The 57,671-nt window shown below is 73.4% G+C and carries 49 protein-coding genes (1 of these 49 running past the window's edge); 14 read left to right on the forward strand and 35 right to left on the reverse strand.

Annotated elements, in window-relative coordinates:
* Positions 1 to 133 precede the first annotated feature (133 nt).
* From ACIBBA_RS26745 to ACIBBA_RS26760, 4 genes are all read right to left on the reverse strand, one after another.
* Positions 134 to 1,027 carry a carbohydrate ABC transporter permease gene (locus ACIBBA_RS26745; protein WP_396700687.1) on the reverse strand — a complete coding sequence of 298 codons (894 nt, stop codon included), beginning with the start codon at positions 1,025 to 1,027 and terminating at the stop codon, positions 134 to 136.
* Position 1,028: 1 nt separating this feature from the next.
* On the reverse strand, positions 1,029 to 2,150 hold the full coding sequence (locus ACIBBA_RS26750; protein WP_396700688.1) for a carbohydrate ABC transporter permease: 1,122 nt from the start codon (positions 2,148 to 2,150) through the stop codon (positions 1,029 to 1,031).
* Positions 2,151 to 2,222: 72 nt separating this feature from the next.
* Positions 2,223 to 3,473 (reverse strand): extracellular solute-binding protein, encoded by a 1,251-nt coding sequence (locus ACIBBA_RS26755; RefSeq protein WP_396700689.1) that lies wholly within the window; start codon positions 3,471 to 3,473, stop codon positions 2,223 to 2,225.
* A gap of 26 nt (positions 3,474 to 3,499) precedes the next feature.
* Positions 3,500 to 4,492 carry a LacI family DNA-binding transcriptional regulator gene (locus ACIBBA_RS26760; RefSeq protein ID WP_396700690.1) on the reverse strand — a complete coding sequence of 331 codons (993 nt, stop codon included), beginning with the start codon at positions 4,490 to 4,492 and terminating at the stop codon, positions 3,500 to 3,502.
* Positions 4,493 to 4,637: 145 nt separating this feature from the next.
* On the opposite strand from ACIBBA_RS26760, the gene ACIBBA_RS26765 reads away from it, so the two are divergent.
* On the forward strand, positions 4,638 to 6,761 hold the full coding sequence (locus ACIBBA_RS26765; RefSeq protein WP_396700691.1) for a glycogen debranching N-terminal domain-containing protein: 2,124 nt from the start codon (positions 4,638 to 4,640) through the stop codon (positions 6,759 to 6,761).
* Between the two features lie 81 nt (positions 6,762 to 6,842).
* On the opposite strand, the gene ACIBBA_RS26770 is transcribed toward ACIBBA_RS26765, so the two are convergent.
* The 7 genes from ACIBBA_RS26770 to truB all read right to left on the reverse strand — a co-directional run bounded on the left by ACIBBA_RS26770 (position 6,843) and on the right by truB (position 14,755).
* On the reverse strand, positions 6,843 to 7,325 hold the full coding sequence (locus ACIBBA_RS26770) for a GNAT family N-acetyltransferase (RefSeq protein WP_396700692.1): 483 nt from the start codon (positions 7,323 to 7,325) through the stop codon (positions 6,843 to 6,845).
* A gap of 54 nt (positions 7,326 to 7,379) precedes the next feature.
* Entirely contained in the window at positions 7,380 to 8,153 is a 774-nt protein-coding gene (gene dapB, locus ACIBBA_RS26775; RefSeq protein WP_396700693.1) for a 4-hydroxy-tetrahydrodipicolinate reductase, read from the reverse strand.
* A 156-nt stretch (positions 8,154 to 8,309) separates the two neighbouring features.
* A complete protein-coding gene (locus ACIBBA_RS26780) occupies positions 8,310 to 9,710 on the reverse strand; it encodes a M16 family metallopeptidase (protein ID WP_396700694.1) in 1,401 nt (466 codons plus the stop codon).
* 49 nt (positions 9,711 to 9,759) lie between these two features.
* Positions 9,760 to 12,141: a polyribonucleotide nucleotidyltransferase gene (locus ACIBBA_RS26785; RefSeq protein WP_396700695.1), complete on the reverse strand. Its 2,382-nt coding sequence runs from the start codon at positions 12,139 to 12,141 to the stop codon at positions 9,760 to 9,762.
* Positions 12,142 to 12,365: 224 nt separating this feature from the next.
* Complete coding sequence (gene rpsO, locus ACIBBA_RS26790; RefSeq protein WP_067302624.1) at positions 12,366 to 12,635, reverse strand: 30S ribosomal protein S15; 270 nt, start codon at positions 12,633 to 12,635, stop codon at positions 12,366 to 12,368.
* A 225-nt stretch (positions 12,636 to 12,860) separates the two neighbouring features.
* A complete protein-coding gene (locus ACIBBA_RS26795; protein WP_396700696.1) occupies positions 12,861 to 13,790 on the reverse strand; it encodes a bifunctional riboflavin kinase/FAD synthetase in 930 nt (309 codons plus the stop codon).
* 80 nt (positions 13,791 to 13,870) lie between these two features.
* Positions 13,871 to 14,755 carry a tRNA pseudouridine(55) synthase TruB gene (gene truB / locus ACIBBA_RS26800; RefSeq protein WP_396700697.1) on the reverse strand — a complete coding sequence of 295 codons (885 nt, stop codon included), beginning with the start codon at positions 14,753 to 14,755 and terminating at the stop codon, positions 13,871 to 13,873.
* A gap of 198 nt (positions 14,756 to 14,953) precedes the next feature.
* Between truB and ACIBBA_RS26805 the strand changes: the two genes are divergently transcribed.
* Positions 14,954 to 15,976 carry a hypothetical protein gene (locus ACIBBA_RS26805; RefSeq protein WP_396700698.1) on the forward strand — a complete coding sequence of 341 codons (1,023 nt, stop codon included), beginning with the start codon at positions 14,954 to 14,956 and terminating at the stop codon, positions 15,974 to 15,976.
* Between the two features lie 9 nt (positions 15,977 to 15,985).
* Here the strand turns inward: ACIBBA_RS26805 and ACIBBA_RS26810 are convergent, their stop codons facing one another.
* The 11 genes from ACIBBA_RS26810 to rimP form a co-directional block, all read right to left on the reverse strand.
* Positions 15,986 to 17,326 (reverse strand): MATE family efflux transporter, encoded by a 1,341-nt coding sequence (locus ACIBBA_RS26810; protein WP_396700699.1) that lies wholly within the window; start codon positions 17,324 to 17,326, stop codon positions 15,986 to 15,988.
* A gap of 179 nt (positions 17,327 to 17,505) precedes the next feature.
* Positions 17,506 to 18,024 (reverse strand): adenylate kinase, encoded by a 519-nt coding sequence (locus ACIBBA_RS26815; protein ID WP_396700700.1) that lies wholly within the window; start codon positions 18,022 to 18,024, stop codon positions 17,506 to 17,508.
* Between the two features lie 488 nt (positions 18,025 to 18,512).
* Positions 18,513 to 18,722, reverse strand: a complete 210-nt coding sequence (locus tag ACIBBA_RS26820) for a DUF6186 family protein (RefSeq protein WP_357053711.1) — start codon at positions 18,720 to 18,722, stop codon at positions 18,513 to 18,515.
* Entirely contained in the window at positions 18,722 to 19,135 is a 414-nt protein-coding gene (locus ACIBBA_RS26825; RefSeq protein ID WP_396700701.1) for a hypothetical protein, read from the reverse strand. Before ACIBBA_RS26825 ends, ACIBBA_RS26820 begins: the two co-directional genes overlap by 1 nt.
* 73 nt (positions 19,136 to 19,208) lie before the next feature.
* Positions 19,209 to 20,237 carry a bifunctional oligoribonuclease/PAP phosphatase NrnA gene (locus ACIBBA_RS26830; RefSeq protein ID WP_396700806.1) on the reverse strand — a complete coding sequence of 343 codons (1,029 nt, stop codon included), beginning with the start codon at positions 20,235 to 20,237 and terminating at the stop codon, positions 19,209 to 19,211.
* Between the two features lie 38 nt (positions 20,238 to 20,275).
* The gene (gene rbfA, locus ACIBBA_RS26835) at positions 20,276 to 20,758 is read right to left on the reverse strand and encodes a 30S ribosome-binding factor RbfA (protein ID WP_396700808.1); all 483 of its coding nucleotides are present in this window, start codon (positions 20,756 to 20,758) and stop codon (positions 20,276 to 20,278) included.
* A 179-nt stretch (positions 20,759 to 20,937) separates the two neighbouring features.
* A complete protein-coding gene (locus ACIBBA_RS26840; RefSeq protein WP_350869781.1) occupies positions 20,938 to 21,231 on the reverse strand; it encodes a DUF503 domain-containing protein in 294 nt (97 codons plus the stop codon).
* 91 nt (positions 21,232 to 21,322) lie between these two features.
* Positions 21,323 to 24,331 (reverse strand): translation initiation factor IF-2, encoded by a 3,009-nt coding sequence (infB, locus tag ACIBBA_RS26845; protein ID WP_396700702.1) that lies wholly within the window; start codon positions 24,329 to 24,331, stop codon positions 21,323 to 21,325.
* A gap of 93 nt (positions 24,332 to 24,424) precedes the next feature.
* Positions 24,425 to 24,757: a YlxR family protein gene (locus tag ACIBBA_RS26850; RefSeq protein ID WP_350869778.1), complete on the reverse strand. Its 333-nt coding sequence runs from the start codon at positions 24,755 to 24,757 to the stop codon at positions 24,425 to 24,427.
* Positions 24,758 to 24,772: 15 nt separating this feature from the next.
* Entirely contained in the window at positions 24,773 to 25,816 is a 1,044-nt protein-coding gene (gene nusA / locus ACIBBA_RS26855; RefSeq protein WP_357052982.1) for a transcription termination factor NusA, read from the reverse strand.
* Positions 25,813 to 26,508 (reverse strand): ribosome maturation factor RimP, encoded by a 696-nt coding sequence (gene rimP / locus ACIBBA_RS26860; RefSeq protein ID WP_396700703.1) that lies wholly within the window; start codon positions 26,506 to 26,508, stop codon positions 25,813 to 25,815. Before rimP ends, nusA begins: the two co-directional genes overlap by 4 nt.
* Positions 26,509 to 26,749: 241 nt before the next feature.
* On the opposite strand from rimP, the gene ACIBBA_RS26865 reads away from it, so the two are divergent.
* From ACIBBA_RS26865 to ACIBBA_RS26895, 7 genes are all read left to right on the forward strand, one after another.
* Entirely contained in the window at positions 26,750 to 27,199 is a 450-nt protein-coding gene (locus ACIBBA_RS26865) for a hypothetical protein (protein WP_396700810.1), read from the forward strand.
* Positions 27,196 to 27,642: a ferritin-like domain-containing protein gene (locus ACIBBA_RS26870; RefSeq protein ID WP_396700705.1), complete on the forward strand. Its 447-nt coding sequence runs from the start codon at positions 27,196 to 27,198 to the stop codon at positions 27,640 to 27,642. Before ACIBBA_RS26865 ends, ACIBBA_RS26870 begins: the two co-directional genes overlap by 4 nt.
* 79 nt (positions 27,643 to 27,721) lie before the next feature.
* Positions 27,722 to 28,312, forward strand: coding sequence for a PadR family transcriptional regulator (locus ACIBBA_RS26875; RefSeq protein WP_350869770.1), 591 nt, complete (start codon positions 27,722 to 27,724; stop codon positions 28,310 to 28,312).
* Positions 28,309 to 29,043 (forward strand): ABC transporter ATP-binding protein, encoded by a 735-nt coding sequence (locus ACIBBA_RS26880; RefSeq protein WP_396700706.1) that lies wholly within the window; start codon positions 28,309 to 28,311, stop codon positions 29,041 to 29,043. Before ACIBBA_RS26875 ends, ACIBBA_RS26880 begins: the two co-directional genes overlap by 4 nt.
* Positions 29,040 to 31,844 (forward strand): FtsX-like permease family protein, encoded by a 2,805-nt coding sequence (locus tag ACIBBA_RS26885; RefSeq protein WP_396700707.1) that lies wholly within the window; start codon positions 29,040 to 29,042, stop codon positions 31,842 to 31,844. Before ACIBBA_RS26880 ends, ACIBBA_RS26885 begins: the two co-directional genes overlap by 4 nt.
* 56 nt (positions 31,845 to 31,900) lie before the next feature.
* Positions 31,901 to 32,401, forward strand: a complete 501-nt coding sequence (locus tag ACIBBA_RS26890) for a nitroreductase family deazaflavin-dependent oxidoreductase (RefSeq protein WP_396700709.1) — start codon at positions 31,901 to 31,903, stop codon at positions 32,399 to 32,401.
* A 116-nt stretch (positions 32,402 to 32,517) separates the two neighbouring features.
* Positions 32,518 to 33,255, forward strand: coding sequence for a nucleotidyltransferase domain-containing protein (locus tag ACIBBA_RS26895; protein ID WP_396700710.1), 738 nt, complete (start codon positions 32,518 to 32,520; stop codon positions 33,253 to 33,255).
* 9 nt (positions 33,256 to 33,264) lie between these two features.
* Here ACIBBA_RS26895 and ACIBBA_RS26900 read toward each other — a convergent pair whose 3' ends face one another.
* Together ACIBBA_RS26900 and map are read right to left on the reverse strand one after the other, a co-directional pair.
* The gene (locus ACIBBA_RS26900) at positions 33,265 to 33,981 is read right to left on the reverse strand and encodes a VIT1/CCC1 transporter family protein (RefSeq protein ID WP_396700711.1); all 717 of its coding nucleotides are present in this window, start codon (positions 33,979 to 33,981) and stop codon (positions 33,265 to 33,267) included.
* Complete coding sequence (gene map, locus ACIBBA_RS26905; RefSeq protein ID WP_396700712.1) at positions 33,978 to 34,835, reverse strand: type I methionyl aminopeptidase; 858 nt, start codon at positions 34,833 to 34,835, stop codon at positions 33,978 to 33,980. Before map ends, ACIBBA_RS26900 begins: the two co-directional genes overlap by 4 nt.
* A gap of 94 nt (positions 34,836 to 34,929) precedes the next feature.
* Here map and ACIBBA_RS26910 point away from each other — a divergent pair, with 94 nt between their 5' ends.
* Complete coding sequence (locus tag ACIBBA_RS26910) at positions 34,930 to 35,244, forward strand: STAS domain-containing protein (protein WP_396700713.1); 315 nt, start codon at positions 34,930 to 34,932, stop codon at positions 35,242 to 35,244.
* 25 nt (positions 35,245 to 35,269) lie between these two features.
* Here the strand turns inward: ACIBBA_RS26910 and ACIBBA_RS26915 are convergent, their stop codons facing one another.
* The 10 genes from ACIBBA_RS26915 to pcaF form a co-directional block, all read right to left on the reverse strand.
* Positions 35,270 to 38,908, reverse strand: a complete 3,639-nt coding sequence (locus tag ACIBBA_RS26915; RefSeq protein WP_396700715.1) for a SpoIIE family protein phosphatase — start codon at positions 38,906 to 38,908, stop codon at positions 35,270 to 35,272.
* 290 nt (positions 38,909 to 39,198) lie between these two features.
* Entirely contained in the window at positions 39,199 to 39,912 is a 714-nt protein-coding gene (locus tag ACIBBA_RS26920; RefSeq protein ID WP_396700716.1) for a gamma-glutamyl-gamma-aminobutyrate hydrolase family protein, read from the reverse strand.
* An 18-nt stretch (positions 39,913 to 39,930) separates the two neighbouring features.
* Positions 39,931 to 40,698: a 3-oxoacyl-ACP reductase gene (locus ACIBBA_RS26925; RefSeq protein ID WP_396700717.1), complete on the reverse strand. Its 768-nt coding sequence runs from the start codon at positions 40,696 to 40,698 to the stop codon at positions 39,931 to 39,933.
* A gap of 3 nt (positions 40,699 to 40,701) precedes the next feature.
* Positions 40,702 to 42,048, reverse strand: a complete 1,347-nt coding sequence (locus ACIBBA_RS26930; RefSeq protein WP_396700812.1) for an aldehyde dehydrogenase family protein — start codon at positions 42,046 to 42,048, stop codon at positions 40,702 to 40,704.
* 159 nt (positions 42,049 to 42,207) lie between these two features.
* The gene (locus tag ACIBBA_RS26935) at positions 42,208 to 43,572 is read right to left on the reverse strand and encodes a glutamine synthetase family protein (RefSeq protein WP_396700718.1); all 1,365 of its coding nucleotides are present in this window, start codon (positions 43,570 to 43,572) and stop codon (positions 42,208 to 42,210) included.
* An 88-nt stretch (positions 43,573 to 43,660) separates the two neighbouring features.
* Positions 43,661 to 45,253, reverse strand: a complete 1,593-nt coding sequence (locus ACIBBA_RS26940; protein WP_396700719.1) for an amino acid permease — start codon at positions 45,251 to 45,253, stop codon at positions 43,661 to 43,663.
* Between the two features lie 310 nt (positions 45,254 to 45,563).
* Complete coding sequence (locus ACIBBA_RS26945; RefSeq protein WP_357052935.1) at positions 45,564 to 46,064, reverse strand: DUF456 domain-containing protein; 501 nt, start codon at positions 46,062 to 46,064, stop codon at positions 45,564 to 45,566.
* Entirely contained in the window at positions 46,061 to 48,232 is a 2,172-nt protein-coding gene (locus tag ACIBBA_RS26950) for a putative bifunctional diguanylate cyclase/phosphodiesterase (RefSeq protein WP_396700720.1), read from the reverse strand. Before ACIBBA_RS26950 ends, ACIBBA_RS26945 begins: the two co-directional genes overlap by 4 nt.
* A 4-nt stretch (positions 48,233 to 48,236) precedes the next feature.
* Positions 48,237 to 49,052, reverse strand: coding sequence for an SAM-dependent methyltransferase (locus ACIBBA_RS26955; protein ID WP_396700721.1), 816 nt, complete (start codon positions 49,050 to 49,052; stop codon positions 48,237 to 48,239).
* Between the two features lie 105 nt (positions 49,053 to 49,157).
* Positions 49,158 to 50,363: a 3-oxoadipyl-CoA thiolase gene (gene pcaF / locus ACIBBA_RS26960; protein WP_357052926.1), complete on the reverse strand. Its 1,206-nt coding sequence runs from the start codon at positions 50,361 to 50,363 to the stop codon at positions 49,158 to 49,160.
* Between the two features lie 106 nt (positions 50,364 to 50,469).
* Here pcaF and ACIBBA_RS26965 point away from each other — a divergent pair, with 106 nt between their 5' ends.
* From ACIBBA_RS26965 to ACIBBA_RS26980, 4 genes are all read left to right on the forward strand, one after another.
* Positions 50,470 to 51,435, forward strand: a complete 966-nt coding sequence (locus ACIBBA_RS26965) for a glutathione S-transferase family protein (protein WP_396700722.1) — start codon at positions 50,470 to 50,472, stop codon at positions 51,433 to 51,435.
* Positions 51,428 to 52,090, forward strand: coding sequence for a DUF998 domain-containing protein (locus ACIBBA_RS26970; RefSeq protein ID WP_396700723.1), 663 nt, complete (start codon positions 51,428 to 51,430; stop codon positions 52,088 to 52,090). Before ACIBBA_RS26965 ends, ACIBBA_RS26970 begins: the two co-directional genes overlap by 8 nt.
* A gap of 201 nt (positions 52,091 to 52,291) precedes the next feature.
* On the forward strand, positions 52,292 to 53,596 hold the full coding sequence (locus ACIBBA_RS26975) for a dicarboxylate/amino acid:cation symporter (RefSeq protein WP_396700814.1): 1,305 nt from the start codon (positions 52,292 to 52,294) through the stop codon (positions 53,594 to 53,596).
* Between the two features lie 64 nt (positions 53,597 to 53,660).
* The gene (locus tag ACIBBA_RS26980; protein ID WP_396700724.1) at positions 53,661 to 54,728 is read left to right on the forward strand and encodes an NADH:flavin oxidoreductase/NADH oxidase; all 1,068 of its coding nucleotides are present in this window, start codon (positions 53,661 to 53,663) and stop codon (positions 54,726 to 54,728) included.
* Positions 54,729 to 55,042: 314 nt separating this feature from the next.
* On the opposite strand, the gene ACIBBA_RS26985 is transcribed toward ACIBBA_RS26980, so the two are convergent.
* On the reverse strand, positions 55,043 to 57,671 hold the 3' portion of the coding sequence (locus ACIBBA_RS26985) for an ATP-binding cassette domain-containing protein (RefSeq protein WP_396700725.1). It continues 866 nt past the right edge of the window; 2,629 of the gene's 3,495 nt are visible here — the last part of the coding sequence; its start codon lies beyond the right edge, outside the window; it ends in the stop codon at positions 55,043 to 55,045.

Raw genomic sequence — 57,671 nt, forward strand, 5'->3', positions numbered from 1 at the left:
ATGGGGTATCCGCCGCCCCCCGCGCCCCCCCCGCGCGTGGACCCCCCCCCCGGCCCAAAAACGCGGGGGGGCCCCCCCCCCGCGGGGGGGGGGGGGGGCCCCGGGGGCGCCCCGGCCCCCCCCACCGCTCAGCTCAGCCCTTGTCGGAGCCGTCGTTGACGTCGCGCACGAAGTAGCGCTGGAAGATCACGAAGATGATCGCGACGGGGATGGTGGCCAGCAGGGCGGCGCCCAGCTTGAGCGGATACTGACTGCCCTTGCCGAGGGAGCCACTGACCAGGTCAGCCAGGCCGCGCGGCAGGGTGAACAGGTTCGGGTCCTGCACCGCCACCAGGCTGTGCGGGAACTCGTTCCAGGAGCCCTGGAAGGAGAGGATGGTCAGGGTGATCAGCGCCGGTTTCGCCATCGGCAGCACCACCGACCAGAAGGTCCGGAAGACTCCTGCCCCGTCGATCCGGGCCGCCTCCTCGACGCTGACCGGGATCGACTCGAAGAACTGCTTCATGATGAACACGCCGGCCGCGTCGGCGAGCAACGGCACGATCAGGCCGGCGTAGCTGTTGTAGATGCCGAGCTGGTTGAGCACCAGGAACTTCGGGATCAGCAGCACCACGCCGGGCACCGCCATCACCGCGATGACCGCGGCGAAGAGCCCAGACCGCCCGCGGAAGCGCAGCCGGGCCAGCGCGTAGCCGGCGAGCGAGTCGAAGAACACCCGGCCCACCGTGACCAGCACGGTGACCAGCAGCGAATTGCCGACCCAGAGCGGGAAGTTGGTGCCGGCGAAGATCCGCTCGAAGCCGGCCAGCGTCAGCGGGTCGGGGAACGGCGAGAGCGGGTTGGCCGCCGAGTCCGGCTCGGTCTTCAGCGAGTTGGCGAGCTGGATGACGAACGGGTAGAGGAAGACCAGCCCGAAGAAGACCAGCGTGGCGTACCCCAGGAAACGGGACACCACAGTGCGGGCCGGGCGGCGGCCGCGCCGCGCGGGCACCGCCGCCACCGGCGGGCGGTCGGTCAGCACGGCCATGTCACGACCCCTCCGGTACGCGCCGACGCCACCGGCCGCGTCGCCGCCGGACCGGGTCCCGGTCGGCCAGCACCCGGCGCTGGATCAGCGTCAGCACGATGATGATCAGGAACAGCACGAACGAGATCGCCGCGCCGGAGCCGTAGTCGAAGTCCCGGAACGCGGTGCGGTACGACAGGTAGGCCGGGGTGAGCGTGGTCTTGGCCGGGTCGCCCTGGCTCATCACGTACACCTGGTCGAAGACCTGCCAGGAGCCGATCAGGCCGAGGGTGAGCACCAGGAAGGTGGTCGGCTTGATCATCGGCAGGGTGACGTGTCGGAACCGCTGCCAGCGGGTCGCCCCGTCCAGGGTGCTGGCCTCGTCCAGCGTCACCGGGACGTTCTGCAACGCGGCGAGGAACATCAGCATGAAGGTGCCGGAGGTGGTCCAGATGACCAGCGTGATGATCGAGACCATCGCCACGCTCGGCCCGGACAGCCAGTCCCACCAGGTCAGCCCGAGCGGGCCGCCCGAAGTCATCGCGGCGGGCGGGGTGTCCACGCCGACCGCACCGAAGAGCAGATGCAGGACGCCCCGCGAGTCGGCGAACCATTCCGGCCCGTCGATGCCGACGAAGCCGAGCAGGTTGTTGATCACGCCCGAGTTGGCGAACAGGAAGAGGAAGACCACGCTGATCGCGACCGAGCTGGTCACCGAGGGGAAGTAGAAGGCGCTGCGGAAGAAGCCCTTCCCCTTGAGCATCCGGTTGTTCACCATCAGCGCGAGGCCGAGGGCGAGCGCGGTCTGCACCGGCACCACAATGCCGACGTAGTAGATGTTGTTCCGGATGCTGGTCATGAAGTCGCGGCGGTCCAGCCCGTCCTCGGTGAACAGCCGGGTGTAGTTCTCGGTGCCGACGAACGGCACGTCGGCGGTGAACGGGCTGCCCTGGCCGTTCCAGTCGGTCAGGCTCACCCAGAGCGCCATCAGGATCGGCAGCAGCAGGAACAGCCCGAGGATCACGATCACCGGGGCCATGAAGAGCCAGCCGGCGGCGTTCTCGTTGCTGCGGGTGCCGCGGCCGCGCCGTCGGGGCGCGTCACCGCGCGCCGTGGCCGGCGCCGCGATTGCCTCGGTCGCCATCTCCCCCCCTCCCTGTCCGGGCGGAGGCGGGTGCGGGGGCCCGGAGTCTCCCCGGGCCCCCGCACCATCGCCTCAGCTGCCGCCGAGCGCCGCCTTGGCGTTCTTGTCGAAGTTCGCCAGGACGGTCTTCGGGTCGCCGTTGGCCAGGCTCTGCAGGCCGGCCTCCAGGTCCCGCAGCACGCTGTCCATCTTCGGGGCGTTCACCGGGCCCTGGGCGTACTCGACGCCGTCGATGAACGGCTTGTCGGCCGGGAACGCGGCGGTGTACTGGTCACGCACCGACTGGCGGGACGGCATCACACCGAACGCGGTGGCGAAGGCCATCTGCTGCTCGCCGCTGGTCATCGCCTCGACGAACTTGATCGCCTGCTCCTTGTGCGCCGACTTGGCGGCGATCCCCCAGCACTGGGTGAAGGAGAGCGTGCCCTGCCCCTTCGGGCCGGCCGGCAGCGGGACGACCTTGTACTTGACGTTCGGGAAGTCGTTCTGCAGCGCGCCCTTGATCCAGTTGCCCTCGATGGTCATCACCGCCTTGCCCTTGCCGAACGCCTCGCCGGACCAGCCGGCGTCGAGCTGCTTGGGATAGCGGGCCAGGCCGGTGGTCAGCATGGTCTTGACGTACTGGAGGGCGGCCAGGTTCTCCGCCGTGTCGGCGGTGGGCTGCTTGCCGTCCTTGCTCATCAGCCAGCCGCCGTTCTGCACCATGAAGGCGCCGATCCGGTCCCGGGTGTCCCCGAGCGCCAGCGCCACCTGGCCCTTGGCCTTGATCTTCTGGGCGGTTGCGGTGAGCTGGTCCCAGGTGGTCGGCACGTCCGCGTCGGTCAGGCCGGCCTTCGTCCAGAGGTCGGTGTTGATCTGCAGGGCGAGGGTGGAGAAGTCCTTCGGCGCGCAGTAGAGCTTGCCGTCGTAGGTGAAGGTGGTGCGCAGGCTCTCGTAGAAGTCACCGGTGTTGCTGATCTTGTCGCCGTACGGCTCGAGGGCGCCGACGCTGGCGTAGTCGGCTAACCGGGTCGCGTCCACGTAGAAGACGTCCGGCGGGGTGCCGCCGGCGAGGGCCTGACCGAGCTGCTGGGTGAGGTCCTGCGCGGCGGTCACCGTGGCGGTGTTGCCGGAGCTGCTGGCCCACTTGGCCGCCGCGTCCTGCACCGCCTTGGTCTCGGCGTCGCCGGAGGAGCCGATCAGGATCTGGATGTTCGCCGGGCCGCTGGACTGGGCGGCGTCACCCGAGTTGTCGTCGAAGCCGCTGCCACAGGCGGCGGAGCCGAGCAGGGCGACGGCGGCGAGGCCGGCCACCGTCGCCCGGGTGAGGGTTCGAGGTGCCATCTGGTTCTCCTGTTGGGGGAAGGGGGTTAAGCGGTGTGCCGCAGGGCCAGCGAGGGCTGGAGCAGCACGGGGGCAGGGGTCTGTTGGTCACCGTCGAGGACGGCGGTGAGCAGGTCCACGCAGCTGGCGGCGGCCTCGGCGAGGGGCTGACTGACGCTGGTCAACCCGATCGCGGCGGCGACCGGGGTGTCGTCGAAACCGATCACCGCGACCGCCGGTTCGACGCCGCGGACGGCCTGCATCGCGCCCAGCGCGAGCGAGTCGCTGGCGCAGACCACGGCGGTCGGCGGCTCGGCGGCGACGAGCAGGTCACGCATCAGCCGCTCGCCCTCGGCGACGCCGTCCTCGGTGGCCCGGTCCAGGTCGGTCGGGTCGATCCCGGCCGCGCGCAGCGTCTCCCGCCAGCCGGCACGCCGGTCGTCGCCGACGCCGGACCCGGCGGGCCAGCCGAGAAAACCGATCCGGCGGTGGCCGCGGGTCAACAGGTGGGCGGTGGCCCGGGCGGTGCCGGCGGCGCCGTCGACGTCGACCCACGGGTGTGCGGTCGGGTCGTCCCACGGCCGGCCGAAGGTCACGAAGGCCACGCCGCGCTCGGCCAGCCAGGCCGTGCGGGGGTCACCGTGGTCGGTGCCGGTCAGCACGAAGGCGTCCAGGTCGTACGCGCTGAGCAGGTCGTCGTAGGTGGCGATCTCCTGCTGGTCGTCGGCGGCGGTGTAGAGCAGGGTGCGGTAGCCCGCGGTCTCGGCAGCCTCGGTGAGGCCGTGCAGGAACCGGTCGAGCACCGAGCCGTTGATCCCGTCCCGGGTGGGCTCGATCCGGACGGCGATCAGTTGTGAGCGGCCGGTGCGCATCTGCCGGGCGGCCTGGTTGGCCCGGTAGCCGAGGACGCTGATCGCCTCCTGGACCCGCTGCCGGGTCTCCTCGCGCACGATGTGCGGCGCGTTGATCACGTTGGAGACGGTCTGGCGGCTCACGTGGGCGTGCCGGGCCACCGTCGCGATGGTCACCTTTTCGGCCACAAAATCCCTCTCGCCATCTTGAACGATCCAATTTGGATACGGCAGGATTAGATCGTTCAAGTTTCTGGAATGTTTCGCACTTTGCACCGCCCGGGACGAGTTGTCAAGACGTCCGTCCCGCCCCCACAGGATCTGGAGCCGCACCGTGACCGAACGCCTTCTGCAACCCCTGCTGCACGAGCTGGTGGGTACCGTCCTCGCCCCCACCAGCGCGCTGGGGGACGCGACCGGGCAGATTCGCCCGGCCGGTGTCCAAGGCGTCTTCCACGCCGACGCCCGGGTGCTCTCCCGGGCCGAGCTACGAGTCGACGGCCGGGAACCCGAAGCGCTCACCCAGGGCGCCGACGGCCCGCACGCCGTGCGCTTCGTCGGCCTGGCCCGGTGGCTCGGCGACCCGACCCCCGACCCGACCGTCCGGATCGAACGGCTGCGCCGGCTCACCCCGCGCGGGCTCACCGAGGAGCTGCGGATCGTCTCCACCGCCTCGGTGCCGGTACGGGCCCGGGTCAGCGTCGAGCTCGGCTGCGACCTGGCCCCGATCGAGGTGGTCAAGTCCGGCGGCACCACCGAGGCGCTGACCGCCAAGACCGGCCGGCCCGGCGAGCTGACCTGGGCGGCCGACGGCATCACGGTCACCGTGACCGGCGACGACGCCGAGACCGAGGCCACCGGCGAGCGGGCCAGCACGCCCCGGCTGGCCTGGCCGGTCGAGCTGCCGCCCGGCGGCACGGCGGTGCTGCGCTGGCGGCTGACCGTCGACGACCCGAGGGCGGTGGTGGTCTGCCCGCCGGGCGAACCCACCTGGTCCCGGCCGGCGCTGCGGGCGGACGACCGGCGGCTGGTCCGGCTCCTCGACCGCAGCCTGGACGACCTGCGCGGCCTGCGGCTGGCCGAGACCGGCGCACCGCACGACGTCTTCCTCGGCGCCGGGGTGCCCTGGTTCCTCACCCTCTTCGGGCGCGACAGCCTCTGGGCCGCCCGGATGATGCTGCCGCTCGGCACCGAGCTGGCCGCCAGCACGCTCCGGGTGCTCGCCCGGCGGCAGGGCAGCCGGGTCGATCCGAGCACGGGCGAGGCGCCCGGCAAGATCCTGCACGAGCTGCGGCGGCACGAGTTCACGCTGGACGACGGGCTGCGGCTGCCGCCGGCTTACTACGGCACGGTCGACGCGACCATGCTCTGGATCAGCCTGCTGCACGACGCCTGGCGCTGGGGCCTGCCGGCCGAGCAGGTCGAGCCGCTGCTGCCACACCTGGAGGCGGCGCTGGGCTGGCTCGCCGACCACGCCGACGCCGACGGCGACGGGCTGGTCGAGTACATCGACACCACCGGGCACGGCCTGGCCAACCAGGGGTGGAAGGACTCCGGCGACGCCGTCCGGTTCCGCGACGGCACCCTGGCCACCGCGCCGATCGTGCTGGCCGAGGTGCAGGGCTACGCGCACGAGGCGGCCGTTCACGCCGCCGCGCTGCTCGACGCGTTCGACCGCCCGGGCGGGGAGCGCTGGCGCGGGTACGCCGACCGGCTGGCCGGCCGGTTCCGGGCCGCGTTCTGGGTGGACGGGCCGCACGGCCCCCAGCCGGCGCTCGCCCTGGACCGGGACAAGCGCCCGGTCAACTCGCTGACCAGCAACATCGGCCACCTGCTCGGCACCGGCCTGCTCTCCGGCGAGGAGGAGGCGCAGGTGGCCCGGCTGCTCGGCAGCGAGGCGCTGGCCGGTGGGTTCGGCCTGCGCACCATGTCCACCGACGACGCCGGGTTCAGCCCGCTGTCGTACCACTGCGGGTCGATCTGGGCGCACGACACCGCGATCGTGCTCGCGGGGCTGGCCCGGGCCGGCTTCCGGGAGGCCGCGCTCGGCCTCGCCGACGGGCTGCTCGGCGCGGCCGAGGCGTTCGACTACCGGCTGCCCGAGCTGTACGGCGGGGACGACCGGTCGCTGGTCGGCCGGCCAGTGCCGTACCCCGCGGCGTGCCGGCCGCAGGCCTGGGCCGCGGCCGGTGGGGTGCTGCTGCTCCAGGCCGCCGCCGGGCTCTACCCGGACGTGCCCGGCGGCACGGTCCGGGTCGCGCCACTGGCCGGGCCGGAGCTGGGCGCGGTCACGGTGGAGCGGCTGCGGGTCGCCGGCGCCCCGGTCACGGTGACGGTCGACCGCGCCGGCCACCCCACCGTCACCGGCCTACCCGCCCCGCTGACCCTGATCGCCGATCCCACCCCGGCCATCCCCGCCCCACGTCCCGCCCCGACCGAAACCCCCACCCACAGCTGACCCCGCCCGTCACCAGCGTTGATCATGAGGTCTGCGGCGATCCCGATCTCCAGAACCGCCGCAGACCCCATGATCGACAGGTCACGGGGTGGGTGGGGCGGTCAGCTCGGCCACCAGTTCGTCGTCTTCCATCATCCCGGTGGGGCGGAAGCCGAGAGCGGTGTAGAGGGCCGCGGCGGCGGTGTTCTCCGGGTGGTACGACAGCCGGACCGGCGGGTTGCCGTCCCGAGCGGCCAGCCAGCCGGCGAGCGTGGCCACGGTGGCCCGGCCGACTCCCCGGCCCTGCTCCGCCGCGTCGATCACCATGCCGCCGATCCAGTGCGAACCGTCGTCGTCCACGCCCCACATGACGTGGCCGACGACGGTCTCGTCCGCGTACACCGCGAGCGACCGCCACACCTCGCTGCGACTGGTCAGCAGCAGGTACCTGGCGGCCAGCGCGGCCACCCAGTCCCGCTGGTCGTCACGGGGCGCGACGTCGGCCACCGCCCGCCAGTTGTCGTCGTCCACCGGGCGAAGGGTGACCCGGCGCCCGTCCCGATCGCGGTAATCAGCATCAATCACCGGGGCAGCCTAGGACCGCGCCGGCATGGTGGCCACGCGATAATCGGCGCCGAGCTAGTCGAGCAGGGCGTCCAGGCCGACGGTGAGGCCGGGGCGGTTGCGCACCGCGCGGACGGCCAGCAGCACCCCGGGCATGAACGAGGCCCGGTCGTACGAATCGTGCCGGATGGTCAGCGTCTCGCCGGTGGTCCCGAAGAGCACTTCCTGGTGCGCGACGAGCCCGGTGGCCCGCACCGCGTGCACGCGTACCCCGTCGATCTCGGCGCCGCGGGCACCCGGAACCTCGTCCTTCGTGGCGTCCGGCACCGGCCCGAGACCGGCCTCGGCCCGGGCCAGGGCGATCTGCCGGGCGGTGTGCGTCGCCGTGCCGCTGGGCGCGTCGAGCTTGCGCGGGTGGTGCTGCTCGATGATCTCGACCGACTCGAAGTGCCGGGCCGCGCGGGCGGCGAACTGCATCATCAGCACCGCGCCGATGCCGAAGTTGGGGGCGATCACCACGCCGACCCCGGGCTTGCGGGCCAGCCAGCCGCGCACCCGCTCCAGTCGCTGCTCGGTGAAGCCGGTCGTGCCGACCACCGCGCTGATGCCCTGGTCGATGCACCAGTCCAGGTTGTCCATGACGACATCCGGGGTGGTGAAGTCGACGACCACCTCGGCGCCGGCGTCCGAGGCGGCGGAGAGGCCGTCGCCCTGGTCGATCATCGCCGCCAGCTCCAGGTCGGACGCCGCGTCGACCGCCTTGCACACCTCGACGCCCATCCGGCCCCGGGCACCGAACACGCCCACCCGCAGCGGCTCGACCGGGTTTCTCTCCTGCTCGTCACTCACGGGCCACAACCTATCCCAACCAACACGCCCCCCACCCCGCGGTCCGCAACCCGGCCCATCCCGTCGATCATGCAGTTGTGGTGGGTGACAAAAGGCGCGAATGCGGCTGAGCCTGGCACCACGACTGCATGATCGACGCCGGCATAGGGCGCGGGGTCAGGGGGTGCTGAAGTCGGTGGGGGCGAAGGGGCCTACCACGGCCAGGGACATCGGCCGGGCGAGCAGTTCGGCGGCGAGGGTGTTGACCTCCTCGACGGTCACCGCGTCGACCCGGGCGAGCAGCTTGTCGACCGGCATCAGGTCGCCGTAGAGCAGCTCGCCCTTGGCCAGCCGGCTCATCCGCGAGCCGGTGTCCTCCAGGCCCAGCACGAACGACCCCTTGGACATCCCCTTGCCCCGGGCCACCTCGGCCTCGGTCAGCCCGCCGGCGGCCACCCGGGCCAGCTCGGCGCGGGTCAGCTGGAGCACCTCGTCCACCTTGCCGGGCGCGCAGCCGGCGTAGACGGCGAACAGGCCGGTGTCGGCGTACTGGCTGGCGTAGGAGTAGACCGAGTAGGCCAGGCCGCGCTGCTCGCGAATCTCCTGGAACAGCCGGCTGGACATGCCCCCGCCGAGCACGTTGTTGAGCACGCCCAGGGCGAACCGGCGCTCGTCGGCCCGGTCGATGCCGGGGCAGCCGAGAATGACGTGCGCCTGCTCGGTCTCCTTCGACTCGACCAGGGTGGACGCCGGCTGGGTGCGTACGGCCGGGGTGGTCGGGCGGTGCGGCGCGGGCACCGCCGCGTCGGTGTCCAGTGGGGTGTCGCGCAGCGCCTGCCGGACCAGCTTGACCACCGCGGCGTGGTCCAGGTTGCCGGCGGCGGCGATGACGATCTGCGGAGCGGTGTAGCGGCCGCGGTAGAAGTCCTGGATCTGCCGCCGGGTCATCGGGGTGACCGTCTCCTCGGTGCCGGAGATCAGCCGGCCCAGCGGATGGTCGCCGTAGACGGCCTGGACGAAGAGGTCGTGCACCTCGTCACCGGGCTCGTCGTCGTGCATGGCGATCTCTTCGAGGATCACGCCCCGCTCGGTCTCGACGTCCGCCTCCTCCAGCACGGAGTCGGCGACCAGGTCGCACATCACGTCGATCGCCAGCGGCAGGTCCTCGTCCAGCACGCGGGCGTAGTAGCAGGTGTACTCCTTGGTGGTGAAGGCGTTGGTCTCGCCGCCCACCGCCTCGATCGCCGAGGAGATCTCCAGCGCGCTGCGCTTGCGGGTGCCCTTGAAGAGCAGGTGCTCCAGGAAGTGCGCGGCACCGGACTGCGGGCCGGTCTCGTCCCGGGAGCCGACCGCCACCCAGATGCCGAACGACACACTGCGCATCGCCGGGATCGCCTCGGTGAGCACGCGCAGCCCACTGGGGAGCACGGTACGCCGTACCGTGCCGCCCAACGGGTCGTCGCTGATCGTCCGGGTCACCGCCCGGGCGGCGCCGCCGGAGCGACCCGCCCCGGCGGCCCCGGACGGAGCCACCCCCCGTCGATCCGGCGGAAACGGCGCACGAACGGCCCGACTCACGTGTTGCTCCCAGATCGACGAGGGGTGGAGGTGCTGCGGTACGGGACAGTCAGCTGTGCCGGGTCCGGCGGCGCGGACGCTCGCCGCCCTCGCCACCCTCGCCGCCCTGACCACCCTGGCCACGGTCACCGCGCTCCGGGCCACGGCTGCCGCCGCGCTCCCGGTCGCCACGGTCCCGCGGGCCCCGGTCGCCGCGGTCGCGGCCAGCCGGACGCTCGCCCTCGGCGGCCTCCGTGGCGGCCGGCGCCTCGGCGCCCTCCGGGCGGACCTTGTCCAGGTAGATCTTGCCGCGGGCGTCGATGTCCGCGATCTCCACCTCGACCCGGTCGCCGACGTTGAGGAAGTCCTCGACCTTCTCGACCCGCTTGCCGTCGCCCACCTTGGAGATGTGCAGCAGACCGTCGCGACCCGGCAGCAGCGAGATGAACGCGCCGAACGCGGCGGTCTTGACCACCGTGCCGAGGAACCGCTCCCCCACCTTCGGCAGGGTCGGGTTGGCGATGCCGTTGATCCGGTCCACCGCGGCCTGGGCCGACGGACCGTTGGTCGCACCGACGTAGATCGTGCCGTCGTCCTCGATGGAGATCTCGGCGCCGGTCTCGTCCTGGATGGCGTTGATGGTCTGGCCCTTCGGGCCGATCACCATGCCGATCTTGTCGACCGGAATCTTGACGGTGGTGACCCGCGGCGCGTACTCCGACATCTCAGCCGGAGCCTCGATCGCCGCCTGCATCACGCCGAGGATGGTCTGCCGGGCCTCGTTCGCCTGCTGCAGCGCGGCGGCCAGCACGTCCGACGGGATGCCGTCGAGCTTGGTGTCGAGCTGGAGCGCGGTGACGAACTCCGGGGTGCCGGCGACCTTGAAGTCCATGTCACCGAACGCGTCCTCGGCACCGAGGATGTCGGTCAGCGTCACGTACTGGGTCTTGCCGTCGACCTCGTCGGAGATGAGGCCCATGGCGATGCCGGCGACCGGCGCCTTCAGCGGCACACCGGCGCTGAGCAGGCCCAGCGTCGAGGCGCAGACCGAACCCATCGAGGTGGAGCCGTTGGAGCCGAGAGCCTCGGAGACCTGCCGGATGGCGTACGGGAACTCCTCGCGCGACGGCAGCACCGGGATCAGCGCCCGCTCGGCGAGCGCGCCGTGGCCGATCTCGCGCCGCTTCGGCGAGCCGACTCGGCCGGTCTCACCGGTCGAGTAGGGCGGGAAGTTGTAGTTGTGCATGTAGCGCTTGCGGTTCTCCGGGGAGAGGGTGTCGACCATCTGCTCCATGCGCAGCATGTTGAGCGTGGTGACGCCGAGGATCTGGGTCTCGCCCCGCTCGAACAGCGCCGAGCCGTGCACCCGCGGCAGCACGCCGACCTCGGCGGTCAGCGGACGGATGTCGCGCGGGCCGCGGCCGTCGATGCGGATCTGCTCGCGCAGCACCCGGTTGCGCACCTCGGACTTGGTCAGCGACCGGAAGGCGGCGCTGAGCTCCTTCTCCCGGCCCTCGAAGCGACCGCCGAGCTCCTCGGCGACCTTGGCCTTGACCCGGTCCAGGGCCTCCTCGCGGTCGGCCTTGCCGGCGATCTGGAGCGCCTCGGCCACCTCGGCGCGGGCCACGTCGGCCACCGCCGCGAAGGCGTCGTCCTGGTAGTCCAGGAAGACCGGGAACTCGGCGACCGGCTTGGCGGCCACCTCGGCCAGCTCGCTCTGCGCGCGGCACAGCTCGCGGATCGCCGGCTTCGCGGCCTCCAGGCCGCTGGCCACGATCTCCTCGGTCGGCGCGGTCGCGCCGCCCGCGATCAGGGTCACCGCGTTCGGCGTCGCCTCGGCCTCGACCATCATGATCGCGACATCGCCGTCGGGCAGGGTGCGGCCGGCCACGACCATGTCGAAGGTGGCCCGGGCCAGCTCCTCCAGGGTCGGGAAGGCGACCCACTGGCCGTCGATGTGCGCGACCCGGGTCGCCCCGATCGGGCCGGAGAACGGCAGGCCGGAGAGCTTGGTGGACATCGAGGCGGCGTTGATCGCCACGACGTCGTACGGGTGCTGCGGGTCGAGCGCGAGGACGGTCTCGACGACCTGGACCTCGTTGCGCAGGCCCTTGACGAACGACGGGCGCAGCGGCCGGTCGATCAGCCGGCAGGTGAGGATGGCGTCCTCGCTGGGCCGGCCCTCGCGGCGGAAGAACGAGCCGGGGATCCGGCCCGCGGCGTACATCCGCTCCTCGACGTCGACGGTCAGCGGGAAGAAGTCGAACTGCTCCTTCGGCTGCTTGCCGGCGGTGGTGGCGGAGAGGACCACCGTCTCGCCCAGCTGGGCGACGACGGAGCCGGCGGCCTGACGGGCGAGCCGGCCGGTGGAGAAAGTGATCTCACGGGTGCCGAAGGACCCGTTGTCGATCACGGCGGTGCGGGATTCGGTGCCGAGGTTGGTCTCGGTCATGTGCTGTCGTGCTCCTTCGCGTCGTGGGCCCACGACACGGGGAGCTGCTCAGACGGCCGGTCTTCGATCGAAGCGCCCGGGTGGCCGGCATGATGCCGGGATTCCCGGGGGCCACTACCGGAGACCGGTACGCTGACCGGCTCCCTGTCGGGTGGTCGCGCGGCCCTGTTCTTCTGTGGTACCGGAAACGGGGGAGCGGCCCGGTGGGCCACTCCCCCGTCACGTCATCGGCGCAGGCCGAGCCGCTCGATGAGCGACCGGTAGCGGTTGATGTCCTTCTTCTGGACGTAGTTGAGCAGCCGACGGCGACGGCCGACCAGCAGCAGCAGCCCACGGCGGCTGTGGTGGTCGTGCTTGTGCACCTTCAGGTGCTCGGTCAGCTCAGCGATCCGCTTGGTGAGGACCGCGACCTGCACCTCCGGCGAACCGGTGTCGCCCTCGGCGGTCGCGTACTCCGAGCGGATCTTGGCCTTGGCTTCCTGGTCGAGCGCCATGTTCTCCCTGTTTCGATGGGTTGATCAGTGGTGTCCGCCGTCCGTCCGGTGGACCGACTCGGACCGGCACCTCGCACCCGCGGCGTCGAGCAGGCACGCGAGGCCCCACGTCGGTCATCCGACGTCCCCGCCAGACTACCAGTTGTTGCCGGGAGCACCCGGTCAAGGGCCACGTGCCGGGTTCGCGCCGCGCCGCCGGGAGCACCCGACGGGGCGCCCGCGGTGTCAGCCGAGCGCGCGGCGGGTCCGCTCGACGTCCTGCCCCATCTGGGCGATCAACGGCTCGATCGAGTCGTAGCGCACCTGACCGCGCAGGTGCGCCACGAAGTCCAGCGCCAGCCGCTCGCCGTAGAGGTCACCGTCGAAGTCCAGGGCGTACGCCTCCACCCGCCGCTCCCGGCCGGAGAAGGTCGGATTGGTGCCGACGGAGACGGCCGCCATCAACGGCTCCCGCTGGCCCCGGCGGATCAGCCGGGCGGCGTAGACCCCGTCGGCGGGGATCGCGGCGTACCGGTGGCAGAGCAGGTTGGCGGTCGGAAAGCCCAGCTCGCGGCCGCGCTGGTCGCCCCGGACCACCACGCCCTCCACCCGGTGCGGCCGGCCCAGCGCGGCCGCTGCGGCGCCCACGTCCCCGGCGTCGACGCAGGAGCGGATGTACGTCGAGGAGAAGACGGTGCCGTCCCCGGCCACCAGCGGGGCGGCCTCGATCCCGAAGCCGAAGGTCCGGCCCAGCCGCTCCAGCAGCGCCACGTCACCGGCCGCCTTGTGCCCGAAGCGGAAGTTGTCGCCGACCACCACCTGCGCGGCGTGCAGATGTTCGACCAGGACGTCGTGCACGAACGCCTCGGCCGGCAGCCGGGAGAACTCGGGGGTGAACGGCACCACACAGAGCACGTCGGCGCCGAGCGCCTCGATCAACTCCGCCTTGCGCGCCTGTTCGGTGAGCACCGCCGGGTGCGAGCCGGGGCGTACCACCTCGGCCGGGTGCGGGTCGAACGTGACCACCACCGACTGCACGCCCAGCTCCCGCGCCCGGGCCACGGTGTGCCCGATGGTCGCCTGGTGCCCCTTGTGCACGCCGTCGAAGACACCGATGGTGACGACCGAGCGCCCCCATCCGCCGGGCGCCGCGTCGTACCCCCGCCACCGCTGCATGCCGCTCCTCCCCTGCTCTTCGTCCGGCTCCGCCGGCCTGCCCCGCGAACCCGCCGGCCACCGCCGGCCCCGCCCCACCGTCAGGCCGGCGCGAGCACGATCTCCGCGCGGGCCCGGCCGTCCCGCTCGCTGACGATAGCGATCAGGCCGCCGGCCGGGTCGAAGACGGCGTACGGACCGGTGATGCCGGCCGGGTCCAGCGGCCCGCCGTGGGAGAGCACGGTCGCCTCGGCGGCGGTGGCGTCCCGGCGCGCGAAGAACCGCTCGGCCGCCGCGGCGAGCGGCAGGGTGACCACCTCCGGCGCGCGCTCCTCCAGCTCGTCGAGCGTGGCGGCCTCGGCGAGCCCGAAGCCGCCCACCGCGGTACGCCGCAGCGCCGTCAGGTGCCCGCCCACCCCGAGGGCGAGGCCCGCGTCCCGGGCGATGGCCCGGATGTACGTGCCGGACGAGCAGGTGACGTCGACGTCCACGTCGACCACGTCGGGCTGGTCGCGCCGGACGGCGAGCAGCTCCAGCCGGGAGACGGTGACCCGGCGGGCCGGCAGCTCGACGCTCTCCCCCTCGCGTACCCGCTTGTACGCCCGCTGTCCGTTGATCTTGATCGCGCTCACCGCGCTCGGCACCTGGTCGATCTCGCCGGTCAGCGGGGCGAGCGCGTTCCGGATCGCCTCGTCGGTGACCCGCCCGGCCGGGGTGGTGGAGATCACGTCCCCCTCGGCGTCGTCGGTCACGGTGGCCTGGCCGAGCCGGATCGTGGCGGTGTAGCTCTTGCCCGCCCCGATCACGTACGTCAACAGCCGGGTGGCCCGGCCCACACCGATCACCAGCACCCCGGTCGCCATCGGGTCGAGCGTGCCGCCGTGGCCCACCCGACGGGTCCGGGCCAACCGGCGGATCCGCGCCACCACGTCGTGCGACGTCATGCCGCCGGGCTTGTCGACCACGATCAGACCGTCTGTGCTCACGACACCCAAGCCTGCCAGACGACCCCACGGGCGCCGCTGCCTGGCCGGGCGCCGCCGGCGTGGTCGGGCGTTCGGCTGGTACGAAGATCGGTCGGAAGGCTCGGATCACCCGGTGACAGCGATCGGGGCCCTTACCGGGCACCGGCGGATGCGATGATCATGCGCCCCTCGCCGCCTCGACCCCTGGACCGACCCCGTATGAGCATCGATCCTTCCGCCCCCAACCCGACCCGCGGCGTCGTGCCCGACGTGGACGACGACCCGCCGGTCCGGATCCCGGACTGGATGCGTGAGCCGCGGACGGAGCGCCCGTTGACCGGATCCGAACGGATCCGGTTGGGCTGGGAGGAGCACGGCGGCAAGCTGCTCGGCGGCGTCGGCGCCCTGATGGCCGCCGGCCTGGTCGTGGTGCTGGCCGTGAGTGGGATCAGCTTCCGCCAGTGGATGAGCGACGGCGAACCGCTGCTGCCCCGCCGTGACCGGACCGTCGACGCGAGACCCACCGACGCCAGCGGCAACACCCTGGGGGTGTACGTCGGCACCCCCGCGGAGTCCTTCGCGGTGGGGGCCGACGCGATCGAACTGCCGGCCGCCCGCGCGGCCGGGCCGTTCAGCACCAAGCAGGTCGCGGACGGGCTGGGCCGGGTACGGCAGGCGCTCATCGAGGCGCGACTCGACCGCTCGATGGTCGCGGCGAACGACGCGAAGCCCTTCCTCGCCCTGCTGGCCCCGGACGACCGGGCCGATATCCGGGGCGACCTGGCCGACGGCGTGGCCCTGAACTACGCGACCCGGGTCGACCGGGACGCCGACCCGGACTGGGTGGAGCAGGACGGCGTCCGGGCGAAGGGCACGATCACCTACCGCTCGACCACCGACGGCGACGGCATCCGCGTCCTCGAGATCACCACGAGCTTCCTCTGGGTCTACTCCTTCGACCTGTGGCAGGCGCAGAAGTATCCGCCCGGGGCGGAGCTGGTCACGGTCCGCGACCGGGTGGTCTGGCACCTGCCGCTGCCGGCCGACGTCCTGCCGGCCTCCCGTGGTCTCTGGGTGCAGGAGGCCGCCAGCACCCTGCAGAACGCCGACTGCGCCGCGCTCAACCGTGGCTACCTGGCGCTCGCGGAGAAGGACCGGTTGGGTATCCGTATCCCCACCCCGGGCCCGACCGGCGACGTCTACCAGCCCGACTGGCGTCCGGGCGACGGCGAGGAGTGCTGAGGCCGCCGGTCAGCGGACCGCGCCGACCACCGCCCAGCCGCCGGAGCGCAGCCGCAGCAGCAGGGCGACCAGCCGGAGCACCACGAAGAGGGTGAGCCCGGCCCAGATGCCGCCCAGCCCCAGATCGAGCCCGTAGGCCAGCCAGATGGCCGGCAGGAAGCCGCCCAGCGCGGCCACCACCGTGAGGTTGCGCAGGTAGCGGACGTCGCCGGCGCCGATCAGCACGCCGTCCAGGGCGAAGACCACCCCGGCCAACGGCTGCATCGCGACGAACCAAGGCCAGGCCACCATCGCCTGCTCACGGACCTGCGGGTCGGAGCTGAACCAGGAGGGCAGCACCCCGGCGCTGGCGGCGATCAGCACCGCGAAACCGAGGCCGCAGACGCCGCCGAGCAGCCCGATCCGGCGGGCCAGCGCCCGGGCGGCGGCGGCGTCTCCGGAGCCGAGCGCGGCGCCGATCAGCGACTGGGCGGCGATCGCGAGCGCGTCGAGCACCAGCGCGGTGAAGAACCACAGTTGCAGGGCGATCTGGTGCGCCCCCACCGCCGCCGCGCCGAAGCGGGCCGCCACGGCGGTCGCGGAGAGGAAGCTCGCCTGGAACGCCGCGCCACGGATGAGCAGGTCGCGGCTGAGCACCAGCTGCTGCCGGATCAGCCGGGGCCGGGGCCGCAGCGAGACGCGCTCGGCGATCAGCGCCGCGGCGAAGAGCCCACCGGCGATGGTCTGCGCCACCACGTTGGCCACGGCCGAGCCCGCCATACCCAGCCCGGCGGGGTAGACCAGCAGCGGGCAGAGCAGCGCGGAGAGCAGGTTGGGGCCGAGCACGAAGAGCAGCGGGCGACGGGTGTCCTGGATGCCGCGCAGCCAGCCGTTGCCGGCCGCGGCGAGCAGCAGGCCCGGGGCGCCGAGCGACGCGATCCGCAGCCACTGCGCGGCGGCGTCGGCCACCTCGCCGGGGGCGCCGACGAGGGTACGGGCCAGCGCCCCGCCGCCGAGCTGCATGCCGATCGCGACCAGCAGCCCCACGCCGAACGCGAGCCAGGACGACTGCACGCCCTCGGCGACGGCGGCCGCCCGATCGCCCGCGCCGAACCGGCGGGCGGAGCGGCCGGTGGTGCCGTACGCGACCACGGTGCCGAGCCAGGCGGTGAGCGTCATGACGGTGCCACCGACGGCGAGCGCGGCCAGCGGAACCCGGCCGAGATGACCGACGACGGCCGTGTCGACCAAAACGTAGAGCGGCTCGGCGGCGAGCACGACGAGGGCCGGCAGGGCGAGCGCGGCGATCCGGCGCGGCGAGACGGACCCGCCGGTGGCGGGCGCGGTGACGGGGGCGGCTGGCTGGGTCATCGCCGCCGATCCTGGCACGACCTCCGTAAGGAGCGCAAGACGGCTGATGACTTACGCGGGATGCCCCGCCGATCTTTCCCGGTGCAACGTGATCGACTCGGGATACCTGACTTCGGGGTGTCCCGGCGGCGGGTGACCACGCCTTCAACGATCCCGAGTCGATCATGAATCCCGCCGGCTCAGGGCTGGCCGTCGGGGAGCGATTCGAGCCAGCGGCGGACGTCGGCGCGGCCGCGCAGGCGGACCATCGGCAGATCCGGGGCCCGGGACGCGACCGCGGCGAGCAGCCGGGGTCGCGAGTCGCGGGGAAAGCGCCAGACGTAGCGGAGGAACTGAAGGTCGATCTGCTCCGGGCAGCCGACGGGCAGGTCGTCGCGCGGGGTGGCGCGGTGCGCCCACCGACGGCGCAGCACCCGGCCGAGGCAGCGCAGCCGGGGCGGATCAGAGAAGACGAGCAGGTCGGCCCGGGGCAGGCGCAGGTCGAGAGTGCCGCCGTAGTTGCCGTCCATCACCCAGGCGGGTCGAGCGGCCAACCCGGCGACCGTCTCGCGCCAGCGGGCCTCGCCAGGCGCCGTCCAGCCGGGCTGCCAGAAGTGCCGGTCAAGGTGGATCAGCGGGAGATCGAGCCGGCAGGCGATCTCGCGGGCGAGAGTGGTCTTGCCGGCGCCGGCGCTACCGACGACCAGGATCCGGTGCACCGGGCGACGGTAGCGCCCGCCGGGGGCCGGCGGGTATCGGCGCGGGTCGGGTCAGGACATCGACGCCGGACGGGCGGTGACGCTGTCGGCGCGGCGCGTCGGCGGCGTCACCGCCGGACGGTACGGCTCACTGACGGGTGTCCATCGACGTCTGCAGCGCGCGGCGGGCCTGCTCGCGGGCGTCGTCAGTGGTCTCGGTCTTGGGCTTGCTCGGCATCGTGGTGCTCCCTTCCAGGGTGCGAGCCACCGACGGACGGCGGCCCTCACGGGCGGTCCTGCTGAGCGCCTCGACGGCGGTCCGGGGTTGCCGGAGCGGCCGGCTGGGCAGCGTGAGCCCGGGTCGGTCGACCCTGGAGAGAGGCGGCACCGGGTGTGGCGCCACCCCCGTGACCTGCGCCGATCAACGCGGCGAGGGCCGTTCCCAAATTAGCGTTCAGTCAGCCGGGCTGCGCCTCGTTCCCGGCATCTGGACAGTCGGGACCGCGACGTCAGCGGGCCAGGAAGTGCCAACCCAGCCACCACCAGAAGCCGAAGAGACCGATCCGGCCCACCGGCACCGGACCCACCTCGTAGCGCATGACGTACGCGCAGACCTCGCCGAGGGTGGGGATCCGGGAGCCCTCCCGGCGGGCCAGCCACTCGATGGTGCCGAAGAGCGCCATCGCGGCGAGGAAGCCACCGATGGCGAGCGCCCGCATCATCGCCGCACCAGCCCCCAGAACGCGGCGAGCCAGGCGAACCAGGCCGCGGAGCGGGCCAGTTGGTCCTCCAGCAGCGGATCGGCGAGCCGGGAGAAGGTGGGGAAATCATCGCCCACCGCGAGCACGAAGGTGGCGCCCTCGAAGACTCCGAAGATCACCACCGGCAGCGCCCACCACGCCGCGCCGGTGCCCAGCCGGGTCGGCGCCGGCCGGCGCGGCACCCGGTTGCTCAGACCGAGCCAGATCAGCACCCCGCCGGTGCCGAGCGTGTAGAGATTGGCCTCGGTGGAGAAGGAGGCGAACCGGCCGCCCACCAGTGAGAGGCAGACCAGCACGGGTACGGAGACGGCGGGACGGTCCCAGGCGCGGGGCGCCTCGACGGTGACGGTGAGGTCGTGGGGCTGCTCCATTCCGTGATTCTCCCCGCCCGCGGCGAGTGCGGGAAGGGTGCCGCTCCCGGAGCTGACCCCGATCTTCCCGGCGTCAGCCCACGGCGGTCGGGATCAGCGCCGCGTCGAGCTGCCCACGGATCGCCGCCACGACCTCCTCGGCCGCGCCCCGCCCGGTGAAGCCGGCGGCGAACCGGTGCCCGCCACCGCCGAGCGCCACCGCCACCCGGCTGACGTCCACCGCCCCCTTGCTGCGCATCGAGATCGCCCACTCGCCGGGTGCGGTCTGCTTCAGCACGCAGCTCACGTCCGCCTCGGCCGTGCAGCGCACCGAGTCGATCAGCGCCTCCAGCACGTAGGGACGCTGGTCGTGCCGGGCCAGGTCGTCCAGAGTGGCCCAGGTCCAGACCAGTCCCCGGCCGGCGGCCGCGGCCGGCTCCAGCCGCGCCCGGCCGAGCACCTCGCCGAAGAGCCGGACCGCCCCGAACGGTCGGGTGTCGAAGACCCGCCGGGAGATATCACCGGGACGGATACCGGTGGCGAGCAGCCGAGCGGCCAGCTGGTGCACCTCGGGCGTGGTCGCGTCGAACCGGAACGAACCGGTGTCGGTGGTCAGCGCGACGTAGAAGCACTCGGCGATGCCGGCGTCCAGCGGGACGCCGAACCGGGCCAGCAGCTGCTCGGCGACCACCGAGGTGGCCGCGGCGCGCGGGTCGACCAGGTGCACCCCGCCGAAGCGGGTGTTCGAGGCGTGGTGGTCGAGCACCAGCGCGGCGCCCGCGGTGTCGAGCCGGTCGACCAGCTCGCCGAGGCGCGACTCGCTCGCCGCGTCGAAGCAGATCACGAGATCGGGATCCGGGTACGCCTCGGTCGCCGGCACCAGCAGGTCGAGGCCCGGGAGGCCACGGAACGGCTCGGGCACCTCCGGCGGCCCCGGGAAGGTGGCCTGCATCCGGCGTACGCCGAGCCGCCGCAGGCCCAGGCCGAAGCCGAGCATGCTGCCCAGCGCGTCGCCGTCCGGGTTGACGTGGCAGATCAGCAGCACCCGGCCGTCCGGCGGCAGCTCACGGATGAGAGCCTCGGCGGCGGCCCAGTCGGCCGCGGTCGGGCCGGTCTCCGGCACCGCCTCGACGACGGCGCCGGCCGGAACACCCGCCCCGGTCACCGCCGATCCCCGCCCGCGGGCGGTTTGTCGTCCTCGTCCTCGGCGTCGTTCTCGTCCGTCTCCTCGTCGAGCCGGTACGGCTGCGCCTCACCGGCGTACTTGGCCTGGGCGGCCAGCCGCTGCACCTCGGCGTCGGCGTTGCGGGCGGCGGCGAGCAGGTCGTCGATGTGCTTGACCTGGTCCTGCACGTCGTCGAGGACGAAGGTCAACGTCGGCGAGTGACGCAGCCCGAGGGCCTTGCCCACCGTGCTGCGCAGCAGACCCTTGGCGCTCTCCAGCGCGGCGGCCGTGCCCGACTGGGCGGCCGCGTCGCCGAGCACGGTGTAGAAGACCGTGGCGTCGCGCAGGTCAGCGGTGATCCGGGCGTCGGTGATGGTGATCATGCCGAGCCGCGGGTCCTTGATCTGGCTCCGCACCACCGACGCGACCAGTTCGCGCACCCGCTCCGCGTGCCGGCGTACCTTGGCCGGATCCGTCATCTCCGCCACCTCCACGGTGTCCCGCTCCCAGCCGGAAACGGGCGGCACCCGCCACCCGGCCCCCGACCGGCCAACATCTCGAACACTACCCGCGGCCCCCGGCACGCCGCGCGTCGCCGGCGGCGGCGCCACCGACCGGTACCGCGTACCCTCGTCGGCCGGCCCCGCCCGGCGGCGCCTCAGTCGTCGGCGCCGTGCAGCCGCCGCCGGACCGACAACAGCTCGACCTCCGGTCGGCCGGCCACCAGGCGCTCGCACGAGTCGAGCACCTCGCCGACGTGCGCCGCCTCGGCGGCCACGACGGCGACCGCTATCTCGGCTCGACCATGCAGGTCGAGCGCTCCCACTTCAGCGGCCGAGACCTCGAAGCGACGCAGCGCCGCCACGATCGGCCGTACGTATGATCTCTTGGCCTTGAGCGACCGGGAGTCGCCCGGCAGCAGCAGGTCGAAGACCGCGGTTCCGGTGAACATCGTCCCGGACGATACCCGGATGCCACCCCGCATGATCAAGGGGTTTACGCCTTCCGGCGTAAACCCCTTGATCAGCGTTGTCACCGCAGGATCAGGCGCGCGGCTTCTCCCGCATCTCGAAGGTCTCGATGATGTCGCCGACCTGGACGTTGTTGAACCCGCCCAGGGTCAGACCACACTCGAAGCCCTCCCGGACCTCCGTCGCGTCGTCCTTGAACCGCTTCAAGGAGCTGACCGTGAGGTTGTCCGCCACGACCGCACCGTCGCGCAGCAGCCGTGCCTTCGCGTTGCGGCGAATGACACCGGAGCGGACGATACAACCGGAGATGTTGCCGATCTTGGACGAGCGGAACACGTCGCGGATCTCCGCGGAGCCCAGCTCGACCTCCTCGTACTCCGGCTTGAGCAGCCCCTTGAGCGCCGCGTCGATCTCCTCGATGGCCTGGTAGATGACCGTGTAGTACCGGATCTCCACGCCCTCGCGGTCGGCGATCTCGCGGACCTTGTTGGCAGCCCGCACGTTGAAGCCGATGATCGTGACCGCCTCGGACGAGGCGCTCGCGAGCATGACGTCGCTCTCGGTGATCGCGCCGACGCCCCGGTGGATGATCCTGAGCTGGACCTCCTCGGGGATGTCGAGGTTGAACAGCGCGTCCTCGAGGGCCTCCACCGAACCGGAGCCGTCGCCCTTGAGCACCAGGTTGAGCGAGGTCTTCTCGCCCTCCTTGAGCTGCTCCATGAGCGTCTCGAGGGTGGCCCGGCCGCGCGAGTTGGCGAAGGACGCCGCCCGCCGCCGTGCCTGCCGCTGCTCGGCGATCTGCCGCACCGTGCGGTCGTCCGCCGCGGCGAGGAAGGTGTCACCGGCGCCCGGCACCGCGGTCAGACCGAGGACCAGCACCGGACGCGCCGGACCCGCCTCGGCGACCTGGTTGCCGTTCTCGTCGAGCATCGCCCGAACCCGGCCGTGCGCCCCACCGGCGACGATCGAGTCGCCCGCCCGCAGGGTGCCCTTCTGCACCAGCACCGTCGCCACCGCACCGCGACCCTTGTCGAGGTGCGCCTCGATCGCCACACCCTGCGCCGGCCCGTCGATCGGAGCGGTCAGCTCCAGCGACGCGTCGGCGGTCAGCAGGACGGCCTCGAGCAGCTCGTCGATGCCGATACCCGGCTTCGCGGCCACGTTGACGAACATGGTGTCGCCGCCGTACTCCTCGGCGACCAGTCCGTACTCGGTCAGCTGCTGGCGGACCTTGTCCGGGTTGGCCTCCGGCTTGTCGACCTTGTTGACCGCCACCACGATCGGCACGTCGGCCGCCTTGGCGTGGTTCAACGCCTCGATGGTCTGCGGCATCACGCCGTCGTCGGCCGCGACCACCAGCACCACGATGTCCGTCACCTGGGCACCGCGGGCACGCATGGCGGTGAACGCCTCGTGACCCGGGGTGTCGATGAAGGTCACCGCCCGGTCCTCGCCCTCGTGCGGGACGTGGACCTGGTAGGCGCCGATGTGCTGGGTGATGCCACCCGCCTCGCCGGCCACCACGTTCGCCTTACGGATCGCGTCGAGCAGCTTGGTCTTACCGTGGTCGACGTGACCCATGACGGTCACCACCGGCGCACGGCTGACCAGGCGGTCCTCCGCGACCTCGGCGTCGAGGTCGATGTTGAACTGCGCGAGCAGCTCGCGGTCCTCGTCCTCTGGGCTGACGATCTGGATGTCGAAGCCCAGGTGCTCACCCAGCAGCAGCAGGGTGTCGTCAGAGCAGGACTGGGTCGCGGTGACCATCTCGCCCAGGTTGAACATCTCCTGGACCAGCGAACCCGGGTTGGCGTTGATCTTGTCGGCGAAGTCCGACAGCGAGGCGCCACGGGAGAGCCGGACGACCTGACCCTGACCCCGGGGAGCACCCGAGCTCATGGTCGGAGCCGACAGGTTGTCGAACTCCTGTCTGCGCTGCTTCTTGGACTTGCGGCCACGCGTCGGCCGGCCACCCGGACGCCCGAAGGCACCCGCGGCGCCGCCGCCACGGCCACGGCCACCGGCACCCGGACGGCCGCCGCCACCGGCCGGAGCACCCGGCCGGAAACCGCCACCGGGAGCGCCACCGCCGCCGCCACCGGGACCGCCACGGTAGCCACCGCCACCGCCGCCGCCACCGGGACCGCCGCGGAAGCCACCGCCACCGCCACCGCCACCGCCACCGGGACCGCCGCGGAAGCCACCGCCACCGCCGCCACCCGGACGACCGGCGCCGCCACCGGGACGACCAGCGCCACCGGGGCCGGGACGGCCCGTGGACGGACGCTGGCTCGGCATGGAGGCCGGGCTGGGCCGAGGCGGCATGGAGGCCGGGCTCGGCCGCGGCGGCATGCCCGACGGGCTGGGCCGCGGACCACCCGCGCCGGCCGCCGGGGGCCGCTGCTGCTGGCCACCCTGGATGCCGAACGGGTTGTTACCGGCGCCGCGCGCCGGCGGACGACCGCCCGGACGGGCACCGGGGCCCGGCGTCGGGGCGCCCGGACGACCGGCGGCCGGGGCACCCGGACGCGGCGGCGCCGCGTTCGGACCCGGACGCGGGCCAGGACGGGGACCGCCCTCGGCCGGAGGCTCCCGGCGGACGTTCTCCCGCTGCTGCTGGCGGGCGGCCTGGGCGGCCTTGACCGCGGCCTCCTGCTCAGCCTTCAGCGCGGCGGCACGCGCCTCGGCGGCCGCCACCTCGATGTCGTGCGCACTCGCCGGCTTCGCGACCGGAGCCGCGGGCTGCGCCGGACCGGGCGTCGGCCCCTTGGGCTTCGGACCGGGTGCCGGCGCGGCCGGCCGCCGCGGCGGCATCGGCTTGGCCGAGACCCGGGGCGCACCTGGGGTCGGAGACGGCGTCGGGGTCGGTGCCGGGCTCGGGGCGGCCGCCGGCGGGGCGGTCGGCGCCGAGGTACCGGCGGACGCGACGAATGCGCCACGCAGCCGCCGGGCGACGGGCGCCTCGACGGTGCTGGACGCGGACTTCACGAACTCGCCCATTTCCTTCAGCTTGGCGAGAACGGTCTTACTCTCGACCCCGAGCTCTTTTGCAAGCTCGTGAACGCGGGCCTTGCCTGCCACTGCACTCCTCACTCCGAGGTCGTGCGGGCAGCACCCGCAGCGACCTCACTCGTGCACTTGAAGCCTGGTCATTTCAGGGACTTCATCGTGTGCTCATGTCGGTCGTCCTACCTTGCTAGCGACCCGCGCCCGGTCGGGCTGACCGGGCGTCGTGGTTGACGCATCGATGTGCTCCGCAAGCTCGCCGTGGTCGGGGACCCCGGCGACGCGCAGCGCACGCCCGAAAGCGCGTCGCCGCACTGCCAGCGCGAAGCAGGCCGGATCCGGGTGCATGTTCGCGCCCCGACCCGGCAGTCTGCGAATCGGATCGGGGCGGAGGCTGTAGCCAGCCTCGTCACCGACCGCGACGACCCGCAGAAGTTCGCTCGCCGGCGCTCGCTGCCGGCAACCCACACAGGTGCGCTCCGGCTGCGCGCGTCGTGTCACTGAGAAAGTCTACCCCTAGCTGCCGGAGATCGCGCCGCCCGGCTCCGGGACGTGATCAGCTCCGCTCCGGGCGGCCGGGTTCGCCTGCTCCGCGTCCGAGCGGATGTCGATCCGCCAACCGGTCAACCGGGCCGCAAGTCGGGCGTTCTGCCCCTCCCGCCCGATGGCCAGCGAGAGCTGGAAGTCCGGCACGGTCACCCGGGCGGTCCGGGTGGCCAGGTCGACCACCTCGACCCGCAGCGCCTTGGCCGGCGACAACGCGTTGCCGACGAACGTGGCCGGGTCGTCCGACCAGTCGATGATGTCGATCTTCTCGCCGTGCAGCTCGCTCATCACCGCGCGGACCCGCTGGCCCATCGGGCCGATGCAGGCGCCCTTGGCGTTGACCCCGGGGGCCGCGGAGCGGACCGCGATCTTCGTACGGTGACCTGCCTCACGCGCGATGGCGCCGATCTCGACGGTGCCGTCGGCGATCTCCGGCACCTCGAGCGCGAAGAGCTTCTTCACCAGCGCCGGGTGCGACCGGGACAGGGTGATCTGCGGCCCGCGCAGGCCCTTCGCCACATGCACCACCACGCACCGGATCCGCTCACCGTGCACGTACCGCTCGCCGGGCACCTGCTCGGACTGCGGCAGGACGCCTTCCAGCTTGCCCAGGTCGACGCTGACGATGCCCTTCTCCGCGCGCGCCTCGTGCGCCTGCACCACGCCGGTCACCAGGTCGCCGTCGCGCCCCACGTACTCGCCGAAGTGCACCTCGTCGGTGGCCTCCCGCAGCCGCTGGAGGATCACCTGCTTGGCGGTCATGGCCGCGATCCGGCCGAAGTCGTGCGGGGTGTCGTCCCACTCCCGCACCACGGCGCCCTCGTCGTCCACCTCCTGCGCGTACACCAGGGCCGCGCCGGACTTGCGGTCGATCTCCACCCGCGCGTGCGGCTCGGCGCCCTCGGTGTGCCGGTAGGCGGTCAGCAACGCGGTCTCGATCGCCGCGAGGATCGTGTCGAACGGGATCTCCCGCTCGCGCTCCAGTGCGCGCAGCGCCGCGAGGTCGATGTTCACCTCTCCTCGTCCTCCACATCATCTTCGTCGTCGATGTCGTCTGAATTCCCGGTCTCGCCGGTGTCGTCGAGCTCGTCCGATTCCTCGATCTCGTCGAGGCGGCTGAACTCGACCTGCACCCGACCGGGGCCAAGCTCGGCATAGGTCAGTTCCGCGCGGCCGGCATCGGTCTCCAGCGCCACGCCCTCGTCGTCGGCCTCGACCACGCGGCCGGTCAGCTGCCGTTCGCCGGCGGGCTGCTCGCCGCGCTGGCCGGGCAGCGCGCCCGCGCCCCGGGTGGTCACCTTGACCAGCCGGCCGACGTTGCGTCGCCAGTGCCGGGGCAGGGTGAGCGGCCGGTCCACGCCCGGCGAGCTGACCTCGAGCTGGTATTCGCCCGCGACGATGTCGCCACTGGACTCCTCCGCGGCGTCCAGCGCCGTGGAGACCGCCCGGGACACGTCCGCGACGGCGTCGAGGTTGATCCCGCCGTCGGCGTCCACGATCACCCGCACCACGTGCCGTCGACCGGCCCGGGAAACGGTGAGGTCCTCGAGGTCGTAGCCGGCGGCCGTGACCACGGGCTCGATCACCTCGCGCAACCGGTTGCGCCGGGCGGCGAGGTCACCCCCGCGGGGCCGGTCACCGCCACCGGGGCGCTCGCCACCGCGGGGCCGCCCGGTCGACCTGGTGGCACGGCCACGCTGCGTCATCTCCGCACCCTTCTCCTGATCGACGGCGACCCGATTGCCTGGTCGTCCCGCCCAATGCCGGCACGCCACCGGTGCGGACGCGCCGGTGGCTGCGCAGAGCGTAACGCGCCTGGCGGCCACCCGGCCGGGCGGCGCACCGACGCCGATGACCCGGGCACGACCGGACATGGTGTTGACTTGTCCGGTGGCAACGGGCATGACTGCACAGCGCAACGGGACATCCGGGCATTCCCGGCGACGACTGCTGCGCGCCGGGGCCGTGCTGGCCCTCGGTGGCGCGGCGATGCCGCTGACCGGCTGTGATCTTTTCGACCGGGACGGCGGGCCGAACCCGGCCGCCGATCCCCTGCGACCACTGCTCGACGAGGCGCTCACGCTCGCCGCGAGCTACCGGGAGGCCGCCGGGACCCACCCGGACCTGGCCGACCGGCTCACCCCGATCGCCGAGGCGCACCAGGCGCACGCCGCCGAGCTGGCCCGGGTCATCGGGGTGCCGCTCCCGTCGGCCGTCGCGGCACCGAGCGGCCCGCCGTCGGCCGACCCGGACACCGCGCTCGCCGCCCTGGTGCAGCGGGAACGGGCCGGCCGGGACGCCGCCGTGACGGCCTGCGCCGCGGCACCCGCGGAGCGGGCCGCCCTGCTCGGCTCGGTCGCGGCCGCCCGGGCCACCCACCTGGAGGCACTGAAGTGACAGCGCGCGCAGCGGTCAGCACCGCCGAGGCGCTCGGCGCGGCGCTGACCGCCGAGTACGCGGCGATCTACGCCTACGGCCCGATCGGGATCCGGCTCTCCGGCGCCGTCCGCACCGTCGCCCGGCAGTCCGAGGCCGCGCACCGGCGTCGCCGCGACGCGCTGGTGGTGCAGCTCAGCACCACGGGCGGGACGGTGCCGCCGGACCAGGCCGGGTACGCCCTGCCGTTCCCGGTCACCGACCGGGCGAGTGCGCTGCGGCTGGCGGTCGAGGTCGAGGAGCGCACGGCGGCGCACTGGCGGGCGGCGCTGGCCGCCACCACCGGCGCCGACCGGGACCAGGCGCTGGACGCCCTGCTCGACTACGCGGTGCGGGCCACCCGGTGGCGGCGAGCCGCCGGGCTCACCCCGCTGACCGTTCCCTTCCCCGGCCGACCCACCTGACCGGTCTCCGCCGGGTGGACGTCGCCGACGACCCCCGCCCAGCTTGCGGGTCGCATACCAGGTATGCATACTCCGGGCCATGTCCATCCGTCACGGGCTGCTCGCCCTGCTCGAACGCGGCAAGATGTACGGCTACCAGCTGCGGGCCGCGTTCGAGGAGTCGACCGGGTCGACCTGGCCGCTGAACATCGGGCAGGTCTACACCACGCTCTCCCGCCTGGAGCGGGACGGGCTGGTGCGCCCGCTGCCGGAGAGCGAGGCCGGCCAGCGCCCGTACGAGATCACCGACGCCGGGCGGGCCGACCTGGCGCTCTGGTTCGCCACCCCGGTCAGCCGTACCGACCGGCCGCGCGACGAGCTGGCGATCAAGCTGGCGCTGGCGCTCACCACCCCCGGCGTCGACGTGCGGTCGGTGGTGCAGACGCAGCGCAGCGCGACCATGCGGGCGCTGCAGGAGTTGACCCGGTTGAAGTACGCCAGCGACCGGCCGGAGGACCTGCCCTGGCGGCTGGTGCTCGACGCGATGGTGTTCCAGGCCGAGGCCGAGGTGCGCTGGTTGGACCACTGCGAGACCAGTCTGGTGCGGTACCGCCCGCCCGACCCCGGCCGGCAGGCGACCGCACCGCCGGCTCAGGCGGTGCACCCGGTCGACGAGGAGGCACGGCGGTGAGCGGACCGGACGTCGCCGTGCTCGAACTGCGTGACGTCCACCGCACCCACGGGGCCGACGCGGCCGCCGTGCACGCCCTGCGCGGGGTGAGCCTGACCGTCCGGGCCGGCGAACTGGTGGCCGTGATGGGCCCGTCCGGCTCCGGCAAGTCCACCCTGCTGACGCTCGCCGGCGGCCTGGACAGCCCCACCGCCGGCGAGGTGCGCGTCGAGGGGCAGCCGCTGGCGCAGCTGGACCGCCGCGGCCTGGCCCAGCTGCGCCGACGCCGGGTCGGCTACATCTTCCAGGACCTCAATCTGCTGGGCAGCCTGAGCGCGGTGGAGAACGTCGCGCTGCCGCTGGAACTCGACGGCACCGGGGTACGCCGGGCCCGCAAGCTGGCCCTGGCCGCGCTCGCCGAGGTGGGCCTGCCCGAGTTGGGCGACCGCTTCCCGGACCAGCTCTCCGGCGGCCAGCAGCAGCGGGTGGCGATCGCCCGCGCCCTGGTCGGCGAGCGGCGGCTCGTGCTGGCCGACGAGCCGACCGGGGCCCTGGACTCGCAGACCGGAGAGGCCGTGCTGCACCTGTTGCGCCGCCGGGTCGACGCCGGCGCGGCCGGGCTGCTCGTCACCCACGAGGCGCGGCACGCCGGCTGGGCGGACCGGGTGATCTTCCTGCGGGACGGGGTGCTGGTCGACACGACGGCGCCGCTCGGCAGCGTCGAGCAACTGCTCAGCGGTAGCGGGCGGTGAGCGTCCGCGCCAGCGTACGGACCCGGCTGCGGGTCGGCGCCCGACCAGCGCCGGGCGACCGGCAGCCGGGCGCACCGGGAAGCGGCGCACCGTTCGGCCGGCGGCGGGCGGCCGAGCTGGTCGGCTCCTGGCGGGCGGCCCTGCGCATCGCCCGGCGGGAGGCGCGCCGGGCCCGGGGCCGGACCGCGCTGGTGCTCTCCATGATCACTTTGCCGGTGCTGGTGCTGGCGTTCCTCGCGGCCAGCTACGACATGGGACAGCTGACCCCTCAGGAGCGGGTCGACCGGCAGCTCGGGATCGCCGACGCGTCACTGCGCTGGATGGGCGACCGGCCGGTCGTCCAGGACCAGTGGGGCGAGGCCTGGCACTCCCGCGACGCCGAGTACCCGACGCTCGGCCGCGCGGCCACCGCCGAGCAGGTGACCGCGCTGCTCGGGCCGGGCAGCCGGGCCACACAGGTACGCCTCTGGACGCCGGTCACGTTCCGGATCGGCGACCGTGACCAGACGGTGCAGGGGCGCACCCTCGACCTCACCGACCCGCTCGCCCGCAGCACCGTGCGCCTGCACGACGGTCGGGTGCCGGCCGCCCCGGGCGAGATCGCGGCGAGCCCGGCCGCCCTGCGCCGCCTCGACGCCCGGGTCGGCGACCAGATCAGCAACGCCGACGGCTCCCGGTCGTACCGGGTGGTCGGGACGGTCGAGTTCCCGGACGAGCTGGGTCCGCTGCTCGCCCTGCACCCCACCGCCGGACAACGCACCGATCCCGAGGCGGAGACCACCTGGCTGGTCGACCTGCCCGGGGAGGTGGACGCCGGCCTGGTCCACCGGCTCAACGAGCGGGGCATGGTGGTGACCGCACGGACTCCGGTGACCGCCGGCCCCGGGTACTGGCCGGAGCGGCGCGGACTGGCCGACCCCGCCGACCTGAGCACCGGCGTGCTGGTCGGCGGGCTCGGCCTGCTCGAGGTGGTGCTGCTGGTCGGGCCGGCCTTCGCGGTCGGCGTACGACGGCGGCGCCGGGACCTTGCCCTGGTCGCCGTGGCCGGCGGCGACGCCGCCCAGCTGCGCCGGGTGGTGCTGGCCGACGGGGTGGTGCTGGGTTGCCTCGGTGCCGGCGCCGGCCTGGCGCTCGGGGTCGGTGCCGCGTTCGCCGCCCGCCCGCTGGTCGAGGAGTACGTCTTCGGCGCCCGCTTCGGCGGCTACCGGTGCTGGCCGGCCGCGCTCGCGGTGATCGCCGGGGTCGCGGTGCTGGCCGGGGTGCTCGCCGCGCTGGCCCCGGCCTGGACGGCCGCCCGGCAGGACGTGGTCGCCGGGCTGGCCGGGCGGCGGACCGCGCCCCGGCACCGGGGGCGGTGGTTGGTGCTCGGGCTGGCCCTCACGGCCGGCGGCGCGGCGCTCGCCGCGTTCGGCGCCGCCGGGAGCACGCCACCGGTCATCCTCACCGGGCTGATCCTCGGCGAGCTGGGACTGGTCTTCTGCATTCCCACGCTGATCGGGCTGCTCGCCCGGCTCGGCCGGGCACTGCCCCTGGCACCCCGGATCGCGCTGCGCGACGCCAGCCGCAACCGGGCGTCGGCCGCGCCGGCCATCTCCGCGGTGATGGCCGCGGTGGCCGGCAGCGTCGCCCTCGGCACCTTCCTGGCCAGTGACACGGCCCGCGACGCCGCCACCTACCAGCCGAGCATGCCGATCGGGCACGTACTGGTCACCGGCACCGGGCCGGAGCAGCCACCGGTGCGGCACGCCCAGGTCGCCGAGGTGGCCCGGGCACAGCTGGGCGCGGAGGGGGTGGCACCGCTCGACGAGGTCCGCTGCGACCCGGGGCGAGGCCCCACCGACCTGTGCGCGGTCACCCCGGTGCTGCCGCCCGAACGGATCTGCCCCTGGCAGCTGGGCGACGGGCTCACCGCCGCGGACCAGCGGCAGGCCCGCGCCGACCCGCGCTGCGATTTCCGGTCCGAAAACTACTTCGGGCCGTACCTGCCGGTGCTGGTGGACGACGGCACGGCGATCCCGATCCTCACCGGCGCGGCGCCGGCCGAGGCGGCGGCGGCCGCCGCCGTGCTGCGCGCCGGAGGCGCGGTGGTGACCGACCCGAGCTACCTGCGCGACGGCCGGGTGGCGGTCGCGGTCGAACGGGGCGACGAGGCGGGCCCGCCTGCGCGCACGCTCAGCCTGCTGCCCGGGTACGCGCTGCGCGACACCGTCGGCCCCGACCGGCTGCTGCTCTCCCGGACCGCAGCCGCGCAGCTGGGACTGACGTGGTCCACCAGCGGCTGGGCGGTCGCCACGCCGGCCCGGCCCGACCAGCGCCAGCTCGACCGGTTCACCGCCGCGCTGCGCCCGTACGGCTCGTACGTCATCGAGGTGGAGAAGGGCCACCAGCCGGGTGCGAACGAGCCGCTGCTGCTCCTGCTCGCGGCGGCGGCCGGGCTGATCACCGTGGGCGCCGCCGGGATCGCCACCGGGCTCGCCGCCGCGGAGGGTCGCGCCGATCTCTCCACTCTGGCCGCGGTCGGCGCCAGCCCGACGGTACGGCGGCTGCTCTCGCTCTGCCAGGCCGGCGTGATCGCCGGACTCGGCTCGCTGCTCGGCATCGTGGCCGGTCTCGGCACCGCCGGCATCATCCTGTTCTCGATGAACCGGCAGTACGCCGGCACCTGGCCGATCAGCGACCCGTATCCGCTAGTGATGCCCTGGTCGGCGCTCGGCATCCTGGTGATGGTGCCGCTGGTGGCGATGCTCGGCGCGGCCCTGTTCACCCGCTCCCGGCTGCCCGTCGAGCGGCGGCTGGACTAGACCACGTCCGACACTCGGGGGTGCCGCCGGGAACGCCGAGCCGGCACACTGTCCCCGTGCCCGCGCTCGGAGCCCTCACCCGCCGCCTCGGCCACCACCGCTGGTTCGGCGCCGCCGCCCGTCTGCTCGTCCCGGCCGACCGGGTGGTCGGGCGACTCACCCGGGGTCGGGTGGTGGCCCTCGGGCTGATCCCGTCCCTCATCATCACCACCACCGGACGCCGCTCCGGCAAACCGCGCAGCAATCCCCTGCTCTACGTGCGGGACGGCGACGCCTATGTGGTGATCGGTTCGAACTGGGGCCAGCCGCACCAGCCTGGCTGGTCGATGAACCTGCTCGCCCGACCGGAGGCCGAGGTGACCGTGCGCGGCCGCCAGATCCCGGTCCGGGCCGACGTGGCCACCGGCGCCGAACGGGACCGGCTCTGGCAGTTGCTGGTGACCGAGTGGCCGGCGTACCGGACGTACGTGAGCCGGGCGGGAGGGCGGGAGATCCGCATCTTCCGGCTGGCCCCGGTCGGGCGCGGCGCGCCGGCCGGGGCGGACGGCCATGGCTAGGGTGGTGCGCGGCGGGGCGACCGGTGCGCACGACCGGGGCCGGCCGGCGGTGTCCTGAGAGCGGGCAGCGGACACCGTGAAGGTGTCCGCGCAGTCGCGAGGCAGGGGTGGTCGGCGTGAGCGCGAGCAGCGGGGACGCCGGGTTCGACCGGCACCTGGCCGATCCCCGGTGGACGGTGGCCGAGCGGGTGGCGGAGGCGGCCCAGCGGCGGTTCCCGGCCGACGTGCTCGCCCTCGCGGTGCACGGGCCGCTGGCCCACGGCGACGACGACGGCGGTGGCGACCGCGAGATCGGGCTGCTGGTGGTGACCTACCGGCCGAACGCCGGCCCGGCCCCGGCCACCCGGCGGGTCGACGGTGTGCTGGTCGACCTGACCGTGGCCGGCGCCGACGACTACCTCCGGCAGGCCCGGGTGATCTCTCCGCTCTGGCCGCTGACCGCGGACCGGTACGTCACCACCTGCCCGCTGCACGACCCGACCGGCTGGCTGCGGACCCTGCGCGACGAACACCTCGGGCGACTGGCCCGCGCCCGCCCGGCCGAGTTCAGCGCCGCGGCCCGGCAGGCCTGGTACCGGGGGTACGCGGCGCACGCCCGGGCCGCCCGGCTCGCCGAGTGGTACGAGACGGACCAGGCGCTGCTCATGCTCGGTGAGGCGCGGCTGGCCGCGGCCACGGTGAACGGCCTGCTCAGCCGCACCTACTTCCGGGATCCGGGCGACGCGGTCCGCCGCACCGGCCTGGCCGGCGCCGACATGACCGAGGTGGGTGCGGTGCTGGCCGGTCAGTCGGCGGAGCTGGCCGCCCGTGGCCAGCCCGTCGACGGCAGCGTCGACGACCTGCTCACCGGTTGACCGGCCAGCTCAGCCGAGGCCGCCCTGGACGCCGATCAACGCGCCGACCAGGTAGGTCGCCGCGGCGGCGGCCGCCCCCAGCAGCAGTTGTCGCAGCCCGCTGGACCACCACCGCCGGTTGGTGAACCGGGCCACCACCGCGCCGGCGGCGAAGAGGCCGAGCCCGCCCACCCCGAGCGCCAGCCCGAGGCTGGTGAAGCCGATCAGGTAGCTCAGCAGCGGCACCAGCGCGCCGACCGAGAAGAAGAGGAACGACGAGATCGCGGCGGCCCACGGGCTCGGCTGGTCGTCGGGGTCGACGCCCAACTCCTCCCGGACGTGCACCCGCAGCGCCTCCTCCGGGTTGCGCCGGACCGCCTCGGCCACCTGCACGGCGAGATCCCGGGGCAGCCCCCGGGCCACCCAGGCCTCGGCCAGCTCGCGGGCCTCCGCCTCGGGGTGCCGCTCCAGCTCCCGGCGCTCCTTGGCCACCTCGGCGGCGACCTGCTCGTTGGCGGACCGGACGCTGGTGTACTCGCCCAGCCCCATCGAGATGGCCCCGGCGACCAGGCCGGCCGTGCCGGTGAGCACGATGCTGCGCGGCGACACGCCACCACCGCCGACACCGGCGATCAGCGCGATGTTGGTGACCAGGCCGTCCATCGCCCCGAACACGGCCGGTCGCAGCCACCCGCCGGACACGTCGGCGTGGTGGGCCTCGCGCAGCGCGGCCGGCGTTTCGGTCACGGCAGGGTCAGGATCTCGTGGCCGTCCTCGGTCACCAGGATCGTGTGCTCGAACTGCGCGGTCCACTTGCGGTCCTTCGTGACGACGGTCCAGCCGTCGTCCCACATGTCGTACTGGTAGGTGCCCAGCGTGATCATCGGCTCGATGGTGAAGGTCATGCCCGGTTCCATCACGTCGGTCGGCCGGGGGCTGTCGTAGTGCGGCACGTAGAGCCCGCTGTGGAAGGACTCGCCAATGCCGTGGCCGGTGAAGTCCCGGACCACGCCGTAACCGAAGCGCTTGGCGTACGACTCGATGACCCGGCCGATCACGTTGATCTGCCGACCCGGGACGACCGCCCGGATGCCCCGCATCATCGCCTCGTGGGTCCGCTCGACCAGCAGCCGGGCCTCGTCACTGACCTCGCCGACGCAGAACGTGGCGTCGGTGTCGCCGTGCACACCGTTGATGTACGCGGTGACGTCGACGTTGATGATGTCGCCGTCGGCGAGCACGGTGGAGTCCGGGATGCCGTGGCAGATGACCTCGTTGAGGCTGGTGCAGCAGGACTTCGGGAAGCCCCGGTAGCCCAGCGTCGACGGATAGGCGCCGTGGTCGCAGAGGAACTCGTGCACCACCCGGTCGATCTCGTCGGTGGTGACGCCCGGCTTGCAGTGCTCCCCGGCGAGCTGGGTCGCCTGGGCGGCCAGCCGGCTGGCGATCCGCATCTTCTCGATGGTCTCCGGGGTCTGGACGTGCGACCCCCGCCACTCCTGCGGGCCCTTCTTGCCCACGTACTCGGGGCGAGGAATGTCGGCAGGCACCGGTCGCCACGGGGAGAGCGTGCCTGGGGTCAGCGGCGAACGGACGGTCATGGACCAAGCCTATCGTCGTGCCGGGGGTGAGCCCCGCCACGGCCCGCTCCGGAGGGTTGTTGCCCCACCTGGCCCGCTGTGCCACTGTGTCTGCGTGGATCAAGGGGCAGCGCCGCCCGTCTTCTCCGCCACCGCGGAGATCGACGGCGATCACCTCCAGGTGGTGGTGGCGGGAGAGGTCGACATGTCGACCGCCGACACCATGCGCCAGACCGCGCTCCGCGAGCGCGCGGCGCGGGTCACGCTCGACCTGCGGGCGGTGACCTTCTTCGACTCGGCCGCGATCCACGCCGTGGTCCAGCTGGCCCGGCAGTTCCCGGGCACGCTCACCGTGCTGCCGTCCCGGCAGGTCCGCCGGGTGCTGGAGATCGCAGGCCTCGGCGAGCAGCCCTGGCTCCGCCCGGTCTGAGCCGCGACGCCCGCCGGGCGGCGGCTCAGCTCTGCAGCCTCCGGCGCAGCGTCACCTCCGTGCCGCTCGGGGTACGGCTGACCGAGAGTTCCCCCAGCGCGCGGATCAGCGAGAGCCCGCGCCCCCGGAATCCGGACCCGGTCGACTCCCGCCACTGTCCGCTGTCGCGCACCCTGGCCACCACCGTCCCGTCCTCGATCGTCACCTCGACGCTGATCGTCGCCTCGGCGGGGGTGACCGGGTGCTCGATGGCGTTGGCGGCGGCCTCCGAGATCGCCACGGTCAGGTCGAAGAGGTCCGTCTCGCCGACGCCGTGCGCGACCAGGAATTCCTCCAGCCGCTTGCGCAGCACGCTGAGTCGGGTCGGGTCGGTCGGCAGCCGCAGCGCGAACCGGTTGAGCTCGGCGGCCTCCAGCGCGAGCACCGCCACGTCGTCGCGTCGGGGCCGTCCGGCGACCCGCGCCACCACGGCGTCGACCAGGTCCACGACGTGCTCGACCGGGCTGGCCGCGTCCGCCCGCAGCTGCGCCAACGCCGCGTCGATGCCGACCTGCCGGTCCTCGATCAGCCCGTCGGTGTAGAGCAGCAGCCGGCTGCCGGGGGCCAGCTCGCCCGCCACCGTCCGGTACGACGTGTCCGGCAGGGCGCCGACCGGCGGACCCAGCGCGCGGTCGTGCAGGAGCACCGCCTCACCCGCGCGGATGACCAGCGGGGACGGATGGCCGGCACTGGCGTACCGCAGCCGCCCGGTGCGGGGCTGGAACAGCAGGCAGACCACGGTGGCGAGGGGCCGGTGCTCGGTCGAGCCGACGAGCCGGTTCAGCCGGGTCAGCGACTCGCCCGGGTCGAACCCCTCCAGCAGGTACGCCCGCAGCGCGTTGCGCAGCTGGCCCATCGCCGCGGCGGCCTGCACTCCCTTGCCGACCACGTCACCGATGACCAGCACCATCTCCTGGTCGTTGAGCGCGACCACGTCGTACCAGTCGCCGCCGACCTCGACGTCGGCGCTGCCCGGCAGGTAGCGGCTGGCCACCACCGCGCCCGGCAACTGCGGCAGCGACCGGGGCAGCAGGCTGTGCTGCAACGTGTTGGCGATGCGGTGCTCGGCCTCGTAGAGCTGGGCGTTCTCCAGCCGCGCCCCGACCAGCCGGGCGAGCTGGGTCAACGCCGCCTCGTCGGTCTCCGCGCCGTCCCCGTCCGGACGCCACACCCTCAGCTCGCCCAGGGCGTCGCCGCCGGTGCCGGTGAGCGCCAGCGCGAACGAGGGATCCGGGGCGGTGCTGCCCCCGGCGTCGGCCTCGGCGCGGGCACCGTTGGCGTTGATCACCACCCGGACGGCCTCGGCGAGGCTGAGCGCGTGCCGGGCGGCGACCTGGAGGACGTCCGTGGTGGAGCGGGCGGTGTTCACCGCCACCGCCGCGTCGGCCAGCGCCCGGAGTCCGCGGATCAGCTGGCCGCGCAACTGCCCGAGCTCGACGTTGGCCCGCACCCGGGCGATCAGCTCCTGTCCGGAGAAGGGCTTGGTCAGGTAGTCGTCCGCACCGACCGACAGGCCGGCCACCGCCTCGGCCGATCCGGCCCGGGCGGAGAGCAGCACGATCGGCACGTACCGGGTGCGCGGGTCCGCCCGCAGCGCGGTGACCAGCCCGAACCCGTCCAGCCGGGGCATCATCACGTCCGTGAGCACCAGGTCGAAGTCGCCCTCACCGGCGAGCCGTAGCGCCTGCGCGCCGTCGCTCGCGGTGACCACGTCCCAGCTCGGCGAGAGCAGCCGGGTGACGTGTTCCCGCAGGTCGGCGTTGTCGTCGGCGACCAGGATCCGCCCCGCCGGGGCGGCGCCCGCGGGGCGCGTCGGCTCTTCCTGGCCGGCCCAGAGCGCGCTCTCCATGACGTGCAGGCGGGCCTGCCTCGGCTCGGCGGGGGTCAGCCCGGTGTCGGCCACCCGCTCCGGCGGCAGGTGCGCGGAGCCGAAAGGGACGGTCACCGTGAAGGTGCTGCCCTCGTCGACGCGGCTGGTCACCGTGACCTCGCCGCCGTGCATCTCGGTCAGCTCGCGCACCAGCGCCAGGCCGATCCCGGTCCCCTCGTGGGTACGGGAACGCGCACCGGGCACCCGGTGGAACCGCTCGAAGACGTGCGGCAGCTGCTCCGGCGCGATGCCCACGCCGGTGTCTTCGACCTCCACCCGGGCCGCGCCGTCGACCGCCCGGACCCGGACCCGGATCTCGCCGTGGAAGGTGAACTTGACCGCGTTCGACACCAGATTGAGGACGACCTTCTCCCACATGTCGCGGTCCACGAAGACGGGCGCGGGCAGCGGAGGGCAGTCGACCTGCAGCCGTAACCCGGCCCGTTCGATCGCCGAGCGGAAGGTGCTGGCCAGGCGGGAGGTGTAGTCGGCCAGGTCGGTGGGCTCGTAGCGGGCAGCCAGCCGGCCGGACTCCAGCCGGGAGAAGTCGAGCACCGTGTTGACCAGCTTCAGCAGGCGCAGCGCGTTGCGGTGCATCACGGTGAGCCGGTCGATGTGGCCGGCCGGCAGAGTGGGATCGGCGAGCAGATCCTCCAGCGGGCCGAGCACCAGGGTGAGCGGGGTGCGGAACTCGTGGCTGACATTGGCGAAGAAGTTGGTCTTGGCGCGGTCCAGGGCGGCCAGTTCGGCGGCTCGCGCGCGTTCCTGCTCGTACGCCCGCTGCTTGCCCACCGCGCGGCTGACCTGGCTGGCGACCAGGTCCAGGAAGGTGCGGTACTCGTCGGTGAGCGGCAACCGGCGACCCACGCCCACCACGAGCGCACCGACGGTCTCGTTGGTCGCGGTGATCGGCAGCACCAGCGCCTTGTCGCCCGCCCCGGCCGGCACCGAATCGAGCACCTCGGCCACCCCCACCAGGGCGGGCCCGTCGCCGGCGACCGAGGCGAGCAGATCGGCCCGGGCCGTGACCGCCGCGGGCTCCACGCCGCTGCACCCGGCCAGGGTGAACCGGTCGGCGTCAACACGGAGCCAGATCTGCGCGAAGGGCACGTCGGCCCGGTACCGGTCGAGCACCTCGGCGATCGTCCGGCCCAGCTCGGCGCCGGAGCCGACGTCGGCCAGTTCGGTGCCGAGCTCGGCCAACGCCCGCAGCCGGCGCTCCCCGACCACCCGCCCGGTGGTCTCGTTCACGATGCAGAAGACGCCGGCGACCGACCCGTCGCCGCCGCGGATCGGGTCGTAAGAGACGTCGAAGTAGGTCTCCTCGAGGAAGCCGTGCCGGTCGATCAGGAACTGGTGGTCCTCGCCCCGGTACGAGCGACCGCTGCGCCGTACGCCGTCCAGCAGCGGGGCGAGCACGTCCCAGGTCTCCGCCCAGTACGTCCGGGCCGGTTGGCCCAGCACCTCCGGGTGCTTGCTGCCGATCGTCGGGCGGTAGGCGTCGTTGTAGAAGGCGAGCTGCTCCTCGCCCCAGAACATGACGATCTGGGCGCTGGAGGCGAGCATCATGCCGACGGCCCCGGAGAGGGCGGGCGGCCAGCCGTGCGGCGCGCCCAGCGCGGTGCGGGACCAGTCGAGGGCACCGAGGCGGCGCCCCATCTCGCCACCGGTCGCAAAGGCCGCGGCCAGCGGCGGGGGCAGCTCACCGCCGGCCGGGCGTTGCCCCCGGTCCGCGCCCCCCAGCGGCGAACTCATGCAGCCTCCCGCTCCGGCCAATCCACCCGTCAGCCGATGATCTCCATCCGCCGTGCTCCGCCATGTACCCCAGCGGAACGGCAACGTAACGCATGGCGCGGCGGGAGCGCTGTTTGCCTCCGTGCCCGCCGAGTCGCGACGGCGAGGCGATTGCCGGCCGGTCCGGGCCCGGCCCGCCGGCAGCCCGCGCCGGCAGGCCCATTGAGGAGCGTGGCTGACCGGTGGGACGGCGAGCGCCAGCGCGGGCCTGGCGGAAATGTGACATCGGCTACACCGGGCCTGGCCGGCGGTCAGCCCCGCAGGCGCCCGAGGGCCCGGTCCCGGCCCGCCCGGACCAACGCGGCGACCGGCCGCGGATCCGCCTCGTTCTCCGGGTGCCACTGCACACCCAGCACGAACGGCCGGTCCGGGTCCTCCACCGCCTCGACGACCCCGTCGTCGGCCCAACCGGTGACGGTGAGCCGCCCCGGATCGGCCACCCCCTGGTGGTGGTACGAGTTGACCCGGTCCACCCCGGCCATCACGGCCCCGGCCAGGCTGCCCGGGGCGAACCGGACCGGATGCGTGCCGTAGACACCGGGCGCCGGGCGGTGCCCGTCATGCCCGACCACCTCCGGCAGGTGCTGGTGCAGGCCGCCGCCGTAGGCGACGGCGAGCAACTGCATGCCCCTGCAGATCCCGAGCACCGGCAGCCCGAGGTCGAGCGCGGCGGTGAGCAGGGTCAACTCGCCGGCGTCCCGATCCGGCCGGCTCTCGGTGCGCGGGGCCGGGAGCTGGCCGTACCGGGCCGGGTCCACGTCGGCGCCGCCGGCCAGGATGAGCCCGTCCAGCACCCGCAGCACGTCCGCGTCGCGGTCGTCCGGGGGCAGCACCACGGCCCGGCCGCCGGCCGCGGTCACCGCCCGCACGTACGCCTCGGGCACCAGCACCGCGGGCACGTCACGCCAGACCGCCCAGCCAGCCGGCTCGACGTAGGCGCTGACCCCGATCAGCGGCCGGGTCACCGGCTCACTCCCACGCACTCAGAGGGGCGTGACGTAGGCGCCGGTGATGCCGCCGTCCACCACGAACTGGGCGGCGGTCATGAAGGACGCGTCGTCGCTGGCCAGGAACGCCACCGCGGCGGCGATCTCCGCCGGGCTCCCGAACCGGCCCATCGGTACGTGCACCAGCCGGCGGGCGGCCCGCTCCGGGTCGGCGGCGAAGAGTTCCAGCAGCAGCGGGGTGGCGACCGGGCCGGGGCAGAGCGCGTTCACCCGGATCCCCTCCCGGGCGAACTGCACCCCCAGCTCCCGGGTCATCGCCAGCACCCCACCCTTGCTCGCGGTGTAGGCGATCTGCGAGGTGGCCGCCCCCATCAGCGCCACGAAGGAGGCGGTGTTGATGATCGAGCCCTTGCCCTGCCGGCGCATGTGCGGAATCACGTACTTGCAGCAGAGGTAGACGCTCGTGGTGTTGACCCGCAGCACCCGTTCCCACGCGTCGAGCCCGGTCTCCAGGATCGAGTCATCCTCCGGCGGGGAGATGCCGGCGTTGTTGAACGCCACGTCCACCCGGCCGTGCCGCTCGGCCACCCCGTCGAAGAGGTCCCGGACGGCCGTCTCGTCCGCGACGTCGGTGGCGACGAACTCGCCGCCCACCTCGTCCGCAGCCCGCTTGCCCGCCTCCGCGTCGATGTCCACGCAGACCACCCGGGCCCCCTCCGCGGCGAACCGCCGCACGGTGGCCAACCCGATCCCGCTGCCCGCTCCGGTGACCACGGCCACCCGGTCCTGCAACCGACCCTGCACTGTTCACTCCTCCGTCGCGATGAACACGTTCTTGACGTCGGTGAAGGCGTGCAGCGCGTCCGGACCCAGCTCACGGCCGAGCCCGGAGCGCTTCATGCCACCGAACGGGGTCGAGTAGCGCACCGAGGAGTGCGAGTTGACGCTGAGGTTGCCGGACTCGACGGCCCGGGCCACCCGGATGGCCCGCCCGACGTCGCGCGTCCAGATCGAACCGGAGAGGCCGTACTCGGTGTCGTTGGCGAGCCGGATCGCGTCGGCCTCGTCGTCGAACGGGAGCACCGAGACCACCGGGCCGAAGATCTCCTCCCGCCAGTGCCGGTCCGCCGGGGAGTCGGCGAGCAGCACCGTCGGGGCGTACCAGAAGCCGGGGCCGTCGGGGCGGGTGCCGGTGAAGGCGACCTTCGCCCCGTCGACGTAACCGGCCACCCGGTCCCGCTGGCCCGCCGAGATGAGCGGGCCCATCTCGGCGGTCTCCCGGGCCGGGTCCTCCACCCGCAACGCGCGCACCGCCGGTTCGAGCAGCTCCAGGAACCGGTCGTACGCCGAGCGCTGGACCAGGATCCGGGACCGGGCGCAGCAGTCCTGGCCGGCGTTGTCGAAGACCGCGTACGGCGCGGTGGCCGCCGCCTTCGCCAGGTCGGCGTCGGCGAAGACCAGGTTGGCGCTCTTGCCGCCCAGCTCCAGCGTCACCCGCTTCACCTGTTCGGCGGCGCCGGCCATGATCCGGGTGCCGACCTCGGTGGACCCGGTGAAGCAGATCTTGCGGACCGCCGGGTGGGTGACGAAGCGTTCGCCGACCACCCGGCCCTCACCGGGCAGCACGGTGAACACGTCGTCGGGCAGGCCGGCCTCGCGGCCCAGTTCGGCCAGCCGCAGCGCGGTGAGCGGGGTCAGCTCGGCCGGCTTCAGCACCACGGTGTTGCCGGCGGCGAGCGCGGGGGCGAAGCCCCAGGCGGCGATCGGCATCGGGAAGTTCCAGGGCACGATCACCCCGACCACGCCGAGCGGCTCGTGAAAGGTGACGTCCAGCCCACCGGGCACCGGGATCTGCCGGCCGGTGAGCCGCTCCGGCGCCCCGGCGTAGTAGTCGAGCACGTCCCGGACGTTGCCGGCCTCCCAGCGGGCGTTGCCGACGGTGTGCCCGGAGTTGCGCACCTCCAGCTGCGCCAGTTCCTCCTGGTGTGCGTCCACCACGGCCGCTAACCGGCGCAGCAGCCGCGCCCGCTCCCCCGGTGCCACGCCCCGCCACCGCTCGTAGGCGACGGCCGCCCGCCCGATCGCCGCATCCGTCTCGGCGAGAGAGGTGCCCGCGACCTCCGCGACCACCTCCCCGCTGGCCGGGTTGACCACGCTCGTCACAAGCCCCACCTCACCCCGTCGATCATGCAGTTGTGGTGCCTCACAAATGCCACGCAATACCACCGATCGCCCACCACGACTGCATGATCGACGCGGTCGGCGGGGGCATCGACGCGGCCGGCCGCGGGGCGGCCCGGGTGCTGGGCGGGGTTAGAGGCGTTCGAAGCCACGGACGAGCTCCCAGTCGGTGACCGCGGCGTCGAAGGCCGACAGCTCGACCTTCGCCTGGTTGGCGTAGTGGGCGACGACCTCGGCGCCGAACGCCTCGGCGGCCACCGTGGAGGATTCCCAGAGGGCCAGGGCGTCGCGCAGCGTGCCGGGGACCCGCTCGGCATCCGGGTCGTCGTAGGCGTTGCCGGTGCACTCCTCGCCGAGTTCCAGCTCCCGCTCGATGCCGTGCACCGCGCCGGCGACCAGCGCTGCGACCGCCAGGTACGGGTTGACGTCGGCCCCCGGCACCCGGTTCTCGACCCGCATGCCCTGCCCGTGGCCGACCAGCCGCAGGGCGCACGTGCGGTTGTCGGTGCCCCAGCGCAGCGCGGTCGGCGCGAACGATCCCGGCTGGTAGCGCTTGTAGGAGTTGATGTTCGGGGCGAAGAGGAGGCTGAACTCACGCATCGTGGCGAGCAGCCCGGCCAGCACCCGTTGCCCGGTCACCGACAGGTGCGCGGGGCCGTCGCCGAGCATTGCCGAGCGGCCGTCGGCGCCGCGCAGCGAGAAGTGGATGTGGCAGGAATTGCCCTCCCGGGCGTTGGGCTTGGCCATGAAGGTGATCGCCATGCCCTCCTGGGCGGCGATCTCCTTGGCTCCGTTCTTGTAGATGACGTGGTGGTCGGCGCAGGCCACCGCCTCGTCGTAGCGGAAGGCGATCTCGTGCTGGCCGAGGTTGCACTCCCCCTTGGCGCTCTCCGGGGTCAGTCCAGCGCCGGCCATCTCGGTGCGGATCCGGCGCAGCAGCGGCTCCACCCGCGCGGTACCGAGCAGCGAGTAGTCCACGTTGTACTGGTTCGCCGGGGTCAGCTCCCGGTAGCCGCGCCGCCAGGCATCCTCGTACGAGTCGCGGAACAGCACGAACTCCAGCTCGGTGCCGGCGTACGCCCGCAGCCCGTGCCCGGCCAGCCGGTCGAGCTGGCGGCGGAGGATCTGCCGGGGCGAGGCGACCACCGGGCCGGAGCCGTCCAGCCACTCCAGGTCGGCCAGGAGCATCGCGGTGCCCGGCTGCCAGGGCACCCGGCGCAGCGTGCTCAGGTCGGGCTTCATCGCGAAGTCGCCGTAGCCCCGCTCCCAGCTCGACATCGCGTACCCGTCGACGGTGTTCATGTCGACGTCGACCGCGAGCAGGTAGTTGCACCCCTCGCTGCCGTGCGCCACCACCTGGTCGAGAAAGAACGGCGCGTGGAACCGCTTGCCCTGCAACCGGCCCTGCATGTCGACCAGGGCCAGCACCACCGTGTCGATCTCGCCGCCGCCGATGGCGACCCGCAACTCTTCCAGCGTGAGCGGAGCTTTCCTCATCGGCGGGCCTCCATCACCAAGGTCTACTGGCAAACCGGATCACCGTCAATGCCCGGAACCCGCCGCCCGGGAAACCCGGGCGGCGGGGTCATGCCGGCTCGTCGACCGGTGCGCCGTCGGGGGCGGTCCGGGGCCCGGGCACGTCGACCGTACGGCGGGGGCCGGTGAACCACTTCCGGGCCGAGGCGTACCACCAGACGGCGACCACCAGCAGCAGCCCGCCCACCGCGAGCGGCGCGTAATTCACCGCCGACCAGGTGAAGTCGGGGTTACCGGGCACTCCGGCGGGCACGATCGGCAGCACGAAGTAGATCGAGATGATCGCGATCTCGATCACCGCGATCCAGCCGAGCAGTTTGTACCGGCGCCCGAGGGTCCACGGTCCGGGGATGAACCGGTCGCCCATCCGCAGTCGCAGCGCGATCGGGATGAGGAAGGACAGGTACAGCCCGATCACCGCGACGGAGACCACCGCGTAGAAGGCGATCGGGATGCCGTCGGCGCTCTCGTAGAGCGCGGGCAGGGTGAGCACCAGACCGGCCACGGTGGCGCCGATGATCGCGTTGGCCGGGGTGCCGTTGCGGTCCACCTTGGACCAGAGCCGCCAGCCCGGCACCGCCCGGTCCCGGCTGAACGCGTACGCCATCCGGCTCATCGAGGTCACGCAGCTCATCCCGCAGAAGAACTGGCCGATGGTGGAGATGATGATGACCGTCTTGAAGAAGACCGGGGTCAGCGCGGATTCGAAGATCGCGCCGGAGAAGCCTCCGGCGGCGTTGATCGCCTCGACGTCGGTGGCCGCGAACAGGAACGCCAGCAGCAGGATCCAGCCACCGATCGCGGAATAGAAAATCGACTGCCAGAGGCCGCGGGCGGCGGCCTGCGACGCCCCGCGGGTCTCCTCGGAGACGTGCGCGCAGGCGTCGAACCCGGTGATCGTGTACTGGGTGAGCAGGAAGCCCAGCGGCAGCACGTAGAACCAGAAGGTCAGCCCGCCGGTGCCGCCATCGGCGAAGCCGGAGTTGTTGAACCGCTCGGTGAAGACGAACTGGAAGCTCTGGTGGTTGTCCGGGACGAAGACCAGGATGGCCACCACGGCGGTCGCGCCGGCCACGTGCCACCAGACCGAGACGTTCTGGAGTACGTCGATGATCCGGTGACCGAACACGTTGATCAGCCCGTGCAGGGCGAGGATGATCACGAAGAGCAGGAAGGCCTGGCGTAGCGTCCCCTCCCACCCGTCGAAGAGCGCCGAGAGGGTGAGATTGAGGAAGGTGGCGCAGCCGTAGTCGACCGACGCGGTGACCGCGACCAGACCGATCAGGTTGAGCCAGCCGGTGAACCAGCCGTGCACCGGCCGGCCCATCTTCGCCGCCCACCAGTAGATGCCGCCGGCGGTCGGGTACGCCGACACCAGCTCGGCCATGCAGAAGCCGATGATCAGGATGAAGAGCGAGATCAGCGGCCAGCCCCAGGAGATCGCGACCGGGCCGCCGTTGTTCCACGCCTGGCCGAAGGTGGTGAAGCAGCCGGCCAGGATCGAGATGATAGAGAACGAGATGGCGAAGTTGGAGAAGCCGCTCCACTTGCGGCGCAGCTCCTGCTTGTAGCCGAGTTCGGCGAGCCGTCGGGCGTCGTCGTCCATCGGTTGCTCGGCGGTCGGCGCGGGCGTCGTGGCCACTGCACACCTCCTCGAGGTGATCCCCGGTGCGAGTGGGCAAAAGTCTCGTCCCGCCGATCAAGTCGGTCAATAGATCCCTGGTGGGAATCTCACCGCCGGACCGGACTAATTCCGTTGCCGTTATGCCTGCGCCGGCCGCATCCTTGACCTCGTGACCAGGCCCGATCGCGACGGGCCCCGGCCGGGCGCTCGGCAACGCCCGGCCCACGTCGGCGCGGGGTGCCCACCTCTCTCTCACAAGTACGGCGTGATCCGCCGTAGCTACCGAACGGGTGCCCCGCGCCGTCGCCCCGCACCCCGCCCGCGACGCTCAGACGAGCAGCAGCCCGGCCACCCAGAGCGCCGCGATCACCAGGCCGGCGGCGAACTCCACGAGCATCGACAGCCCGGCCGCCTTCAGTGCCTGGACGGTGGCGGGCCAGGCGAGGCGGTTGTCCCCGAGCCGCAGCCGCTCGGCCGCCCAGACCCCGCCGACGAAGCCGATGACCAGGCCGATGACCGGGATGACGAAGAAGCCGATCAGCCCCAGCACGCCCCCGGCCAGCAGGGATCGCGTCGGCACTCCGGTGCGTTTCAGGTTCCGCCCCGGCCAGAGGTACTTCACCACCGTGCCGCCGAGCGCGACGAGCGTCGCGGCGGCGAGCACCGCCCACCGGCCCGCCCCGGCGCCACCGAAGAGCGCCCAGACCAGCACCCCACCCCAGCAGAGCGGAAGCGCCGGCAGCCCGGGTACCACCACGCCGGCCAGCCCGGCCAGGATCGCCAGGGCGGCAACCACCGCGACGAGGGCCTCGGTGTCCGTCGCGCTCATTCAGATCCCCCTTGCGTCCGGGCGAGCCGGGCCGCGATCCGGTCGGCCGGCATCGGGCTGCCGAAGAAGCGTCCCTGCCCGGTGTCGCAGCGCAGCGCCCGCAGCCGTTCGGCCTGCACGCCGGTCTCCACCGCCTCGGCCGTGACCCACAGCTCCAGCGCGTGCGCCAGCCGGACCAGCGCGTCCACGATCCGCTCGTCCCGGTGGTCGGCCGTCGCCTCCGGGCCGTCACCGCGGATGCCCTCGACGAAGGGGCCGGCCAGTTTCAGGCAGTGGATCGGCAGCCGTCGCAGGTACGCCAGGTTCGAGTAGCCGGTGCCGAAGTCGTCGATCGCCAGCCGCACACCGAGCGCCCCCAACCGGTGCAACGAGCGCAGCGGCTCCCCGGCGGTGCCCATCACCGCGCTCTCGGTCAGCTCCAACTGCAACAGCTCGGCTGGGAGCCCGCTGGTGCTCAGCGCGTCCGAGACGGTCGCCACGATGGCCGGATCCTCGGCCTGCCGCGCGGCCAGGTTCACGCTCACCACCAGCCGGGCCTCCGGGAAGCGGCGTCGCCACTCCTCGGCGTCCCGGCAGGCCTGCCGGAGCACCCACTCGCCGAGCCGGACGATCAGTCCGGTCTCCTCGGCCAGCCCGATGAACCGGTCCGGGCCGAGCAGCCCCAGCTCCGGGTGCTGCCAGCGGACCAGCGCCTCGACCGCCAGCATCCGCCCCTCCAGCAGCGACACGATCGGCTGGTACCGCAACACGAACTCGCCCCGGTCGAGCGCGGCCGGCAGGCCGGCGGCCAGCGACGAGCGGGCGATGTCCCGGGCGCTGCGCTCCGGGTCGTAGACCGCCCACCGGCCGCGCCCCTCCGCCTTGGCCCAGTAGAGGGTGGTGTCCGCGGCCTTCATCAACTCCGACGCGCTGGTCCCGCCGACCGGGCCGTCGACGATGCCCACGCTCGCCGAGACGGCGAGCTGCTGGTCGCCGACGTGCACCGGGGCGGAGACCGCGGCCAGCGCCGCCTCCGCGACGGCGACCGCGTCGTCGAGCCCGTCGCCACCGTCGACCAGGATGACGAACTCGTCGCCGCCCATCCGGGCCACCAGGTGGCCCTGGTCGGCGACGCAGTCGGCGAGCCGCCGGGCGATCATGACGAGCAGCCGGTCACCGAGGTCGTGCCCGAGGCTGTCGTTGATCGCCTTGAAGCCGTCCAGGTCGAGGAAGCAGATCCCGAGCCGCCGGCCGGGAGCCGCGGTCTCGAAGATCCGGCCCAGCGTCTCGAAGAAGAGCGTCCGGTTGGGCAGGCCGGTGAGCGGGTCGTGCAGCGCCTGGAAGCGCAGCCGCTGCTGGAGCGCGTACCGCTCGGTGATGTCCTCGATCATGGCGACGGTGAACCGCGGCCGGCCGTCGTCGTGCCGGATCAGCGACACCGCGAGGTCGGTCCAGAGCATGCTGCCGTCCTTGCGCTGGTAGCGCTTCTCCACCCGGACCAGGTCCTGCTTGCCCTCGATCATCTCCTGGTAGAGCTCCCACATGCCGGCGGCGTCCTCGACGTGGAAGAGGGCGGCCACATCGGTCCCGTGCAGCTCCTCGATCGAGTAGCCGAGCATGTCAGCGAACGACTGGTTGACGTCGATGATCTGCCCGTCGATCCCGGCGATGCCGATGCCGATCGCGGCGCCGGTGAAGACCGCCCGGAACCGCGCCTCGCTGTCCCGCAGGGCCTGCTCCACCTCGTCGCGCGCCTGCCAGGCCGAGCGGGCGATCCGCTCCTGCTGGCTGAAGGTGCGGTCCCGCAACGCCCGGGCGAAGCCGGCGGAGAGACCGGCCTGCAGGGCCACGATCCGCTGCCGCGCGTTCCCGGGGTACGCCCCGGCGGGCACCGCACGGTCGAGAAACTCCTCGCCGAGGGCGCGCACCGACCACTCCAACATCCGGGGCTCGGCCAGGTGCGCCTCGACCAGCGCCCGCCCGACGTCCTCCGCGGGCTGGCCGGAGAACGGCTCGGCCCGCAGCGCCTGCGCCAGCCGCACGGTGTGCACGAGCAGCAGCCGCTCGGTCTCGGCGGCGCTGAGCGGCACGAAACCGAGGCGGCGAACCGCGCGGGCCCACTCGGCGGCGTACCCCTGGGCGCCGGCCCGGCTGACCTCGTCGCCGGCGGAGTCCGCGACGGCGGCCATGCGATCAGCCGGCGGCGGGCTGGTCGTAGCGGGCGACGCCACCGAACGCGCCGAACCGTTCCGGGTGCTCGTCCACGTCGGACGGAGAGTCGGGCCGCCAGAGCGGCATGTGCACCAGCCCCGGCTCCAGGAGCGTCCAGTCGCCGAAGAACCCAGTGATCTCGGCCCGCGAGCGCAGGCTGATCTCGGTGTCGGTACGCGCCGAGAGCCGCTGCGCGTCGAGCATCTCCTGCGGCTGGTCCTCGAAGGTGGAGTGGGAGATCACCAGGTAGCTGCCCGGGACGGCGGCGGCCCGCAGGGTGGCCAGGATCTCCCCGGGCCGGTCGGCGTCCGGAACGAAGTGCACCACGCCGGCGAGCAGGATGCCGACCGGGCGGCCGAAGTCGAGCAGGCCGCGCGCCTCGTCGAGGATCCGCTCCGGTTCGCGCAGGTCGGCGTGGACCACCGTGGTCAGGTCGTTGCCGGCGAGCAGCTCCCGGCTGTGCGCGACGGCCACCGGGTCGATGTCCACGTAGACCACCCGGGCCTTCGGGTTCGCGCCCTGGGCCACCTCGTGCACGTTGCCCACGGTCGGGATGCCCGAGCCGATGTCGAGGAACTGGTCGATGCCGGCGTCGAGCAGCGCGCGGACGGCCCGGCGCAGGAACTCGCGGCCGGCACGCATGGTGGCGGCGAGGTTCGGCGTCATCCGGGCGATCTGCTCGGCGAGCTGCCGGTCGATCTCGAAGTTGTGCGCCCCGCCCAGGAAGTAGTCGTAGACCCGGGCGGCACTCGGCCTGGTCAGGTCGATCTCGGTCGGCAGTCCGTCCGGCATCTGCAAGCTCCCCAGTTCGTCGCCGAGAGGCGGGACGCAGCCGGTGTCGGCACGCGCGGGGGCACGCGTCGGCCCACCAGTCGACCCGCTGAGGGTGTGGTGTTGAACACTCTAGGCCGCGGACTCCAGCATTAGGGAGATCCCTTGCCCCACCCCGATGCACATGGTGGCCAACGCCCGCCGCCCGCCCCGACGGCGCAGCTCCAGCGCGGCGGTCAGCGCCAGTCGGGCGCCGCTGGCGCCGAGCGGATGGCCGAGGGCGATCGCCCCGCCGTTCGGGTTGACGTGCTCGGCGTCCTCTGGCAGGCCGAGCTCGCGCAGCACGGCGACCGACTGGGCGGCGAACGCCTCGTTCAACTCGATCACGTCCACCGCGTCCAGGCCGACGCCGAGCCGGTCCAGCAGCTTGCGGGTGGCCGGCACCGGACCGACGCCCATGATCCGCGGCGGCACCCCGGCGGCCGCCGCGCCGGCGATCCGGGCCAGCGGGGTGAGGTGGTAGCGGGCGACCGCCGCCTCGGAGGCGACCAGCAGCGCGACCGCGCCGTCGTTCACACCCGAGGAGTTGCCGGCGGTCACCGTGCCGCCGGCGCGGAACGGGGTGGGCAGCGCGGCGAGCTTCTCCAGCGAGGTCTCCCGCGGGTGCTCGTCGACCTCCACCAGGCGGGTGCCGCGGCGCCCCTCCGGCACGGTCACCGCAACGATCTCCTCGGCGAACCGGCCGTCGGCCTGCGCCTTGGCCGCCCGCTGCTGCGAACGGAGGGCGAACTCGTCCTGCGCGACCCGGTCGACGCCGTACTCGGCGGCGACGTTCTCCGCCGTCTCCGGCATCGAGTCGACGCCCCACCCGGCCTTCATCAGCGGGTTCACCAGCCGCCAGCCGATCGTGGTGTCGTAGACCTCGGCCGACCGGGAGTACGCCGAGGTCGCCTTCGGCATGACGAAGGGCGCCCGGCTCATGCTCTCCACGCCGCCGGCGACGACCAGCTCGGCCTCGCCGGCGACGACGGCGCGGGCCGCGGTGGCGAGGGCGTCCAGGCCGGAGCCGCAGAGCCGGTTGATGGTGCTGCCGGGCACCTGCTCGGGCAGCCCGCCGAGCAGCGCGGCCATCCGGGCCACGTTGCGGTTGTCCTCGCCGGCCTGGTTGGCGCAGCCGAGAAGCACGTCGTCCACCCGCGCCCAGTCCACCGAAGGGTGGCGGGCTACCAGCTCCCGGATCACGTGCGCGGCCAGGTCGTCGGGGCGGACGCCGGCCAACGCGCCGGCGTACCGGCCGATCGGGGTGCGGACACCGGCCACCAGGTATGCCACGGTCATCGCGAGTCCTTCGGGGGTGGGAAGGGCGGGGCGGGCGCGCCCGTCGGGTCGCGAGGGACGCCCGACCGCCAGGATATCGGCCCTCCGGAGCCGATAGGTTGACGGCATGGCTCAGGCCCAGTTCAGCGCAGAGACCAGCGGTGGCGGCGCGTTCGTCCGCCAGCCGAACCGGTTCACCGACCGGGTCACCCCGCACTCGACGTCCCCGCCCGGCGGCGGGCCGGACGAGCAGGGTCGTTGGCCGCTGGAGGCGGGCCGCTACCGGCTGATCTGGTGCCGGGCGTGCCCGTGGGCGCACCGGGCCCGGATCGTCCGCAGCCTGCTCGGCCTGGAGGACGTCCTCTCGCTGGGCACCGTCGACCCGATCCGGGACGAACGGGGCTGGCGGTTCACCCTCGACCAGGACGGCTTCGACCCGGTGCTCGGCATCGGGTTCCTCTCCGAGGCCTACCTGGCCACCGACCCGGACTACAGCGGCCGGGTGACCGTGCCGGCGTTGGTCGACACCCGGACGGGGCGGGTGGTCACCAACGACTATCCGCAGCTCACCCTCGACCTCTCCACCGAGTGGCGGCGATTCCACGCCCCTGACGCGCCGGACCTCTACCCGGTCGAGCTACGTCCGGAGTTGGACGCGCTGATGGCGGAGATCCACCGGGACGTCAACAACGGCGTCTACCGGTGCGGCTTCGCCACCTCCCAGGAGGCGTACGACGAGGCGTACCGGGCCCTCTTCGCCCGGCTGGACGTGCTCTCCGAGCGACTGGCCGGGCAGCGCTACCTGATGGGCGACGCGATCACCGAGGCGGACGTGCGGCTCTTCACCACGCTGGTCCGCTTCGACATCGCCTACCACGGGCATTTCAAGTGCAACCGGCAGAAGCTCACCGAGATGCCGGTGCTCTGGGCGTACGCCCGGGACCTGTTCCAGACGCCCGGCTTCGGGGAGACGGTCGACTTCGACCACATCAAGCGGCACTACTACGGCACCCACAAGGAGATCAACCCGACCGGCGTCGTGCCGCTCGGCCCCGACCTCTCCGGCTGGACCACGCCGCACGGGCGTGGCTGAGCAGGGCCGGCCCGAGCCGCTCATCACCCCCCGCGCGGCGGCCGCGTCGGCGTCCGCCGGCTGCACCCTCGCCGGCGCGGGCGCGGTGACCCTCGCCGTGCTCGCCGGTCCCGGACCGGGCCTGACCGGGTACGTCAGCGAGGCCGGCATCGCCGGCAGCGGCCACGCGCCGATGTACCGGATCGGGGTCTACGCGCTGGCCGCCGGGCTGCTGCTGCTCGCCGCGGCGCTGCTGCCGGCGCTGCGGGCGGCGGCGGCGCTGCTCGCCGCCGCCGGTCTGGGCACGGCGCTCTCCGGCGCGGTGACCTGCACGGCCGGCTGCCCGCTGCCGCCGTTCGAACGCGCCACCGTGGCCGACCTGGTGCACGGCGGGGCGAGCATCGCGGCCACCGCGGCGGTGATCTTCGCGATGGTCGCGATCGCGCTCTCCGGCCGCGCCGGTGGGCGGCTGCGGCGGTTCTCCGCGATCGCCGCGGCGGTGGCGTTGCCGCTCTGCGCCGCGGTGGGGCTGGCGATGCTGCTGGTCGGCCGGGGAGCCCTGGTCGGTGTGCTGGAACGGCTCGTGCTCGCGATCGCGGTCCTCTGGGGGCTGGCCGCCGCCGCCACGGTCGGCCTCACCGGTCGGTGGACATCGACCGACGACGTCAGGCTGTAAGGATCGTCACGGATACCGCTCCTTCCCTGCGGGCCTTCCTCCGGCGTATCGTCTGCCGGCGATGACCAACATCTGGTGCCTGACCGTGCGCCTGTACGTCGATCTCCGACTGCAGGCCAGCGGCGTCTGTCCGGCGCAGCCGCTCTCCTGACGCTGCCCTGACCCCACCAGACCCTTGGACGCATCATCGTGGCTTCCGCCCTGCGCAAGATCCCCTTTTCCGTACAGATCCTGCTCGGCCTCGTCCTCGGCGTGGCGCTGGGCTTCCTGGCCCGCGCCAACGACCTGGCCTGGCTGACCAGCACCCTCGACACCGTCGGCCACCTCTTCGTCCAGCTGCTGAAGCTGGCCGTGCCGCCGCTGGTCTTCACCGCGATCGTGGTCAGCGTGGTCAGCCTGCGCGGGGTGGCCAACGCCGCCCGGCTGGCGCTCAAGACGCTGCTCTGGTTCGGCATCACCGCCCTGATCGCGGTGGGCGTCGGCATCGGCCTGGGCCTGCTCACCAACCCCGGCCGGGGCGTCACCCTGGACCTCGCCGGTGCCACCGCGCCGAAGAAGACCGGCTCCTGGACGGACTTCCTCACCGGCATCGTGCCGACCAACCCGGTCGGCGCCTTCGTCGAGGGCAACGTGCTCCAGATCGTCTTCCTGGCGCTGGTCGTCGGCGCCGCCGCGCTGCTGGTCGGCGAGAAGGCCGAGCCGTTCGTGGCGCTGAACCGCTCCGTGCTGGAGATCGTCCAGAAGGCGCTCTGGTGGGTGATCCGGCTCGCCCCGATCGGCACCCTGGGCCTGATCGGCAACGCGGTCGCCTCCTACGGCTGGGACCTGCTCGCCCCGCTCGCCAAGTTCACCACCGCGGTCTACCTCGGCTGCGCGATCGTGCTGCTGGTGGTCTACCCGCTGGTGCTGGTGGCCGCCGGCCGGCTCAACCCGGTGCGCTTCTACGCCGGCGCCTGGCCCGCCATCGAGCTGGCCTTCGTCTCCCGCTCCTCGGTGGGCACCATGCCGGTGACCCAGCGCGCCGTCGAGCGGCTCGGCGTGCCCCGCGAGTACGCCTCGTTCGCGGTCCCCTTCGGCGCGACCACGAAGATGGACGGCTGCGCCGCGATCTACCCGGCGCTCGCCGCGATCTTCGTGGCCCAGGTCTTCGGCGTCCACCTCGGCGTCACCGACTACCTGCTGATCGCCTTCGTCTCGGTGGTCGGCTCGGCGGCCACCGCCGGCCTGACCGGCGCGATCGTGATGCTCACCCTGACCCTCAGCACGCTGGGCCTGCCGCTGGCCGGCGCCGGTCTGCTGCTGGCCATCGACCCGATCCTGGACATGATCCGCACCGCCACCAACGTGGCCGGCCAGGCGCTGGTGCCGACCGTCGTCGCGGCTCGCGAGGGCACCCTCGACCGGACCGCCTACGACACGGCGGGCCGGCGCGGGCTGGTCGAGCCGGAGTCCGCGGACGCCCCCGCCCCCACCCGGCAGGACGGGCTGAGCCCGGTACCGGCCTGAACCCGATGACCGGAGGAGGACCCCTCGTCGAGGGGTCCTCCTTCCGTACCGAGAGGATGACGAGATGAGCGTCCTGTTCTCGCCGCTGGCCCTGCGCGCGGTGACCCTGCCCAACCGGATCGCCGTGGCGCCGATGTGCCAGTACACCGCCGGCCCGGACGGATTGCCCACCGACTGGCACCTGGTGCACCTGGGTGCCCGGGCGGTGGGCGGCGCCGGCCTGGTCCTCACCGAGGCGACCGCGGTACTGCCCGAGGGGCGGATCAGCCCGCAGGACACCGGGATCTGGTCCGGCGCGCACGTCGACGCCTGGCGCCCGGTGACCGCCTTCCTCGCCGCGCACGGGGCGGTGCCCGCGGTGCAGCTCGCGCACGCCGGGTTCAAGGCCTCGACGTACCGGCCGTGGGCCGAGAGCCGGGGTGGGGTGCCGGACGCCGAGGGCGGCTGGGCGCCGGTCGGCCCCGGGTCCGAGCCGTTCGCGCCCGACTACCGGACGCCGACGGCCCTCGACACGGCCGGCATCGCACGGGTGGTCGACGCGTTCGCGGCCGCCGCCGGTCGGGCGGTCGAGGCCGGCTTCGCCGCCGTGGAGATCCACGCGGCGCACGGCTACCTGCTGCACGAGTTCCTCTCCCCGCTGAGCAATCACCGCACCGACGAATTCGGCGGTGACCGGGCCGGACGGATGCGTCTCACCCTCGAGGTCGCCCGGGCGGTCCGTGCGACGGTCGGCGAGGAGATTCCGGTACTCACCCGGATCTCCGCCACCGACTGGGTCGAGGGCGGCTGGACGGTGGACGACAGCGTGGTGCTCGCCGGCGAGCTGGCCGGGGCCGGGGTGGACCTGGTGGACACCTCGTCCGGCGGCGTCAGCACGGCCCAGCGGATCCCGCTGGGCCCCGGCTACCAGGTGCCGGCGGCCGGCCGGATCCGTCGGGAGGCCGGCGTGCCGACCGGCGCGGTCGGGCTGATCGTGGAGCCGGAGCACGCCGAGGCGATCGTCGCCGACGGCGAGGCGGACCTGGTGCTGCTCGGCCGGGAGTTGCTGCGCGACCCGTACTGGCCGCACCGCGCGGCCGCCAAGCTCGGCGCCACCCCCAGCTGGCCGAGCCAGTACCTCCGCGCCACCTGATCCGACCGTCCCGACCGGTGGCCGTCCGTCGCCCCCGGCGGCCCGCGCCGGCCCCCGTTCCACCTCCTTTGCTCTGCATCAGCCGAGGAAACACCCGCCGTCCGCTATCCGGACGGCGGGTGTTTCCGTCGCTGAAGCAGAGCAAAGGGCGCGAGGGAGTACCCCGGAAGCGGCGACACCCGCACCCCCCGCGACCGACAGCACCCATCGAGCCCTGCCACCCCGCGCCCTGCCGCCCGCGCCAAGCCGCCCGCGCCAAGCCGCCCGCGCCAGACCGCCACGCCACGCGAACTTAACCGCCGCGCGAAGCCCGATCAGCCGGCCAGATGGCCCCAGCGCTGCTCCAGCTCCCGCCACGGGCCCTGAGCGGCGACCGTGCCGGCGAGCAGCACCACCACGTGGTCGGCGCGGACCAGCGCGGCGCGCTTGGAGGTCGAGCCGACCACCGTCACCCCGTGCGCGCGCAGTGCCGCCCAGAGCTCCAGCTCGGTGGTGACGTCCAGCGCGGACGACACGTCGTCGGCGACCAGCAGCTCGGTGCGCGGCGCCAACGCGCGGGCCAACGCCAGCCGCTGCAACTGACCGCCGGAGAGCCGGGTGCCCTTGTGCCCGATCAGCAACCCGAGCCCGCCGCCGGCCGCCGCCAGGTCGTGCTCCAGTTGGGCGGTCGAGACCGCCTCCACCGCGTCGACCTGGTGGCCGAGGGCGATGTTGTCGGCCACCGTGCCGGAGAGCACCCGGGGCAGCTGACCCACGTACCCGACCTGGTTCGGGCGTAGGAACAGCTCCGGCTCGGTGACCGGCTCGCCGTTCCAACTCAGCCGCCCGGTGTGGTGCACGATCCCGGCCAGGGCGCGCAGCAGCGACGACTTGCCGGAGCCGACCGGCCCGACGACGAGGACCAGCTGTCCCCGTTCGACGGTGAGGTCGACGTCGCGCACGGCGAGCTTCCCGTCCGAGTGCAGCGCGCCGAAGCCGGTCAGCTCCAACCGGCGCAGCGGGTGCCGTGGCGGCGGCACCGGGGCGGGCGCGGTCCCGGCCGCCAGGTCCACCCCCGGCACGGCCGCCGAGTAGGTGGCGACGCCGGTCATCGCCACCGTCCGGCGGGTCCAGACCCGGGCGGACGGGTAGTGCGAGACCAGCGCGGCCGTGGTCCAGGCGAACCAGCGGGCCGCCCCGAGGGTGGAGACCGCCACCAGCACGGCGCCGGAGGTGAGCCCGCCGCCGAGGTAGAGCGCCCACGCGCCGATCGGCAGCAGCCCGCTGACCACCGACGGGGTCGACCGGGCCCAGACCTGCATGGAGATCTCCCGGCGCTGCCGGTCGCTGCGGACCGTGTCCAGCGCCGCGAGGTGGTGCAGCACCGGGCGGGTGGCGCCGGCGAGCTTCACCGTACGGGCGGCGGAGAGCGAGGAGACCAGCGCGGTGGCGAACGCGGCCCGGGCCTTCACCGTGCCCCGGGCGGTGCGCTCCAACCGCGGCCCGAACAGGGTCGCCGCCAACCCGGAGACCACCATCGTGCCGAGGAAGAAGAGCCCCGGTACGACGCTGCCGGTCACCAGGGTCATGGTGGCCACGATCGCCAGCGAGATGAACTGGTCCATCAGGTTGTCGGCGAGCTGCACCACCCGCTCCGTGTCGCCGCTCTGGGCGACCACCTCGGCCGGGGTGTGCGCGCTGACCCGGCGGGCACCGGTCTGGCCGTGCACCAGTCGCTGGCTGATCCGCAGCATCTGCCGGATCCACCACTGCGGGAACCACAGGTTGGTCAGGTAGGGCAGCGGCAGGACGACGAGCAGCGCGGCGACGATGCCGATCGCCGGTAGCCACGGGCTGCCGCCGTCGACCACGTCGGCCCAGAGCCAGGGCAGCACCGAGCCGTCCAGGCCGAGCAGCGTCATGACGACGAAGAGGGTTACGGAGACCAGGCCGTAGCGGGGGTCATTGACCCCGAGCCGGAGGATCTCCCGCAGCGTCCGGGCGGGCGGCGTCGCGGGCACCGGCGGCGGATCAGTCTTCGGTACGGCGACCGGCCGCTCGACCTGCACCGACGCCGCCTCGGTGGGTTCCGCGAGGTCCCACTCCGCACCCGGCGCGGGCAGCAGGTCAACCCGGCCGTGCCCCGCGCCCGCCCCGGCATACGCGCTCGCGTGGCTGGTGGCCAGCAGCTCGGCGAAGCGGGTCGACTCGCGCAGCGGCCCGGCCTCCAGCACCGCGCCGTCGGCCAGCACCACCACCTCGTCGCAGCGGCGCACCGACGAGAGCCGGTGGGCGATCACGATGCCGATCCGGTCGGTGAGCAGCCGCTCGGTGGCCTGCCGGACCCGCGCCTCGGTGACCGGGTCCAGCCGGGCGGTGGCCTCGTCGAGGATCACCACGTGCGGATCGCGGACCAGGATCCGGGCGAACGCCACCAGCTGCTCCTGCCCGGCGGAGAGCACGTGCCCGCCCTCGCCCAGCCGGGTCCGTACGCCGTCGGGGAGTTCGGCGATCCACCCGGCCAGCCCCAGCTCCTCAAGCGCCCGGGTGGCGTCGTCGAGCAGGTCGGGGTCGAAGAGCGCGACGTTCTCGGCCAGCGTGCCGGCCAGGATCTCGGTGCGTTGCGGCACCACCGCGATCCACCGGCGCAGCTCCTCGACGTCGAGGTCGACCAGGTCGGTGTCGCCGAGGAAGACCGTGCCCCGGGGCACCTCGACCGCCCGGGTGAGCACCTTGGCCAGCGTCGACTTGCCCGACCCGGTACGGCCGACAAGGGCGTACGACCGGCCGCGGGCGAACGTCAGCCGGACGTCGCGCAGCGCCGGGCCACGGTCGTCGTCGGCGGAGTAGCGGAAGGTGAGCCCCCGCACGGTGAGGTCGCCGTCGACCGGCTCGGCCCCGCCGGCGGGCTCCTGCGGCGAGTCGGAGAGCAGTTGCACCCGGGCCCAGGCGCCGAGCGCGTAC

Source organism: Micromonospora sp. NPDC051006 (assembly GCF_044456245.1).
Classification (GTDB): domain Bacteria; phylum Actinomycetota; class Actinomycetes; order Mycobacteriales; family Micromonosporaceae; genus Micromonospora.

Excerpts from the sequence above, each read along its gene's own strand:
- ACIBBA_RS26745 (WP_396700687.1), bottom strand. The coding sequence starts at position 1,027 with ATGGCCGTGCTGACCGACCGCCCGCCGGTGGCGGCGGTGCCCGCGCGG.
- ACIBBA_RS26750 (WP_396700688.1), bottom strand. The coding sequence starts at position 2,150 with ATGGCGACCGAGGCAATCGCGGCGCCGGCCACGGCGCGCGGTGACGCG.
- ACIBBA_RS26755 (WP_396700689.1), bottom strand. The coding sequence starts at position 3,473 with ATGGCACCTCGAACCCTCACCCGGGCGACGGTGGCCGGCCTCGCCGCC.
- ACIBBA_RS26785 (WP_396700695.1), bottom strand. The coding sequence starts at position 12,141 with ATGACCGAGACCAACCTCGGCACCGAATCCCGCACCGCCGTGATCGAC.
- rpsO (WP_067302624.1), bottom strand. The coding sequence starts at position 12,635 with ATGGCGCTCGACCAGGAAGCCAAGGCCAAGATCCGCTCGGAGTACGCG.
- ACIBBA_RS26795 (WP_396700696.1), bottom strand. The coding sequence starts at position 13,790 with ATGCAGCGGTGGCGGGGGTACGACGCGGCGCCCGGCGGATGGGGGCGC.
- ACIBBA_RS26805 (WP_396700698.1), top strand. The coding sequence starts at position 14,954 with ATGAGCATCGATCCTTCCGCCCCCAACCCGACCCGCGGCGTCGTGCCC.
- ACIBBA_RS26810 (WP_396700699.1), bottom strand. The coding sequence starts at position 17,326 with ATGACCCAGCCAGCCGCCCCCGTCACCGCGCCCGCCACCGGCGGGTCC.
- ACIBBA_RS26820 (WP_357053711.1), bottom strand. The coding sequence starts at position 18,722 with ATGCGGGCGCTCGCCATCGGTGGCTTCCTCGCCGCGATGGCGCTCTTC.
- ACIBBA_RS26825 (WP_396700701.1), bottom strand. The coding sequence starts at position 19,135 with ATGGAGCAGCCCCACGACCTCACCGTCACCGTCGAGGCGCCCCGCGCC.
- rbfA (WP_396700808.1), bottom strand. The coding sequence starts at position 20,758 with ATGACGGATCCGGCCAAGGTACGCCGGCACGCGGAGCGGGTGCGCGAA.
- ACIBBA_RS26840 (WP_350869781.1), bottom strand. The coding sequence starts at position 21,231 with ATGTTCACCGGAACCGCGGTCTTCGACCTGCTGCTGCCGGGCGACTCC.
- rimP (WP_396700703.1), bottom strand. The coding sequence starts at position 26,508 with ATGACGCAGCGTGGCCGTGCCACCAGGTCGACCGGGCGGCCCCGCGGT.
- ACIBBA_RS26875 (WP_350869770.1), top strand. The coding sequence starts at position 27,722 with ATGTCCATCCGTCACGGGCTGCTCGCCCTGCTCGAACGCGGCAAGATG.
- map (WP_396700712.1), bottom strand. The coding sequence starts at position 34,835 with ATGACCGTCCGTTCGCCGCTGACCCCAGGCACGCTCTCCCCGTGGCGA.
- ACIBBA_RS26915 (WP_396700715.1), bottom strand. The coding sequence starts at position 38,908 with ATGAGTTCGCCGCTGGGGGGCGCGGACCGGGGGCAACGCCCGGCCGGC.
- ACIBBA_RS26935 (WP_396700718.1), bottom strand. The coding sequence starts at position 43,572 with ATGAGGAAAGCTCCGCTCACGCTGGAAGAGTTGCGGGTCGCCATCGGC.
- ACIBBA_RS26945 (WP_357052935.1), bottom strand. The coding sequence starts at position 46,064 with ATGAGCGCGACGGACACCGAGGCCCTCGTCGCGGTGGTTGCCGCCCTG.
- ACIBBA_RS26950 (WP_396700720.1), bottom strand. The coding sequence starts at position 48,232 with ATGGCCGCCGTCGCGGACTCCGCCGGCGACGAGGTCAGCCGGGCCGGC.
- pcaF (WP_357052926.1), bottom strand. The coding sequence starts at position 50,363 with ATGACCGTGGCATACCTGGTGGCCGGTGTCCGCACCCCGATCGGCCGG.
- ACIBBA_RS26965 (WP_396700722.1), top strand. The coding sequence starts at position 50,470 with ATGGCTCAGGCCCAGTTCAGCGCAGAGACCAGCGGTGGCGGCGCGTTC.
- ACIBBA_RS26980 (WP_396700724.1), top strand. The coding sequence starts at position 53,661 with ATGAGCGTCCTGTTCTCGCCGCTGGCCCTGCGCGCGGTGACCCTGCCC.